The organism is Porphyromonas pasteri (assembly GCF_014647755.1).
In the GTDB taxonomy this organism is placed as follows: domain Bacteria; phylum Bacteroidota; class Bacteroidia; order Bacteroidales; family Porphyromonadaceae; genus Porphyromonas; species Porphyromonas pasteri.
This window is the reverse complement of the sequence record NZ_BMPU01000004.1, coordinates 173,014-218,600: the sequence shown is the minus strand read 5'-3', so window position 1 is coordinate 218,600 and position 45,587 is coordinate 173,014. Positions and strand designations below refer to the sequence as shown.

41 protein-coding genes and 3 tRNA genes (1 of these 44 running past the window's edge) are annotated in these 45,587 nt (G+C 58.0%); 15 read left to right on the top strand and 29 right to left on the bottom strand.

From position 1 onward, the window contains the following. The first annotated feature begins 120 nt into the window (after positions 1–120). The 4 genes from IEX77_RS07200 (at position 121) to truA (ending at position 3,594) form a co-directional block, all read left to right on the top strand. Positions 121–194: transfer RNA gene (locus tag IEX77_RS07200), tRNA-Ile, on the top strand. Positions 195–211: 17 nt separating this feature from the next. Then, positions 212–285, top strand: a tRNA-Ala gene (locus IEX77_RS07195). Between the two features lie 188 nt (positions 286–473). Next, positions 474–2,825 (top strand): type I DNA topoisomerase, encoded by a 2,352-nt coding sequence (gene topA / locus IEX77_RS07190; RefSeq protein WP_188808326.1) that lies wholly within the window; start codon positions 474–476, stop codon positions 2,823–2,825. Positions 2,826–2,832: 7 nt separating this feature from the next. After that, a complete protein-coding gene (gene truA, locus IEX77_RS07185) occupies positions 2,833–3,594 on the top strand; it encodes a tRNA pseudouridine(38-40) synthase TruA (RefSeq protein WP_009433811.1) in 762 nt (253 codons plus the stop codon). Positions 3,595–3,687: 93 nt separating this feature from the next. Here the strand turns inward: truA and IEX77_RS07180 are convergent, their stop codons facing one another. From IEX77_RS07180 to IEX77_RS07130, 11 genes are all read right to left on the bottom strand, one after another. Further along, on the bottom strand, positions 3,688–4,374 hold the full coding sequence (locus tag IEX77_RS07180; RefSeq protein WP_188808325.1) for a transglycosylase SLT domain-containing protein: 687 nt from the start codon (positions 4,372–4,374) through the stop codon (positions 3,688–3,690). A gap of 204 nt (positions 4,375–4,578) precedes the next feature. Then, a complete protein-coding gene (locus IEX77_RS07175; protein WP_188808324.1) occupies positions 4,579–5,373 on the bottom strand; it encodes a transporter substrate-binding domain-containing protein in 795 nt (264 codons plus the stop codon). A gap of 9 nt (positions 5,374–5,382) precedes the next feature. Then, positions 5,383–7,458 (bottom strand): putative porin, encoded by a 2,076-nt coding sequence (locus IEX77_RS07170; protein ID WP_188808323.1) that lies wholly within the window; start codon positions 7,456–7,458, stop codon positions 5,383–5,385. A 44-nt stretch (positions 7,459–7,502) separates the two neighbouring features. Further along, positions 7,503–8,534, bottom strand: coding sequence for a cation diffusion facilitator family transporter (locus tag IEX77_RS07165; RefSeq protein WP_188808322.1), 1,032 nt, complete (start codon positions 8,532–8,534; stop codon positions 7,503–7,505). A gap of 625 nt (positions 8,535–9,159) precedes the next feature. After that, positions 9,160–9,723: a hypothetical protein gene (locus tag IEX77_RS07160; RefSeq protein WP_188808321.1), complete on the bottom strand. Its 564-nt coding sequence runs from the start codon at positions 9,721–9,723 to the stop codon at positions 9,160–9,162. Between the two features lie 188 nt (positions 9,724–9,911). Continuing rightward, positions 9,912–10,658, bottom strand: coding sequence for a 2,3-diphosphoglycerate-dependent phosphoglycerate mutase (gpmA, locus tag IEX77_RS07155; RefSeq protein ID WP_060934738.1), 747 nt, complete (start codon positions 10,656–10,658; stop codon positions 9,912–9,914). A 66-nt stretch (positions 10,659–10,724) separates the two neighbouring features. Continuing rightward, positions 10,725–11,360: an HAD family hydrolase gene (locus IEX77_RS07150; protein ID WP_188808320.1), complete on the bottom strand. Its 636-nt coding sequence runs from the start codon at positions 11,358–11,360 to the stop codon at positions 10,725–10,727. Positions 11,361–11,367: 7 nt separating this feature from the next. After that, a complete protein-coding gene (gene porX, locus IEX77_RS07145; RefSeq protein WP_188808319.1) occupies positions 11,368–12,924 on the bottom strand; it encodes a T9SS response regulator signal transducer PorX in 1,557 nt (518 codons plus the stop codon). 275 nt (positions 12,925–13,199) lie between these two features. After that, on the bottom strand, positions 13,200–13,469 hold the full coding sequence (locus IEX77_RS07140; protein ID WP_025843453.1) for a helix-hairpin-helix domain-containing protein: 270 nt from the start codon (positions 13,467–13,469) through the stop codon (positions 13,200–13,202). Between the two features lie 13 nt (positions 13,470–13,482). After that, positions 13,483–13,902 (bottom strand): VOC family protein, encoded by a 420-nt coding sequence (locus IEX77_RS07135; protein ID WP_188808318.1) that lies wholly within the window; start codon positions 13,900–13,902, stop codon positions 13,483–13,485. A 232-nt stretch (positions 13,903–14,134) separates the two neighbouring features. Next, complete coding sequence (locus IEX77_RS07130; RefSeq protein ID WP_188808317.1) at positions 14,135–16,669, bottom strand: alpha/beta hydrolase family protein; 2,535 nt, start codon at positions 16,667–16,669, stop codon at positions 14,135–14,137. Between the two features lie 866 nt (positions 16,670–17,535). On the opposite strand from IEX77_RS07130, the gene IEX77_RS07125 reads away from it, so the two are divergent. Next, positions 17,536–18,357 carry a GIN domain-containing protein gene (locus IEX77_RS07125; protein WP_188808316.1) on the top strand — a complete coding sequence of 274 codons (822 nt, stop codon included), beginning with the start codon at positions 17,536–17,538 and terminating at the stop codon, positions 18,355–18,357. Positions 18,358–18,457: 100 nt separating this feature from the next. On the opposite strand, the gene IEX77_RS07120 is transcribed toward IEX77_RS07125, so the two are convergent. The 14 genes from IEX77_RS07120 to radA all read right to left on the bottom strand — a co-directional run bounded on the left by IEX77_RS07120 (position 18,458) and on the right by radA (position 31,004). Beyond that, complete coding sequence (locus tag IEX77_RS07120) at positions 18,458–20,008, bottom strand: glycoside hydrolase family 10-like protein (protein ID WP_188808315.1); 1,551 nt, start codon at positions 20,006–20,008, stop codon at positions 18,458–18,460. Between the two features lie 13 nt (positions 20,009–20,021). Further along, positions 20,022–20,837 carry a phosphatidate cytidylyltransferase gene (locus IEX77_RS07115; RefSeq protein WP_009433358.1) on the bottom strand — a complete coding sequence of 272 codons (816 nt, stop codon included), beginning with the start codon at positions 20,835–20,837 and terminating at the stop codon, positions 20,022–20,024. Next, on the bottom strand, positions 20,830–22,833 hold the full coding sequence (gene ftsH, locus IEX77_RS07110; protein ID WP_188808314.1) for an ATP-dependent zinc metalloprotease FtsH: 2,004 nt from the start codon (positions 22,831–22,833) through the stop codon (positions 20,830–20,832). The genes IEX77_RS07115 and ftsH overlap by 8 nt, the downstream gene beginning before the upstream one ends. A 224-nt stretch (positions 22,834–23,057) precedes the next feature. After that, positions 23,058–23,145, bottom strand: a tRNA-Ser gene (locus tag IEX77_RS07105). 340 nt (positions 23,146–23,485) lie between these two features. Further along, positions 23,486–23,902 (bottom strand): DUF2752 domain-containing protein, encoded by a 417-nt coding sequence (locus tag IEX77_RS07100; RefSeq protein WP_229770835.1) that lies wholly within the window; start codon positions 23,900–23,902, stop codon positions 23,486–23,488. Between the two features lie 32 nt (positions 23,903–23,934). After that, positions 23,935–24,273, bottom strand: a complete 339-nt coding sequence (locus IEX77_RS07095) for a TM2 domain-containing protein (RefSeq protein ID WP_044115489.1) — start codon at positions 24,271–24,273, stop codon at positions 23,935–23,937. 37 nt (positions 24,274–24,310) lie between these two features. Then, positions 24,311–25,807 carry a metallophosphoesterase family protein gene (locus IEX77_RS07090; RefSeq protein ID WP_188808313.1) on the bottom strand — a complete coding sequence of 499 codons (1,497 nt, stop codon included), beginning with the start codon at positions 25,805–25,807 and terminating at the stop codon, positions 24,311–24,313. Between the two features lie 3 nt (positions 25,808–25,810). Continuing rightward, on the bottom strand, positions 25,811–26,398 hold the full coding sequence (locus IEX77_RS07085) for a hypothetical protein (RefSeq protein WP_188808312.1): 588 nt from the start codon (positions 26,396–26,398) through the stop codon (positions 25,811–25,813). Positions 26,399–26,429: 31 nt separating this feature from the next. Beyond that, entirely contained in the window at positions 26,430–27,425 is a 996-nt protein-coding gene (locus IEX77_RS07080) for a polyprenyl synthetase family protein (RefSeq protein ID WP_229770834.1), read from the bottom strand. 147 nt (positions 27,426–27,572) lie between these two features. Beyond that, entirely contained in the window at positions 27,573–28,046 is a 474-nt protein-coding gene (locus IEX77_RS07075) for a Dps family protein (protein WP_188808311.1), read from the bottom strand. Positions 28,047–28,255: 209 nt separating this feature from the next. After that, positions 28,256–28,780, bottom strand: coding sequence for a 50S ribosomal protein L9 (gene rplI / locus IEX77_RS07070; protein WP_009433798.1), 525 nt, complete (start codon positions 28,778–28,780; stop codon positions 28,256–28,258). A gap of 60 nt (positions 28,781–28,840) precedes the next feature. Further along, positions 28,841–29,107, bottom strand: coding sequence for a 30S ribosomal protein S18 (gene rpsR / locus IEX77_RS07065; RefSeq protein ID WP_009433795.1), 267 nt, complete (start codon positions 29,105–29,107; stop codon positions 28,841–28,843). A gap of 26 nt (positions 29,108–29,133) precedes the next feature. Further along, positions 29,134–29,463, bottom strand: coding sequence for a 30S ribosomal protein S6 (rpsF, locus tag IEX77_RS07060; protein ID WP_009433752.1), 330 nt, complete (start codon positions 29,461–29,463; stop codon positions 29,134–29,136). Positions 29,464–29,627: 164 nt separating this feature from the next. Next, positions 29,628–31,004: a DNA repair protein RadA gene (gene radA / locus IEX77_RS07055; RefSeq protein WP_188808310.1), complete on the bottom strand. Its 1,377-nt coding sequence runs from the start codon at positions 31,002–31,004 to the stop codon at positions 29,628–29,630. A 472-nt stretch (positions 31,005–31,476) separates the two neighbouring features. Here radA and IEX77_RS07050 point away from each other — a divergent pair, with 472 nt between their 5' ends. The 10 genes from IEX77_RS07050 to IEX77_RS07005 are packed head-to-tail and all read left to right on the top strand — an operon-like array spanning position 31,477 to position 43,043. Beyond that, positions 31,477–33,294 carry a tetratricopeptide repeat protein gene (locus IEX77_RS07050; RefSeq protein WP_188808309.1) on the top strand — a complete coding sequence of 606 codons (1,818 nt, stop codon included), beginning with the start codon at positions 31,477–31,479 and terminating at the stop codon, positions 33,292–33,294. Positions 33,295–33,300: 6 nt separating this feature from the next. Beyond that, a complete protein-coding gene (lolB1, locus tag IEX77_RS07045; RefSeq protein WP_188808308.1) occupies positions 33,301–34,200 on the top strand; it encodes a lipoprotein insertase outer membrane protein LolB1 in 900 nt (299 codons plus the stop codon). Then, a complete protein-coding gene (locus IEX77_RS07040) occupies positions 34,197–35,615 on the top strand; it encodes a murein hydrolase activator EnvC family protein (protein WP_188808307.1) in 1,419 nt (472 codons plus the stop codon). The genes lolB1 and IEX77_RS07040 overlap by 4 nt, the downstream gene beginning before the upstream one ends. Then, positions 35,600–36,523, top strand: a complete 924-nt coding sequence (gene ribF, locus IEX77_RS07035) for a riboflavin biosynthesis protein RibF (RefSeq protein WP_188808306.1) — start codon at positions 35,600–35,602, stop codon at positions 36,521–36,523. Before IEX77_RS07040 ends, ribF begins: the two co-directional genes overlap by 16 nt. Then, complete coding sequence (locus IEX77_RS07030; RefSeq protein WP_188808305.1) at positions 36,523–37,713, top strand: glycosyltransferase; 1,191 nt, start codon at positions 36,523–36,525, stop codon at positions 37,711–37,713. The genes ribF and IEX77_RS07030 overlap by 1 nt, the downstream gene beginning before the upstream one ends. 12 nt (positions 37,714–37,725) lie before the next feature. Further along, a complete protein-coding gene (locus IEX77_RS07025; protein WP_188808304.1) occupies positions 37,726–38,799 on the top strand; it encodes a glycosyltransferase family 4 protein in 1,074 nt (357 codons plus the stop codon). Further along, complete coding sequence (locus IEX77_RS07020) at positions 38,800–39,777, top strand: glycosyltransferase family 2 protein (protein WP_188808303.1); 978 nt, start codon at positions 38,800–38,802, stop codon at positions 39,775–39,777. A 6-nt stretch (positions 39,778–39,783) separates the two neighbouring features. Continuing rightward, positions 39,784–40,758, top strand: coding sequence for a glycosyltransferase family 2 protein (locus tag IEX77_RS07015; protein ID WP_009433769.1), 975 nt, complete (start codon positions 39,784–39,786; stop codon positions 40,756–40,758). 14 nt (positions 40,759–40,772) lie between these two features. Continuing rightward, entirely contained in the window at positions 40,773–41,720 is a 948-nt protein-coding gene (locus IEX77_RS07010; RefSeq protein ID WP_188808302.1) for a ketopantoate reductase family protein, read from the top strand. Positions 41,721–41,741: 21 nt separating this feature from the next. Beyond that, the gene (locus tag IEX77_RS07005) at positions 41,742–43,043 is read left to right on the top strand and encodes a M64 family metallopeptidase (RefSeq protein WP_188808301.1); all 1,302 of its coding nucleotides are present in this window, start codon (positions 41,742–41,744) and stop codon (positions 43,041–43,043) included. A 146-nt stretch (positions 43,044–43,189) separates the two neighbouring features. Here IEX77_RS07005 and IEX77_RS07000 read toward each other — a convergent pair whose 3' ends face one another. The 4 genes in view from IEX77_RS07000 to IEX77_RS06985 are tightly spaced (at most 21 nt apart) and all read right to left on the bottom strand, a layout consistent with a single transcriptional unit that may run on beyond the window. Beyond that, positions 43,190–43,963: a diadenylate cyclase gene (locus IEX77_RS07000; protein WP_188808300.1), complete on the bottom strand. Its 774-nt coding sequence runs from the start codon at positions 43,961–43,963 to the stop codon at positions 43,190–43,192. 21 nt (positions 43,964–43,984) lie between these two features. Continuing rightward, positions 43,985–44,884 (bottom strand): dihydropteroate synthase, encoded by a 900-nt coding sequence (gene folP, locus IEX77_RS06995; protein WP_188808299.1) that lies wholly within the window; start codon positions 44,882–44,884, stop codon positions 43,985–43,987. A gap of 11 nt (positions 44,885–44,895) precedes the next feature. After that, positions 44,896–45,456, bottom strand: a complete 561-nt coding sequence (locus IEX77_RS06990) for a 5-formyltetrahydrofolate cyclo-ligase (protein WP_188808298.1) — start codon at positions 45,454–45,456, stop codon at positions 44,896–44,898. Positions 45,457–45,459: 3 nt separating this feature from the next. After that, on the bottom strand, positions 45,460–45,587 hold the 3' portion of the coding sequence (locus IEX77_RS06985) for a S41 family peptidase (RefSeq protein WP_188808297.1). It continues 1,522 nt past the right edge of the window; only the last 128 of its 1,650 coding nucleotides appear in the window; the start codon falls outside the window, past its right edge; it ends in the stop codon at positions 45,460–45,462.

Here is a 45,587-nt window from a genome sequence, read left to right as displayed (position 1 = left end):
GGCTTTAGTATAGTTAGTGTAGTATGTACGTAAGAGATGAGTTAGGTGATTTTTCTGAATGTGCGTACTCGCTTCTGCTGTCGATATCTTTTCTTCTCACCTTATTATAGTCCTAAAGACAGTCCTATAGCTCAGTTGGTTAGAGCGCTACACTGATAATGTAGAGGTCGGCAGTTCAAATCTGCCTGGGACTACTTTAAGTGACTTACCTGGGGGATTAGCTCAGCTGGCTAGAGCACCTGCCTTGCACGCAGGGGGTCAACGGTTCGAATCCGTTATTCTCCACTTTTTTCAAGACGATCGGCTTGCCTCATACGAGGTGAGCCGATCTTTTTTGTATCCAGTCCCCTCTTGTGCTCTATATCTGCTCTTTAGAGTGCGCTGAGTATGCAGGGGTGGGGGCTTTTTGCTACCTTTGCACCGGGCGTGCCTGCCCGTAACCATTATAATAGAAGAGATAGGGTAATCCGTAGATGAATTTAGTTATAGTAGAGTCTCCGAAGAAGGCCGAGCTGATCTCTGGCTTCCTCAAAAAACATCAACTGAACGACTATAAGGTCATGGCCAGTGCGGGCCATGTGCGTGACCTCAAGCAGCATTCCTTCAGCGTGAATGTAGAGGATCGCTTCCGCCCCGAGTACGTCATCACCGAGGACAAGAAGAGCCTGGTGCGCGAACTCAAAGCCGCAGCAAAGAAAGCCGACCTCGTCTACCTCGCTTCCGATGAAGACCGCGAAGGTGAAGCCATCGCGTGGCACCTGAGCGAAGCCCTCGAGCTCAAGCCAGAGAAGACCCGCCGTATAGTCTTCCACGAGATTACCGCCGAAGCCTTCCTCCATGCCCTGGAGCACCCACGTGAGGTGAACATGAATCTTGTCGATGCGCAGCAGGCACGCCGCGTCCTCGACCGTATCGTGGGCTTCGAGCTCTCTCCCGTACTGTGGAAGCGCATCCGTCCCTCGCTCTCGGCAGGGCGTGTGCAGAGCGTAGCCGTCCGACTCATCGTCGACCGTGAGCGTGAGATCACAGCCTTCGTACCCCAATCTTCTTACCGCCTACAGGCGACCTTCGTCCTCCCCTCGGGTGAGCGTCTCTTGACAGAGCTCAATCATCGCTTCGCGACCGAAGCCGAGGCTGAGGCCCTCATGACACGCTGTGCTACGGCCGACTTCTCTATCGGTGCGATCACGCGCCGTGCTGCTCGCCGCTCGCCAGCTGCTCCCTTCACCACATCTACGCTGCAGCAGGAGGCCGCACACAAGCTCGGCTACTCCGTCTCGCAGACGATGCGCCTCGCGCAGTCCCTCTACGAATCGGGGCATATCACCTATATGCGTACTGACTCGGTCAACCTCTCTTCGCAAGCCCTCGGCGCTATCGCTCGTCAGATCGAGAAGCACCCTGGGAAGGAATACCACCAGCCCCGCCGCTTCCAGACCAAGAGCAAGGGCGCGCAGGAGGCTCACGAAGCTATTCGCCCCACCTATATCGACCGCGAGCGTGTCGGTGGTACGGCTCAGGAGCAGCGTCTCTATGACTTGATCCGCAAGCGTACCCTCGCCTCGCAGATGGCGGACGCAGAGATCGAGCGCACGACCGTCTCGATCCCCGTCTCTGGTACGGACTATGCCTTCACTGCACAGGGCGAAGTGATCACCTTCCGAGGCTTCCTCGATGTCTATATGGAGTCGACGGGAGAGGAAGGCAATGCAGAGGTGACAAAGCTCCTCCCCGCAGTCAAGGAGCGCGAAGCTCTTTCGCTCGAAGCTCTCACGGGGGAAGAGCGCTTCACACAGCGCCCTGCCCGCTACACGGAGGCTTCGATGGTGAGCAAGATGGAAGAGCTCGGCATCGGCCGTCCCTCGACTTATGCTCCCACGATCCAGACGATCCAGAATCGTGGCTATGTAGAGCGTGCTGACCGCGAAGGCCAGCACCGCAACTATACCGTACTGACCCTCAAGGATGGCGCCGTCAAGCGTGCTGTCAAGAGCGAAGTCTACGGTGCCGACAAGGGGAAGCTCCTACCTACCGACGTGGGTATCGTCGTCAATGACTTCCTCGTCGATCAGTTCCCCAATATCGTCGACTACAACTTCACGGCGCGTGTCGAGGAAGAGTTCGATACGATCGCCGAAGGGAAGACCGCTTGGTCAGGCGCTATCGGCGACTTCTACCAGCGCTTCCACCCCGAGGTAGAGCGTGCTACGCATGAGCGTCCTGCTCAGCGTGTCGGCCAGCGTATCCTCGGTGTACAGCCCTCGACGGGGCTGCAGGTATCGGTCAGCATCGGTCGCTACGGCCCTATGGCACAGCTGGGTACGGCAGAGGATGCCGAGAAGCCCCGCTTTGCTTCGCTGCAGAAGGGGCAGTCGCTTGAGACGATTACCCTCGAAGAAGCCCTTGCGCTCTTTGACCTGCCGAAGAATATCGGTGAGTACGAGGGTGAGGTGATGACAGTCGCAGTGGGTCGCTTCGGCCCCTATGTCCGCCACGCAGGGAAGTTCTACAGCCTACCTAAGGACACCGATCCCCTCTCCTGCACCGCAGAGCAAGCTATCGAGATCATCCGTGAGAAGCGTGAGAGCGAGGAGAAGAGCCTCCTGAAGTCCTTCACCGAAGATGCCGACCTCTCGATCCGCACCGGTCGCTTCGGCCCGTACCTCAAGTACAAGACCGACAACTACAAGCTCCCTAAGGATGTCGACCCCACGTCGATGAGCTACGAGGACTGTATGAAGCTCATCGCTGAGACGCCTGCGAAGACGGCTCGTAAGGGCGCAGCTCGCAAGTCCTCTCCCCGCGCTAAGAAGTCGAAGAGCTAAGCTGTAGATGCGCTACTTCATCTCTCTGAGCTACGACGGCACGAACTACAGCGGCTGGCAGACCCAGCCCGATGCTCCGACCGTCCAAGAGACTATCGAGAAGGCGCTGACGCTCGTCTCGCGCTCTCCCGAGCCTATCGCTATCGTCGGTGCTGGGCGCACAGATGCTGGCGTCCATGCTCGTGGTATGGTCGCTCACGTCGATCTGCCGATGGACCTCGAGGCAGCACGTGAGCTGATCTTCCGCACCGACCGCTACCTCCCTCACGATATCGCTCTGCATAGCATCCGCCCCGTGACGGACGAGGCACATGCACGCTTCAGCGCTACCTCCCGCACGTACCGCTACTATGTGACGCTGCGCAAGGATCCCTTCCAAGAGTCACGCATGCTGCGCCTGCACTTCCCGCTGGACTTCGAGCGGATGAATGTAGCTGCTGCCGAGCTCCTGCACTTCACGGACTTCACGAGCTTCAGCAAGCTCCATACCGACGTCAAGACGAATAACTGCCGTGTCACCGAGGCTTACTGGCGTCCAGGCGCGGAGCCTGGTCAGTGGATCTTCACGATCACGGCCGACCGCTTCCTGCGCAATATGGTGCGTGCCGTCGTCGGGACGCTCTTCCAAGTCGGTAAGGGACGCCTGTCTGTCGAGGACTTCGCTGCCGTCGTCGAAGCCAAGGATCGCGGTCGTGCTGGCTCGTCAGCTCCAGGACACGCCCTCTATCTTGAGGCTGTCGGCTATCCCGAAGAGCTGTATCTGGACTAAGCTCCTCCCGTACATCTCTAATAAATAGCGCAGGCTCCTCCGCCCATAGTGGCGGAGGAGCCTGCGCTATTTATGTATAAGGGGAAGGGGTATTTACTGCCCGACACCCCAAGCCGCGAGGCTATCGCATAGGGCGGGGGCATTGCGGCGCGTGACCCAGAGCGTGCGCACAGAGTCGGTGAGCGGGAGCTTGCAGTCGAGTGCAGGGTAGAGGCGTGTGAAGCGCTCCGCCTCACGGGAGGTGCAGACGGTATAGCGGATCTTCCCTGAGGCGACCAACTTCGCCAGCTCTTCGACGCTGTGAAGCGTGTCGAGCTGGATACGCAGGCTGTCGCCTGTCTGCTTGACGAAATACTTCTGGATGTAGGTGGTGGGAGTGCCCTTGGGTAGGGTCAGTGAGTGGCCCGCGAGCGCAGAGAGCTGGCTGATGTAGCGTGTGCTGTCAGCATGGCGCTGGACGAGGTAGAGGGATGCTGCCCGCTTCTCGGCGAAGTGTCGGTACTCCCGGTTATCTATCGCTGCATCGTAGATGCTGGAGTAGACGAAGAGATCTACCTTTCCAGTCGACAGTTGTCCGAGTGGCTTGAACTGCAAATCTATAGAATCTGGGGGGACGATCTCGACACGTAGCCCGCTCTTTTGCCTTAGATCTCTTGCGAGCTCTTGGATAGCAGCGTCATAGATCTCGCTTTGATCATCACTGAGAAAGTCGTTGCCAGCGATGAGGCGGAGTGTCCCCTCCTGGCGTATCACGGGGTAGTCACGCTCGACACTTCTCATATCCCTTGCTCTGCGCCGCTCCGCCCGCCTATGGCGAGAGTAGGAGTGGCACTCGGCGCCGAGGACGAGGACAAAGATCAGGAAGAGCCAATCGGAAAGGGTCTTAGGAAAAAACTTCTTGCTCATATCGGAGCTTCGTCATCGTATCGGGGATAATGCCCAGTGGACGCTATGCTTATGGCGTGTAGACCGCAGGTATAAGGTCTATCGTCCGACGCCCCAAGCGATGAGGCTATCGCGAAGTGCAGGCGAATTGCGGCGCATAAGCCAAGCTGTGCGTACGGAGTAGCTCAGCGGGAGACTGCAGTCCAGTGTAGGGAAGAGACGTGCAAAGCGCTCCGCTTCCTCAGAGGTGCAGGCGGTATAGTTGATCTTCCCCGAGGCGACCTGCATAGCGAGCTGCTCGGCAGCGTAGAGTGTGTCGACCTGGATGCTTAGGCTGTCGCCGATCTCTTCGCCGAGATGCTCGATGAAGAGCGAGAGGGGAGAGGCTTTCGGCAGGGTGATGGAGTGCCCAGCGAGCTCTACCTGACGGCGGATGTGGTGTGCGCTGTCTGCACGGCGCTGCACGAGGTAGATAGGTCCAGAGGTCTTCTCCGCGAAGAGCATATAGCGGGTGGTATCTACTGCCGAGGTATGCGTGATGGGGTGGGCAACGAGGTCTGCTGTGCCGGTGCTGAGGTGGCGAAGGGCTTCGTCCCAGCGGTTCTCCAAGATGACCTCGACACGTAGCCCGCTCTTCTTCTCCAGCTGCTTGGCGAGCTCGTAGATAGCGCCCGAGAGCTGTCCGCCCTGCACTTCTCCACCACTGCCGTAGCCTGCGAGGAGGCGAAGTGTGCCCTCCTTGCGTATCTCGGGGTAGTCGCGCTCGATGAATGGGAGCGAGGCGGCCTCTTGGCTTGTCTTGACCTGACGGCGCAGGTAGAGGAGCATAGCGATGGCCAGGAGGAGTAGGAAGGCATATACCCAGAGGCGGGTATTCGTGCGGAGCTTAGCCATAGGGGAGGGTTAGTTGTTGAGGTCGACGACGACACCTGCGGAGAGGTGCATCGGGTTGTAGGGGTATTTGTACATCGAGAGGCGCTCGTTGGTCATGAAGGCCTCACCCACATTGTACATCTGGAGGAAGAAGCGTGCGCGCTTCAGGCGGAAGTTCGCATAGGCGATGAGCAGTGGTGCCTGTCCGCCGACATTGCCTTCCGTCTGGAGGGTGAACTGCTGGTCGGTGGGCATATAGTAGGGCGCGTGATAGGCGGAGTGCCAATAGCCCTTGACGCCGAGGTCGACGCGTAGGACCTTCGCCAAGAGGAAGCGCAGATACACATCAGCGGCTCCCGTGAGCGAAGGTAAGGGGAGTACAGAGGGGGCAGAGGACTGCTGGTAGGCGGCCTCGAGACCCCAGTTGATCGGGCCGAAGGAGCCTGCCTGTCGAGCACGCAGAGCGAGGACCTGGATGAGGTCGGAGTGCTGCTGCGTCTCGCCCTTGCTGTCGAAGTAGATGTAGTTCTGCAGGCTTGCCGTACGTGCCTCGAAGCTCGTCCCCCAGGAGGAGAGGTGCACGCGACCACCGAGCTCAGCACGGCGGGTGAAGCTCAGCGACTTGTCCCACCAGCCGTAGGTGCCGTGGTGATGTGCAGCGAAGTAAGAGGGGCGTGCATTGTCGACATAGGCATCGGCCTCGAGGGCAAAGCGCTTCTGGAAGAGGCTGAAGGCGGTGCGGATATCCCCCTCGAGCTTGAAGGCGCCAAGGTCCGAGCCGAGGACACCCAGCTCTCCACGGGCGGAGAAGTTCAGCCCTGTGCCTTCGCGACGCTCGATGAGCCCACCGATGAAGGTCGAGCTAAGTGCCGTGCGGGTGTAGCGCTCTGTGGCGAGGTCGGGGAGCGATGCCCAGCGGTTCTCCTGACGGAGGTAGGCTGAGAGGCCGAACTTTACCCAGGGGCGGAAGCCCTCCATCAGCGAGAGGGCGACGGTATTCTGCAGGGTGACGAGCTGTGCGGTGTCGTTGGGGAGGGTATAGGTCGTCGTGGTGCCGTCGGCATTGGTGCGGGTATGGGTCACGGTAGGCGTGCCGAAGACCGTGCCCCACTGGTCGCTCTCGGTGTGGGAGAAGAAGCGACGGCTCTGCTTGTTGTAGTAGGTCGTCAGCGAGATACCGCCCACGGGGACGAAGTACGTGGAGTCGAGGCTCTGGAGGGCTTCGGAGCCTTCTTGACCCTCTATGGGTAGGGGCTGCTTGCGCTTGACGGTACGGTAGGAGCCGAGGCGGTAGGACTGTGCGAGGTAGGCGTGACCAGAGCGGATGCGGTTCGTCAGCGCACCCGTACTGATGAGTACGGGGACGTCGCGCGAACTGATCTTGGTGCGGCTATTCGTGTAGCGCTCGGGATTGTAGATGTAGTCGGCATTGGTGATCCCACCATTCTCCTCCTGCTTGTAGTAGTCGTTGGCGATGTAGCCGAAGAGCTCGTAGCGGTCGCCACGATAGGAGGTGAAGACGCGGTAGCGAGCATCCTTGCTACGCCCCTGCGTGTAGAAGCCACTGGCATAGGTGTAGTCGAAGCTCGCCCCGACGTTCAGCTCCTTGCCGAGGTTCGCCCCGAAGTCAGCCGTGATGACGTCCTCACTCTCGTTGCTCTTGAAGTTCTTGTGATAGCGCACGTAGGTGAAGGGCGTCTTCGTGTCGTAGTAGCGTACCGCATCGGGCGTGTAGAGCATGCGGTAGTAGCCGTCGGCATAGAAGAAGTCGCTGACACGGCGGGGGCGATCGAAGAAGAGCTTCGCCTGCCACTGGCTATTCGTATTCCCCAGATAGGAGACCCCGAGGGAGCGGAACTCCGGTGAGATGTACTCGAAGGTGTAGTGCGTCAGCGTGTCGGGCATCTCGACGCGTACGGCACGCGCCACATCGGGTGTGATCTTATAGGCCTTGAGCTTGTCGCCACGGACCATCTTGATTTCATCTGGAACCTCGACGACCTCACGTACCTGATAGGGGTCGTAGGGGCGCACGGGCTCTTGGGCAAATAGCGTGGCGGAGCTGAGGCCGAGGAGGCCAAGGAGCAGGAGGCTTCTTATCTTCATTAAGTAGAATGAGGCTGGGGAAATATACGGACGATGAGGGGGGATTAGCACTGCTCCATACCGCAGCTGCATCCCCGTGGGTCAAGCTCGATAGTCAGATGGTCGAGCTGGTAGCGGCGAGCGACCTGGCGCACTGACTCCTTGAGGGCTGCGAGAGCCTCTGGGCTCGTGGCGTCTGCACAGTCGTAGACGATGTGCAGGGAGGCGATATGCTGCTCGCCATTGAGCGTCCAGATATGTAGGTCGTGCAGGTCGAGCACCCCAGGTAGGGCACGGACTTCATCTGAGAAGGCCTCTTGGTCTACGCCTTCGGGCACCCCCTGTAGGAGGATGAGGAAGTTGTCGCGCAGGGCAAAGTAGACATTGTAGAGGATCCAAGCGGTGATGCCGAGGGAGAGCAGGGGGTCGAGGATCTTGAAGGAGGGGAAGAAGTACATCACGATACTCACCACGAGTACCGCTACCCATCCGAGGACGTCCTCCATCAGGTGCAGGCGCATGGAGCGCTCGTTGAGCGATGTGCCGCCACTCATTCTCCAGGCTGCGAAGCCATTGATCAGGAGACCGAAGACCGCGAGGACGAGCATAGCACCCGCGCGAGGTGGATCGGTCGGCATGATCAGGCGCTCGATGGACTCCTTGATGACGAAGACCGAGCCCACTAAGAGGATGGTGGATATGAGAAGCGAGCCGAGGAGTGAGAAGCGCTTGTAGCCGTAGCTGAAGTGGCTATCGCGGCCCTTCTTCGAGAGGCGCTCGAGGTACCACGCCACACCGAGCGAGCAGGAGTCCCCGAGGTCGTGGAGCGAGTCGGAGAGGATCGCTACACTACCCGTGTAGAGCCCCCCGAAGAGCTCGATGATGGAGAAAAAGAGATTCAGCAGGAAGGCAATGAGGATATTCCCCTCCGCATGATGGTGGTGGTGATGGTGGTGATGCCCCTGGCTGTGACTGTGTCCGTGGCTGTGGCTATGGGAATGACCGTGGTCGTGATGATGACCGCAGTGGTCGTGGTCGTGATTATGTTCGTGAGCACACACGTCTCCGTGCTCATGCTCGTGCTCGTGGGGCTTCATAGGAGTTGTTTACGATACGTTAATTGAAGTAGCTTCCTTCTTGACACAAAAGTACAACTATTCCCCCTCTTTCCCCTGTGTACGCCCCATAGAGGACGCACTTCCACGCTGGCGCTATCCTCTTCCTCGTCCACATTCCTCGGGGATAAGCCTGGGGATAAGTCGGTAGACGGGGAGGAGGCTGCACTGCTCTTGGTGCGAACGCGCCGATGCCAATGCGGCGGTGCTATGGGTATTCTTCGGGGATAACGCTGGGGATAAGGCTGTGGGAAAGGTGCTGCGTGTGGTGGAGATCGTACACCTTGAGGGGGATTATTCACCTAAGATGTGCGGGGAGGAAGTGCGTCGGTGTAAGGGATGCTGAAGCATCTTGTAGAGGATGGAAAAGCAACCTATAGTGGTCGCTGTGACGATCTATATAGGTTTGCTCACGGACCAATATAGGTCCACGCGTCGACCAATATAGGTTCGCCCGCTGACCAATATAGGTTCATATCACCCTCTTGTAGGAGAGGGCGTTTTGTCCTCGTCTTGAAGAGAATGTGATCCCTTGCATAACGCACTAAGGCCAGGAGGCGCAGTGTGCAGCCTCCTGACCTTAGCCAAGGGTAGAGTATGGGGTAGGCTACTTCGTGATGGTGCCTTCGAAGGCAATCGTCGACTCCGTCTTAGCCTCGTTGAGTGCGGTGAGGATCTTCGTGATCTCTTCGCTGGGACTCTTGCCGTAGCGCGTCTTGTAGCTATTGAGGTACATAATGTACATAGAGAGATCCAGCTGACCGGAGAGCTTGCCATCCTTGATGGAGAAGCTACCTACCTTGGGGGCGAAGGGCATAGCACCGTGCTTAGGGGTGTGGATAGTAGCACCATTCTGTACTTCGTATTCGCGAGTGCCTTCCTTGCCGGTGAAGGTAATCTTGTTGCCCTTGAGCGTGACCTGAGTGAACTCGCCCGTGCCGAGGACGGCTTCGCCGAAGTTGAACTCGGCGAGGTTGATCTTACCGATGCCGTCGAGGGTGACTTCTGCGGGAGTGACCGTCACCTTGCTGATGGTGTAGGTGCCATCGGTGCCGGTGACGACGGGGTTGGGTGTTGGCTTGGGCTCGTCGTTACTCTTGCCACCGCAGGAGGAGAGGCCGAGGCTGAGGCCAGCGAGGAGAAGGACCGAAGCCCACTTCTTGGTATTCATATCTGTGAACGGACTAATGTGTGATACGATGACGGAGGGAAAAGTCCCTCCCTACGAGGAGCAAAGGTAGCTCAATATGTAGGCTTAATGGCTCACAGTCTGCAATATACCTATATATAGGTAAGCGCCCCAGATAGCACGTGCTATCTGGGGCGCTTTTATCTAACAAGTAGTGGGGAGTCGTAGGCTTAAGCCTTCTTACCCTGGTTGGCTACAGCCTCCATAAGCTTCTTGATCTCTTCGGGGTCACCGAGGAAGTAGTCCTTGACGAGACGGAGCTCATCGTCGAACTCGAAGACGTAAGGAACGGCCGTGGGGAGGTTCAGCTCGACGATGTCTTCGTCAGAGATGCCCTTGAGGACCTTGATGATACCGCGCAGGCTGTTACCGTGAGCTGCTACGAGGACGTCATCGTGCTGCATGAGCGAGGGGAAGATCTTGTCTTCCCAGTAGGGGAGCGTACGAGCGACCGTGTGGCAGAGCGCTTCGGTCAGGGGCAGGTAAGCAGGTACGACACCCGAGTAGCGGGGGTCAGCCTGAGGTGCGCGCTCGTCGGTAGCAGCCAGAGGCGTGGGAGGCACGTCGTAGCTGCGGCGCCAGATCTTCACCTGCTCGTCGCCGTACTTCTCAGCCGTCTCAGCCTTGTTGAGGCCCTGAAGCATACCGTAGTGCTTCTCGTTGAGGCGCCAGCTCTTCTCTACGGGGATCCAGTCGAGGTCCATGACGTCGAGGATCTGGTTGAGGGTCTTGATAGCGCGCTTGAGGTAGGAGGTATAAGCCTGCGTGAAGTGGAAGCCGTTTTCCTTGAGGATGGCCCCTGCCTTCTTAGCTTCTTCGACACCCTTCTCGGAGAGGTCTACGTTGGTCCAGCCAGTGAAGCGGTTCTCCTTGTTCCACACGCTTTCGCCGTGACGGATCAGTACAATTCTCTTCATGATTCGTTGATGGTCTATAAATGAATTAGTAATGTGCTCGTTTATCGACTGCAAAGATAGCCAAACTTATCCGTGCTGGTTGAGCTGGCTAAGGAGCTGGCGTACGGGCTCCCGCCAGTCCTCGCCATTGAGGGGCTGGTAGGTGTGTATGCCGAACTCACGCGCCATGGCTACGTTCGCAGGACCGTCGTCGAGGAAGAGCGTCTCCTCGGGGCGCATATTCCCCTCGCGGAGCATCGTCTCGAAGATACGGCGGTCGGGCTTGACCATACCCATCTCGCAGGAGGCGAACTTCTTCTCGCAGAAGGACGAGAGCGTGCGGCCACTGGGGAGGAAGCGGTCCGACTCGCAGAAGTCCATGACGTAGGGATTGGTATTGGAGAGGATGAAGATGCGGTAGTCCCCGAGCTCCTCCTCGATGAAGTCGAACTTATAGGCGTCCACTTCGCTGAGGAAGCCGAAGTAAGCGTGAGCGATGTCGTCGTAGGTGAGTGTACGCCCCGCCAGCGAGCTGAGCGCTGCACGGAACTCGGGCTCCGTCATACGCCCGTCCTCGACCTGGAGGAAGTAACCACTCTGAAGGTAGGGATCCAGCATCTTCTCGACGTCAGGTACCCCGAGGGCAGAGAAGCGGCGTAGGGCCTCTTCGCGATCCAGTCGGAAGAGTACGCCGCCGAGGTCCAATACGATGTTTCTTATCATTCAGTGTTTAGGATTTGGGTTGCATCGTGATCAGCGGGATGAGCATCTCTTCGAGTGAGATCCCCCCGTGCTGGAAGGTGTCACGATAGTACTGCACGTAGTAATTGTAGTTGTTGGGATAAGCGAAGAAGTCATCGCTGTAGCTGAAGACATAGCGGTCGGAGAGATTGACCTGTGGCAGGCCGATCTTCGCCGGTACGATGGCTTCGTAGACCTCCTTAGGGTTGTAGGTAAGGGTCTTCCCGACCTTGTAGCGGAGGTTGGTATTGGTATTCTTGTCGCCGACGATCTTCACGGGGTTCTTCACGCGGATGGTACCGTGGTCGGTAGTGAGGATCACGCGGTAGCCCATCTCGGAGATGTGCTTGAAGAGGTTGTACGTCGTCGAGTGGCGGAACCAGCTGCGCGTCAGCGAGCGATATGCTGCCTCGGTGTTGGCCAGCTCGCGGATCATCTTGCTCTCGGTGCGGGCGTGGGAGAGCATATCGACGAAGTTCAGCACGATGACGTTCAGCTGATACTGCTTGAGGCTATTGAGGTTGCCTAAGAGGCGCTCGCCGAAGCGTGCTTCGTAGACCTTATTATAGGAGAAGGAATAGTTCTTGCGGTAGCGCTGGATGAGCGTCTGGATCATCGGCTCTTCGTTGAGGTTCTTGCCCTCTTCACTCTCTTCGTCGACCCACAGATCGGGGAACATCTTCGCGATGTCCAGCGGCATCAGCCCTGAGAAGATCGCATTGCGAGCGTACTGCGTAGCCGTGGGGAGGATCGAGAGATAGAGGTCTTCGTCGAAGGTGTAGAACTCGCTCAGCATCGCCTTCACCGACTCCCACTGGTCGTAGCGGAAGTTATCGATGAGGATGAAGAAGACCTTCTCACCTGAATCCAAGAGGGGGAAGACCTTCGTCTTGAAGAGGTCGGGGCTCATCAGCGGGCGCGTCTCGGGCTCGCGGATCCAGCCCTCATAGTTGCGGCTGATGAAGCGGCTGAAGAGGCGACCAGCGTCGGTCTTCTGCATCTCCAGAAGCTCCTTCATCTGCGCGTCGCCTTGCTCCAGCTCGATCTCCCAGTGGACGAGGCGGCGGTAGAGGTCCTTCCATTCGTCGATGGAGAGGCGGTCGCTCATCTGCGTGCTGAGCTGAGCGAACTCCTGACGATAGTTCATCGTCGTGGTCTCGCTGATGATCGTACTCTGATGAAGGTTCTTCTTCAGGGACAGCAGGAGCTGGTTTGGGTTGACGGGCTTGATGAGGTAGTCGGTGATCTTACCGCCGATGGCTTGGTTCATCAGCTCTTCTTCCTCACTCTTGGTGATCATGATGACGGGGAGGAAGGGGCGTAGCTCCTTGATGCGCTGCAGGGCTTCCAGGCCGGTAAGTCCAGGCATGTTCTCGTCAAGGAAGACGAGGTCGAAGTTCTGACTCTGTACGGCTTCGATAGCGTCGGAGCCACTGAGGACGGGGGTCACTTCGTAGCCCTTCTCCTTGAGGAAGAGGATATGTGGCTTGAGCAGATCGATTTCGTCGTCTGCCCAGAGGATCTGATATACTTTGTTGCTGCTCATACTTTGCGAAGATAATAAAAGTTATGGGGGCTCTCCCCCCAGCTATAACGGCAGACTTCGCCCCCTCCGTGCCCTCGGTGGGCTTTCGGTGGTACTTGCTCTTGGTCTCTGTAGCTGGAGCGACCTTCGTCTCTCCCTGAGTGGGTTGACTTCTATGGGCAGGGCGCAAAATTTCCGTGCGCACGGGCGGAAATTTTCGCATATACGGAAATCTTTTGTCGGTTGGTATGGTTAAAATATGTCGTCATATTTGGCGGAATATGACAACTGTTTTATCAGTCTTTCCAAAACCACCAGTTCAGTTTTTCTTTTTCCCGATGCTCTGGTGGCGTCTGTGCAAAATAAACCGCACATCTGAAAGCGTACAATACACAACGGTCTTGCACCACTCCAGCATAGTCGTTGGATAAGGTAAAGAGGACTTCGGGGTCTTTGCCTTTCAAGTCGTCAATGGAAGTTATACCTATATTCCACAAGTCGGTGGCAAGCGATTTCCCTATTCCGGGAATTACCGTTAATTCCTTAATGGTCTGCTCTTTGGTCATTGCATCTGACGAACTATATAACAAGGTTTCCCTCGTTGTCAATCTGCCAAAAAGGATTGTAGGCAACCTCGAACACATAGTCGTCTAAATCCTTAAAATAGCCACTGTAACCGCCCCAAAACACTTTCTGTGCAGGCTTCACAATGGTTGCCCCGAGCCGTTCGGCTTCCTGCATCACTGCATTGACTTCTTCCTCCGATGTGGCATTATAGCTGATTGTCATACCCGAAAAGGACGCCTGCTGATAATTCAGCGTTGTGTCTTTTTCCAATTCTTGCAGTGGATATAATCCTAAAACTATCCCACCCAAAGGGAACAATGCGTAGGCTTCCTGGCTTTGTTGCGATTTCTTCCAGCCTAAGCCCTCGTAGAAAGCCAATGCCTTTTGAAAGTCTTTTACTCCCAATGTGATTAAAGTGAGTTTCTGTCTCATAAGTTGTACATTGTTTAATCCGCCGCAAAGTTACTCATTCATTTCCGTGCGCACGGGCGGAGATTTTCGCATATACGGAAATCTTTTTTCGTATATGCAGAAATAAATTCCCGTATATACAGAAATTTTCCTCCGCATATAGGGCGCATTTTCAGCGTGCCCAAAAGCGTGCGCCCCGCCCTATCACGATGGATAGAGCGGGGCGCACGGCTATGCGGAGATAGGCACGAGGCTATAGGTCAAGTGGCGTCTTGGGGTAGAGGTGATCCCACCACTGGCTATTGCCCTGCAGGTGCTTGGCGAACCATGCCTGGATCGTCTGCATCCAGCGATCCTGTCGCTCGGGCTCGAGGATGTGGTGATCTTCGCCTGTCACTTCGATGAGCTCGACGGTGCGGCCGAGGATCTTCAGCGCATTGTACATCGCGGTGCTTTCGCTGGGGGGGACGTTCACGTCGGACGTCCCGTGCAGCAGGAGCAGAGGCGTGTGGATCTTATCGGCGTTGAAGAGTGGGCTGTGCTTGGTGTAGAGGTCGGGGTTGTTCCAGGGGTAGCTGCCTTCGGAGGCCACCGTGCTGTAGCTCATACCCCAGTAGCCCCCTGCCCAGTAGCTGGAGATGGAGCTGATCCCTGCGTGGCTGGCGGCAGCGGCGAAGAGGTCCGTGCGCGTCTGCAGGTACTGCGTCATAAAGCCACCATAGCTGGCGCCAGCGCAACCGATCTTCTTCGCATCGACGAAGGGGTGCGCAGCGACAAAGGCCTTCACCGCACCGATGATATCATCGGAGGTCTTCGTGCCCCAAGCATTCAGGTGGTCAGCTGCGAAGCTCTGTCCGTAGCCCACGGTACCGCGTGGGTTGAGCGAATAGGCTACATAGCCCTGAGCGGCGAACATCGCCAGGTCGTACGTCGTCTCCAGCTCGCGGCTCAGAGGGATCGTCCCGCCGTAGTAGTAGACGATCATCGGATACTTCTTTGAGGGGTCGAAGTTGGGGGGCAGGTAGTACCAGCCGTCGATATCGACACCGTCGGGCGTGCGGTAGACGAAGTCCTTCGCAGGGGTGAACTTCACGCCACGGAGCTTCTCGGCCGAGATGTCCCAGATGAGCTTGCTCTTGCCCGAAGCATCGAGGCTGTAGAGGCGGTCGGCATTGTTCAGGCTCTGCCCGAAGTAGTAGAAGGTATTGCCGTGCGAGGCGACACCGAAGCCACGGACGACGTCTTCCTTCGTGTCGATCTGCGTGATCTTATTCGTCTTGACGTCGAGGCGGTAGAGGCTCTGGCGGCTGCCGTTGTCAGCAAGGATGTAGAAGGCCTTGCCCTTGGCGTGGTACTGGACGTGGTCTACGCTGGGGTCGAAGTCGCGCGTCAGGGGCGTGACACGGCCCGTGGGGATATTGACGCGGAAGAGCTCGTGCTCATAGCCGTTCCCCACGCGTCCGTTGGGGAGCGTATTGCCCACACCGCCGAAGCTATTGGGCGAGCCCATAGCCAGCACGTCCTCCGTGCCAGGGATGAAGCTTACGCTACCGATCTCAAACTGCTTCGTGAAGACCGTATCGATACGGCCCGTGGCAGGTGTGTAGCGCAGTACTGTCGTCTGGTCGAAGGGGCTGTGCTGCCAGTCCTTCGTGTAGAGACCTAAGAGGAGCTGACTGCCGTCAGCGGAGAAGTCGAGGAGGCTCACCGAGCGGTAGCCGTAGAGTACGGGTTCGTAGACTCCTGTGGCGATATCGTAGCGATAGAGTGCTTGACGGTCGCGCGCGCCTGGCTGGCGGTCATCGGGCGAGAGGCGGCGGATGAGGAGCTTATCCTTCTCGGGGCCCTTGACCTCTTCGTAGATGTAGATGGAGCGCTTGTCGGGGCTGATCATAAAGCTCTCCCCAGGGATCTTGTCGATCCATACGGTGCTGCGACCCGAGAGGGGATCGATCTTCACCAGCTGGTCGCCAGCGCGGTTTGAGGTCTTCATCACGAGGACATCTTCATCGGGCATCCATTCGGCGCCGTAGAGGGACTGCGTCGTGCGAAGGACCTTGCCCGTCGCACCTTCGTGGATCTCCTGATAGCTGACGCCCTTCTTCGGAGCGCGCTCGGTGTAGGTCACCATCACGTACTTGCCCGAGGGGGAGACGTGGGCGTAATAGAGGCGCTTGCCGTGGGTGAGGTAGTTCCAGTTGATGTAGCGGACACCATCGTTAGCGGCCTTGAGGTCAAGCTGAGGCAGGCCTTCCTCGGGCTCAAAGACGAGCTTGAAGTCCCCGCGTGCCTTGTCCTCTGCTGTAGAGAGCACCTTGACGACGAGGTTCTTATTCGTAGCGATGAGCGTCAGCGGCACGGATACAGCGGGCACCGTATCGCTCTCGGCGAGCTTGTCCTCATTCGAGCCTAAGAGCGTCTCGCCATCATAGAGCGCATAGCGAGCACGGCCATAGAGCTTGAGTGTGCCCTTGGTGAAGCCTTGGCTGATGAGGGGGAAGGAGTAAGAGGAGAACGTGCTGGCACCGCTGGCGGGCTGGGCGACGGCGAAGAAGCCATTGGATGCCGCAGCGACGGATGTGCCCTTGAGCCCCTCGGTCTTGTAGGAGGTCTTCAGCAGGGAGCCGAGAGAGAACTTCTGGTTGTGGACGTTGACCGAATCGATCATCACGGGACGGCTCACCGCGTGGGTGCCGTAGCTCGTCGCCTTTGTGAGCGTCTGCGCCTGAGCGGTGCTCCCCGCCAGGCAGAGGGCCAGCAAGGCGAGGCTTGTAGTCGTTCGTTTCATAGCGTTGGGTAGATGTGTATGTATGTGTCGTGGCGGAGGCTCTGAGGTGTGCGGCTTTGCGAAGCCCTGCAAGTGTCTCCTTAGGGCAAAGATACGAACTACAGCGATAAAACTGCCTATCTCTGCCCCAGATTTCTCACGTCGCGAAGACCGCCCTTCGCAAGGGCTGTAGAATGTACCTCATAAGGGGAGGTAAGCGAACCTATATTGGTAGCATCACGGACCTACATAGAGACTGTTGCCGTGAGTCCTGTCCTCTGTTTAGAGCGCTAAGGAATCGCACGCCCAGCTCCCCGATATACCTCTCCGAAGTGATACGCAAGCTCCTCGCCTTGTCGCGCGCATTCCTCTTATCCAGCGGAGGGAAAAGTGTCCTTCTCGTGAAGAAAAAAGCGCCTCCCCGTAGTGGTTTTTCCGCATCTATGCACGTAGTCTTAAAGACCAGGCACGTAAATCCAAATATCCACGTACGTAGATTTATCGTCCACGCACGTAGCCCAAACTTATCTGCCACTCATCCACAACTTTTATTCCTACGCGGAGCAACAACCTATGTATAGGTCACTTCACAAAGCTATATAGCTTTCTTCGCCATCCTATATAGCTCTACCCACGCACCTATATAAGTCGCCATCGCAACCTATATAGGTTCGCCCGCTGACCAATATAGGTCCATACCACCCTCCACTATAGAGGTAGAGACCCCCTATGGGAGTGGGCTTCTTCTGTACCCTCAAAAGACGACTCGTTGTACCAAAAGGCAAGGGGAATCCATCTCTTTGCTTGCCTCCTCTTTACTTTTGTGAGGAAATGCTACCTTTGATAGTACTAAGATCCACAAACACAAGTCCAATACGCACACTATCATGGCACATTACCGCAGACTCCTCCTCGGGGCTCTCACCCTTGTCCTCGGGGCTCTCTTCATCATCTCGTGTCGTCGTACGGCACGTGTCGGCTTCACCGAAGCCGATCTCAAAAACCTCCCTGCTTGCGATTACCTCGTCGTCGACTATCCCCTCAGCGTGACGGTCCATGTTGGCACTCAGACTGCCGTCGCCTTTGACGAGAAAATGCCGAAGCGTATCCGTGAGGATATCGAGGTGAAGGTCAAGGACAACATCCTCCTCATCAGTTCGCGCCACGAGCGCACGGGCGTCGATCCCTACGATGATGTCCAGCGCGGGAAGAGCGCCCACATCGATGTGTATCTACCCAAGCTCCTCGGGGTAGAGGCTACCTATGCCGCTAATATCTCCGTACCAGACAGCCTCCGTCAGTCGTCCTTCTCCGTCGTCCTCTCGGGGGCGTCTGACCTCACCGACCTTCACCTCACCGCCGACAGTCTCTCCGTCAGCACGGCTGGTGCCTCGGGCATCCGTGGTTGGGTGAACGTAGCTAAGAGCCTCGAGATCATCTCCTCGGGTGCCTCCTCGATCCGCCTCTCAGGGCAGGCTGACTACCTCTCGGTGAGCCTCTCGGGGGCATGTGACTTCCGTGCTGAGCAGCTCCATACGCGTGCTGTCGAGGCACTTCTCGCAGGAGCTTCGCGCCTCGACCTCGGGAACGTCGATACCATCAGCTATGGCGTGTCGGGAGCTTCGAACCTCAGATACCAAGGCCAGCCCGTCGTGATCGGTCAGGTCGTCACGGGTGCCAGCACGGTGAACTCTTCGCCTGCTAAGTAGCACGCGCCTCCCTTCCTCATCCCCACGCAAAGCGAGGGGGCTACGTACACTGCGTCCGTAGCCCCCTCGGCTTATATATATGGGTGATGCGCTTAGCTCCTTAGTAGCTGATGCGGATCGATGCAGGCTTGCTCTCCTGCCAGAAGCGGTTGATGGCCGTCACCATGTAGCGATAGGTCATACCACGCTCCATGCTGGGCAGGATGAAGTAGGGATTGGTAGAGATGCTCATCAGGTAGCGCACGTCAGAGATGTCGGGGCGCGTACCTTCGGGGAAGGCATATACTGCGTAGTAGAAAGCACTCTCGGGATCGCTGGGCTCACGGTAGTCATCCCAGAGGATCATATGCCCGTCTTCGTTGGTGTCCTCGAGGATGAGGCTGATAGCAGCTGGAGCCTTCGTCTTACCGAGAGCACCGTGGATCTCAGGGAGGAGCGCACGATAGGTCTGGTAGCTGGTGATGAGGCTGTCGCCAAGACCCTTGTAGTTCTTCACGAGGTCTTCACCTGACCACCAGGAGTTCCCACTGCTATTCTGTCGGCTGAGGGCGAGCTTCTCCTCGAGCTGACCGCTGTCCATCGTGCGAGCAGCGTTCTGGCCGATGTAGAGCTGTGCCTTCTTCTGAGGGGTGTGCTTGCCCCACCACTGCGTGAGCTCAGCGTAGTCGGCAGCCTGATGACCGATATTCCAGTAGACCTGAGGGACGATGTAGTCGACCCAGCCCTTACGCACCCAGTGCAGGACGTCAGCGTGCAGGTCATCATAAGTCTGCAGGCCCGAGGTCTTACTGCCTTCACGTGAAGAGGCTTCGTTGCGGTAGATACCGAAGGGGCTGATGCCGAAGCGCACCCAAGGCTTGGTCTCGAGGATGGTCTGACGGATCGTGTAGATGAGGCGGTTGACGTTCTCACGGCGCCACTCGTTCTTCTGCTCGGGACGGTAACCTGCCGTGAGGCCGTAGCGGCTGAAGGACTCTTCGTCATCGAACTCTAAGCCTGCCTGTGGGTAGGGGTAGAAGTAGTCGTCGAAGTGGATGGCATCGATATCGTAGCGCTGTACGATGTCGCGGACGATAGTGCTGATATAGCGGATGCTCTGAGGATTGCCTGGATCCATGTAGAGCTGCTTGCCGTGGCGGATGAAGAGCTGGGGCGAGTGCTTAGCAGCGTGGTTAGGCGCCAGATAAGCCTCGGCGTTGCCTGCACCACGATAGGGATTGACCCAAGCGTGGAGCTCCATACCGCGGGAGTGGCACTCGTCGATGACGAAGCCCAGAGGGTCCCAAGAGGGGTTAGGAGCTTCGCCCTGCTTACCGGTGAGGTACTTACTCCAGGGCTCGTGGGTGCTCTTGTAGAAGGCATCACCCTCGGCACGCACCTGGAAGATGATCGTGTTGCAGCCCAGACGGTGGAGGAGTGCGATACGATTGCTCAGGAGCTTACGGGCTTCTTCGCGAGAGAGCGAAGCGTAGTCGCTGCGGTAGATCGTCGGGAGCCAAGCGCCGCGGAACTCACGCTTCACTGGCTGCTTGGGGTCGGAGGGACGGCTCTGTCTGGAGCTCACACCGCACGAAGCGAGGAGCCACAGCGAGGCAAAGGCCGAGAGAAGAAGGGCGGTGCCACGTGCACCAAGAGGTAGTCTGATGTTCATCGGAGCTAAAGAATTAGGCGAGGTGGATCAGCTGATAGGTGTAGAGTACCCAGAGGAAGAAGGCCACGAAGGGCAGTGTGAAGAGGAGGCTGTCAATGCGGTCGAGGATACCACCATGACCAGGGATGATATTGCCCGAGTCCTTGACACCGACACTACGCTTGACCATCGACTCGAAGAGGTCACCCCACGTAGCGGCGATAGAGATGATGACACCGATATAGCACTGCTCCCAGCCGAGGAGAAGACCCGTAGCGACGACGGCTGCGATGAGCCCGCCGACGAAGCCTTCCCAGCTCTTCTTAGGTGATACGGAGGGGAAGAGCTTATGACGTCCGAGGGTCGAGCCCGCCAGATAAGCGCCCGTATCGTTGGCCCAGATCGAGACGAAGATCGTGAGGAGGATGATCGAGGTATCGGTATCGGTGTAGAAGATATTCGCGATGCTGAGGAAGCCCCCGACATAGATCTGCCCAAAGATCACCTTCGCCAAGTCGGTCGGCATAGCCTGACGCTCGCTGTAGATGCTGCGTACCAAGATGTAGAGCAGGTAGCCAGCGTAGGGTACGAGGAAGGCGGCGTACGCGATCCCCTTGTCAGCGATCTCGTGGGTTGCCCAGAAGAGATAGACAGCTGCCGTAGCGTCGAAGATGCGGCGCAAGGGGAAGAGGCGGTGAGTCGATACGAGGTTCGACCACTCCCAGGTACCGAGGAAGGCCAAGAGGCCGAAGACGATCATGTAGACGAGGTGCTCACGCAGCAGGAGTGCCGCGAGGATCAGGCCTACATAGAGGGAGCCGAAGATGGCTCGCTTGACGAGGTTACTCATTCGATGTTGCTTCTGTATCTGTTGTTGGGGTTGTGGATTCTTGTACCTGCTCCTTCTCCTGATTCTTTTCTTCGCGCTCCAGGATCATTTCGTCAGTGCGACTGACCCAAGGGCGCTTGCCGAAGATGTGCTCTACATCTTCGGTGTAGATGACCTCGCGGTCCAGGAGGAGCTGCGTCAGCGTCTTGAGGCCTTCGGCATGCTCACGGAGGAGCTCCTTAGCACGCTCGTACTCGACACGGACGATCTCGCGAGCCTCTTCGTCGATGAGCTCGGCGGTGCGATCGCTGTAGGGCTTCGTCAGGCCATAGCCATCACCCTGCATGTCGTAGTAGTTGACGTTGGGGAGCTTGTCGCTCATCCCGTAGTAGGCGACCATAGCATAGGCCGTCTTCGTGGTGTGCTCGAGGTCGTTGGCTGCACCCGTAGAGATGCGACCGAGGAAGACCTCTTCGGCGGCACGACCTGCGAGTGTGGCGCACATCTGGTCGCGCAGAGCTTGGGTCGTGGTGATCTGACGCTCCTCGGGGAGGTACCAAGCGGCACCGAGGGCCTTACCTCTAGGTACGATGGTGACCTTGACCAGCGGATTGGCGTACTGGAGGAACCAGCTGACCGTGGCGTGTCCAGCTTCGTGGAGGGCGATGCTGTGACGCTCCTCTTCGGTGGTCATCTTGTTCTTCTTCTCCAGACCACCGACGACGCGGTCGACGGCGTTCATAAAGTCATCACGGGAGATGAACTCCTTGCCAGCGCGGGCAGCGATGAGGGCTGCCTCATTACATATATTGGCGATGTCAGCACCCGAGAAGCCTGGGGTGCGGCGTGCCAAGAGGTCGACGTCGACAGATTCGTCGATCTTCAGCGGGCGAAGGTGCACGAGGAAGATCTCCTTACGGTCGTGGACGTCGGGAAGGTCTACATAGATCTGACGGTCGAAGCGGCCTGCACGCAGGAGGGCGGCGTCGAGGATGTCGGCGCGGTTCGTAGCAGCCAGCACGATGATCCCGCTATTGGTGCCGAAGCCGTCCATCTCGGTGAGGAGCTGGTTCAGCGTATTCTCACGCTCATCGTTGCCCCCGAGGTTGTTGTTGCGACCACGGGCACGACCCACCGCATCGATTTCGTCGATGAAGATGATACAGGGGGCCTTCTCCTTGGCCGTCTTGAAGAGGTCACGGACGCGTGATGCCCCGACGCCGACGAACATCTCGACGAAGTCCGATCCGGCAAGTGAGAAGAAGGGTACGTGTGCCTCACCTGCTACGGCCTTTGCCAGTAGGGTCTTACCCGTCCCTGGAGGGCCTACGAGTAGTGCGCCCTTGGGGATCTTACCCCCGAGCTGCGTGTACTTAGCGGGATTCTTGAGGAAGTGGACGATCTCCTCGATCTCGACCTTCGCTTCGTGTAGACCTGCTACATCATTGAAGGTCACTGAGGTGCTCTCCTTCTCGTACAGCTGAGCCTTGCTCTTGCTGATATTGAAGATACCACCTCCTACACCGCCACCTGCGCCACCCGATGAGCGGCGGAAGATGTAGATCCAGAAGAGGGCGATGATGATGAAGGGGACGATATTGGCCGTGAGAGAGATCCAGCGGGAGCTCTCTTCCTTGTAGGCTACCTTGGCGGTCGTGCCGCTCGTGTCGTAGGCTTCGGCGAAGCGGTCGACGGTAGGGATCTGCGTCTTTACCGTGTACTCGATGCGCTTCTGCTCGCGGCCCAGCACGGGTGAGCGGTGGGTGAAGAGGCTATCGGCAGCATGCTTGTTCAGCTGTGCTGTGGCGGTCTTCTCCCCGCGGTCGACGGTGATCTGGGTGAAGGCACCCTGATTCATCATCTGGCGGAATTCGTTCCAACTCATATCCTTATTCTCGCCGAAGCCACCATCCCAGAGGAAGAGCCCCCCGAGGATAGCGAGGATGATCGCGTAGATCCAGAGTTCGTTGAAGCGGAAGGGACGCCCTGACCCGCCTGTTTTCTTTTGTTCTATCATTCGTTATCTATGTTGTCTTGTCGTTTGAGCGGACAGGCGTATCCGGCCTTAGTCCCACTCTTATCCTAACAAAGACGATGCCATCTTAGTTGCCTGCGGGTGTGCGCAGGCAGAGAGCTGCGGAGCGCTCTCCGTAGCCTACGGCTCTTCCCCCGATGCAGGGATAAAGAAAAAAAGAGCGACGAAGAGAGTCTCGCTCACTTGATCGCTCATGCTATATACTGCGGAGAGGGCGGGATTCGAACCCGCGAAACGCTTTTGGCGTTTACACACTTTCCAGGCGTGCCTCTTCAACCACTCGAGCACCTCTCCTTATCAGCCTGCTTAAGGCTTCTACTTAATTGGAAAGCTCCGCAAAGGTATAATAATATCTGTATACTGCCAAACTGCCACGCTTTCAGCTCGTGTCTCGGACACCTGTGGCAGACTTTGCTGGGGAGGCTGTGCGAGGTAGGTAGCATGTGCCTTGTGGAGGGGCGGAATGTGGACCAGTACTGGTCAGCGCGCGAACCAGTACTGCTCACTCATCGCAACCACTACTGCTCCGAGCTGTGACTAGTACTGGTCGCTTTATCGACCAGTACTGGTTGCATTTCCCATCCTTGGAGCGAGTGGCGATAGTGGATGAGTGAAAGGAGGAAGAAGCTCCTCTCTACCAGCCAAAGAGGTTACGTGCGATCCACCAGCCGATGACACCGATGACGAGGAGGCCGAGGGTCAGCGGATGCTGAAGGATGCGCCTGAGGCGGGGTGCTCGCTGGGGGAAGAGCTCCGCGTAGCCGTAGAGTAGGAGAAGGGGGATGGTGAAGAGGAGTGCGCGGTTGTAGCTAAAGGCTTCGGTGAGGTGCCCATGGAGGAGGGCGTGAGCTGCGCGCTGGAGTCCGCACCCTGGGCAGCGATAGCCCGTGGCGGAGCGGATGATGCAGCGAGGGAAGGGGTAGGTCGCTGGATCAAGGAAAGCATACAGCCCCATAGCTACCCCGAGGAGCAGAAGACCGATGAGTAGGTATCGGCGCTGCTTGAGGGGGGAGCGATGGGGCTGTGTAGGGGGAAGGGGAGTGTGATTCATCCCCGAGAGAAGTGGGCTACCCGAGTGGGGGCTTAGCTGATGATCTGCAGGAGCTTGGTGTAGTTCTGATTGCGAGTCAGATCCTGAATGTTGAACCAGTCGATGATCGTCAGGATGCCGCAGCCACCACACGTGAGGAGCTTGAGCACGCCGTAGCCCGTGTCGCCGAGCATGAAGCGATCGATGCCGAGTGAGCCTGCGAAGACTGATACGATGATCATCATCGTGGGATCCTTGTAGTCCAAGGCGTTGATCAGGGTGAACTTGTCATCATCGAGGGCGAGCAGACGGTCCTTGATGGTGAGGATCTGCGTGGGGCTAAAGAACTTCTGGTTAGCGGCAAGGAAGAGGTCTACTTTCTGACTGTCCATAGGGTTGATGTATTACGTGTGCGACTTGATATGGGCACTACTTAGAGTTGCTGTGCTGTGAGGCGTGGGAGGCCTTGCGGTCACGCACCTCCTTGGCATATTGAGCAGCTTTCTTACGACCCTTGCTATCGGAGCCGAAGGAGTCGAACTCGAAGCGCTCGGGCAGCGTGCGAGCGAAGTCCCTCACACGGGGCTGTCCGGCCGTACCCTTGTCGATGACGATGGAGTCATAGAGCCGCTTCGTCTCGGGGATGATGCTGTCGGGATGTCCCTTGACGGGCTCGGGGAAGCGGTAGGAGGCGTAGGAGATAGTGGCGGAGTCGACGCTGATGCGCTGGTAGAGCTTGAGACCTGAGCCTAAGCGGTCGTGCACGGCGTCGAAGCCATTGCGGTAGACCTTAGGCGAGGCGGAGCTGATGACGAAGGCTGGGGCAATGGTGTCACCCTTTTCGCCACGCGTCGTGGCACGAGCATAGCCATGGTCGTGGCCCTGCAGGACGAGGTCGGCACCTCCCTCGATGAGCTCGTCCTTGAAGACGTAGTGCATCACCAGATTCTTTCGCCCGTCACGCACGCAGTCTACGGCGTGGTGGAAGAGGACGATCTGCCAAGGCTGGTGCGAGCCCTTGAGCGCAGAGCGTAGCCATTCCTTGTGCTGATTGATAGCACCCAGACCCATAATGTCTGTGGTGTCCATGACGATGAAGCGTAGGAGCGGCATATCAATGAAGTAGCTTCGCCCGAGGAAGTCCTTCGGCCCATTGGTAGGGTAGCCGAACTGACGTACCCAGCGGGGATCGAGTTCGCGCCCGAAGCCCTTCTTCAGGTACTCATGGTTGCCTGGTGCTGCGATGATGGGGATGCTGCGCGTGAGACTGCCGATGCTGGTGTACCACGCTCTCCAATAGGCATCCGTAGGCCCCTCGATCTGGTCACCTGCGAAGGCGAAGAAGTCGATGGAGTCAGCTGTGTGGCGGAGGTAGTCGAAGTAGCGCTTGCTCTCAGTAATACTGGGGTCTTGTACATCACCCATATAGACGAAGTGCGTCGCACGGTCTTCGCTGGGCATAGCGAAGCGTCCCGAGACGGGGTCGGTGCCCTGCACGCGGATCGTGTAGAGGTAGCTGCGACCCGAGATGAGGCTGTCGAGATGGACTTGATAATAGCAACCTCGCCCCGAGCGGGAGGCGATGACCTCGCTTGTGGGGACGAAGGAGACGGGGCGGAGGGTATCGCCCTTCTCATTGATGGTGCGTAGAAGAAGCTCAGCGGGCTGGGCGGTCTCTCCCGAGAGCCAAGTGATCGTGCGCTGTGAAGCGAAGTCCTCGCCAGGCGTCAGCGTGACGCGGCTCACAGCCTGCTCGGTCGTGTAGGCTTCTTCGGGCACATTGCCGAACCATGCGCGCCAGCGGAGCTTAAAGAGAATCCCTATCCCGACGAGCAGGACGGCGAGGACGATGAGGGCGATACGCCAGCGGCGCTTCCTCTTGGGGGGCTGATGCCCGCGGAGTGTGGAGCGTCTGCGTCTCTTCATGCTTTAGAGGGTATCGGTGGTCTCCTCGCTAGAGGGGAGTGCCTCTCTGGACTCAGCGGTAGCAGCGCTGGCCTTGAGGATCGTAAGCTCACGCTGCAGTTCGTCACGCTCGGTATCCCACTTGGTCTTCTCTTCCTTGAGGGCGCGGACTTCCTGTCCGAGGCTGTCCCATTCGTAGAGCCCACGGACGGAGAGGCCGATAGCCATCGCAGCTACGACGCCGATGACGCCGAGGGAGGAGATGGGTACCGTACCTTCGGCTACGCCAGGCATCGTGAGATCCCAGAGGCTATAGCAGAGGATGGGGATGATGAAGCCGATGAGTGCAGCCGCCAGCGTCATCCACAGATAGGGCTGGAAGAGGCGGCGACGCATCAGGCGTGGTGCGAGGACGAAGTAGTTGAGGTAGAAGATCACGACCAGATAGAGGTCCGTGAGCCACGTCGAGTAGTAGAGTCGGGGATTGGTGAAGACCGACATCTCGGGCGTCCCCTGCACGGTCGTAACGAGGGTCTGTAGGATGATCAGTACGAGCCAGACGAGGGCGTAGATCGAGACGGAGATGGTGCGGTTGGCGGACTTAGTACTCATTGTCTAATAGGATATGTCGTGAAGAAGGGGGTTAGATGGTGCGCTCGGCGATGTAGTCGGCGAGGTCGATGAGGGAGGAGTGGTACACGCTCTCGGGGAAGGATAGGAGGAGTGTCTTCGCCTCGTCTATGTAATGGTAGAGGCGCTGCCAAGCGTAGTCCATACCCCCCCCTTCGTGGGCGAGGATGGTGAGGCGCTCGATGCTCTCCTCGGCGATGGGCTTTTCCTCGAGGAGCTGGAGGTAGGGTGCTGCCTTGCCCTCCTTCTGAAGCTCGGTGAGGACGTGGAGTAGGGGGAGGGTGATCTTACCCTCACGGATATCGTTGCCCGTGGGCTTGCCTACGTCAGAGCGATTGTAGTCGAAGATATCGTCACGGATCTGGAAGGCCATACCCAGTGCAGCACCGATGCGGGCGGCACGGTCATAGTCTGCGGCGCTCGCCTCGACGGTGATGGCTGCGACCTCGGCACAGGAGCGGAAGAGTACAGCGGTCTTCTGGAAGATGATATCGTAGTAGGTGGCTTCGTCGAGGATGACGCCCTCGGCGGTCTCGAACTGGCGGATTTCCCCTTCGGTGAGCTCGCGCCCGATAGCTGAGACGATACCCATGATACGCAGGTCGGAGAGGGCGATAGCTCCCACGAGGGCGGAGGAGAGGATGAAGTCTCCCATCAGCACCGCCACACGGTTGTCGAAGAGCACCCCGAGGGTGGGGCGGCCACGACGGGTCTTCGCCTCATCAATGACGTCGTCATGGATGAGTGTCGCCGTATGGATCAGCTCCAGCAGTACGGCCGCATCGATGCTCCGCTGTGGGGGCACGTCACCACGCAGCAGCCCAGCGATGAGGGCTGTGAGGATGGGGCGTACCTGCTTCCCTGTGGAGGCACTGAGGTGCTCAATGGCTTCTTTCAGCCATTCGGACTTGGTCGCGAGGATCGAAGTGAACTGGCTGTGGAAGTCATCCACGAGGGCGGCCACGGGGGCTTTGATATGATTGAGGTCGTGCATGGGCTGTCGGCGCATCGTTAATTCCTTGCAAAAGTAGCTAATTCTCCTCGGCTAACGCTCATGAAGCAGCCACCCCGCAGTCTCCACGCCCCTGATATATGGGGATGAGAGACTGCGGGGTGGCTGGTCGTATATATAAGGTACGCGCGTGGAGCGAGGTGCTTAGCCGAGGTAGGCAGCTACCATCCAAGCGGTCTTTTCCTGACCATCGAGGAGGTCAGAGAGGAGATCGCTCGTAGCCGTGTCGCCAGCTTCGTCAGCCAGAGCGAGGACGGCACGCTCCTGGGCGATGAGTACGCGGAGCGATTCGAGGATAGCGGAGATGATGTCGCTGGCGGCGCTGACGTTGGTCTGCTCCTTGAGCTGGCTGATCTTGAGGTATTCGCTGAAGCGGTTCTCAGGCGTAGCACCGAGCTGGAGGATGCGCTCTGCGATCTCGTCTACTGACTCAGCAGCTTCGTCATACATCTTCTCGAACTGGCTGTGCAGCGTGAAGAACTGAGGGCCGCGGACGTGCCAGTGGTAGCCGCGGAGGTTAGCATAGTATACCTGGAAGTCAGCGAGGAGCTGCTGAAGACCCTTGACGATAGGTGCGACCTGGTTAGCGTTGAGGCCAGTGATTGAGAGTACGTTCATTGTCTTGTCGTATTAAAGTGTTAATGATTACACTGCAAAGGTAGGGGAGTTAATGAATCTATACAAATGAATTTCTCTATATCGATATAAGCATCATTTATACTTTGCCTCTACCTGCTTCCTACGGCGCACAAACGAAGCCCGCCCCTACGGCTGTCCAAGTGAGGACGTGCCGTAGGGGCGGGGTGTAGTCTATGGGGAGTGATCCCTTAGGCTTCAGCAGGTGCTTCTTCTTCAGCGGGAGCTTCAGCAGGAGCAGGAGCTTCTTCCTTCTTTTCTTCAGCCTTAGGAGCGTCGGAGAGAACTTCGACGGGGATTTCTACAGCCACTTCCTTGTGCAGGCGCACGATAGCGGTGTAGTTACCGATTTCCTTGATAGCCTTGATGTAGACGAGCTTGCGGTCGGTTTCGAGGCCGAGCTTCGTGAGCTCTTCGGCGATCTCAGCACCCGTGACGGAGCCGTAGAGGCTACCCGTAGCGACGTTGGTGTGAGCCGTGATAGAGAGGCGTACGCCCTGGTACTTCTGGGCACGCTCTTCGGCTTCCTTCTTGATAGCGGCGATCTTGTGAGCGCGCTGACGGAGGTTCTCTGCGAGGATCTTCTTCGCAGCTTCCGTAGCGATGATAGCCTTACCGGTGGGGATTAGAAAGTTGCGACCGTAGCCGTTCTTTACTGTGACGACATCGTCCTTGTAGCCGAGACCGACTACGTCTTCTTTCAAAATAACTTCCATTGTATTCTGTCTCCTCTATGTTTATTCGTTACTAAGTGGATGAGTAAGGGGGGATAGACCTTACTTAGCCATGTTGTCCGTGACGTAGGGCAGCAGGGCAAGGTGACGAGCACGCTTGACAGCCTGTGCGACGCGACGCTGGAACTTGAGGCTCGTGCCGGTGATACGGCGGGGGAGGATCTTACCCTGTTCGTTGAGGAAACGCTTGAGGAAGTCGGGATCCTTGTAGTCGATATACTTGATACCGCTCTTCTTGAAGCGGCAGTACTTCTTCTTCTTGCTATCTACGGTCAGGGGAGTGAGGTAGCGTACTTCTGATGCAGCCATTTTTATTTTCTCCTTTCGTTAATGGGTTATGCCTTACGGCTTCTTCTCTTTGCTGCGTATTCAGCTGCGAACTTATCCTGGCGGAAGGTCAGGAAGCGGAGGACATTCTCATCGCGACGGAACTGCGTCTCGAGTACGGCGATGGTCTCTGGCTGAGCCTGGAATTCGACGAGCTGGTAGTAACCAGTCGTCTTCTTCTGGATCTGATAGGCGAGCTTCTTCAGCCCCCAGTTTTCTTCGTTGACGATCTCAGCGCCTTCGCCCTTGAGGATGCCGACGAACTTTGCGACCGCTTCCTTTACCTGAGCTTCAGATAAATCGGGAGTAAGAATGAAAACGGTTTCGTAGTTATTCATTTCTCTTTCTGTTTAGTGAGAGTTAAAAATATCGGGCACAAAGGTACGCAAATATATCGTTTTGACCAAGCTGTGCATCAGCGAGGTGGTGCAAAGTGCCACACGCGCGTACCATTATTATATAGGTATGTGTGGGGCGAAGCTCTGCCTCGGGAGGGAGAGAGCTACTCGCCGCGGAAGAGCTTGCGGAAGGCTTCCTCGACGGTCTTCACCCCGACGAGGCGGATGTTGTAGCCGTCGGTGCTGAGCCCGTGCAGGTTCGCCTCGGGGAGGATCATCGCACGGAAGCCGATGCGCTCGGCCTCCATGATGCGCTGCTCGATACGGCCCACGGGGCGCACCTCACCCGATAGTCCCACCTCGCCCGTGAGGCAGACGCCTTCGGGTAGGGCGATGTCGAGGCTCGAGGAGAGGACAGCCGTGATGACCGCCAGGTCCGAGGCGGGGTCAGCCAGACGGATACCTCCAGCTATGTTGAGGAAGACGTCCTTCTGCACGAGCTTGAAGCCCGCGCGCTTCTCGAGGACGGCCAGCAGCATATTCATACGTCGCGTGTCGAAGCCCGTGCTGGAGCGCTGGGGTGTGGCGTAGACGGCAGAGCTGACCAGCGCCTGCGTCTCGATGAGGAAGGGACGCACGCCCTCCATAGCTACAGCGATGGCGGTACCGCTGAGCTTGAGGTCGCTCTGCGTCATCAGATGCTCCGAAGGATTCTCTACGGGGCGCAGGCCCGACTGGCGCATCTCGTAGATGCCCAGCTCGGCAGTGCTCCCGAAGCGGTTCTTCTGCCCGCGCAGAATGCGGTACATATAGTGCTTGTCACCGTCGAACTGCAAGACGACGTCCACCGTATGCTCAAGGATCTTTGGTCCTGCGATGCTCCCCTCCTTATTGATATGACCGATGAGGATGACCGCCACACCCTCGGTCTTGCAGTACTTCAGTAGGGCGGTGGCGCACTCGCGTATCTGCGAGACGCTCCCAGGGGAGGAGTCGGAGAGCTCGGTCTGTATGGTCTGTATGGAGTCGATGACGAGGATCTGTGGCTGGGTGTCGATGGCGGTGGCGAGGATCTTCTCGAGGTTCGTCTCGGCGTAGATCAGGCAGTCTTCGTTTGTCCCGCCGATACGGTCTGCACGCATCTTGAGCTGGGAGAGGCTCTCTTCGCCCGAGACGTAGAGCGTCTTGTATGGCAGGCGAAGGATCGTCTGCAGGACAAGGGTGGACTTCCCGATACCTGGCTCCCCACCGAGGAGGATGAAGGAGCCTTCGACGAGCCCGCCACCGAGGACGCGGTCCAGCTCGGGATCGCCGAGACTTAGGCGGCTCTCGCTGCGCTGCTCGATGTCGCCGAGGCGTACGGGCTTGCTGGGGGTGATGCTCTGCGCCGTGAAGCTACGGCTGGCCTTATCCTGCTTGCCGATGATGATCTCCTCCTCTTCGATGGAGTTCCATACGCCGCACTGCGAGCAGAAGCCCTGCCACTTGGGGTACTCGGCACCGCACTCGGTGCAGTGGTAGACTGTTTTCTTCTTTGCCATCGTGTATCGTGATGCTGCTGTGATTGTGTCCACAAAAGTAGGGAGAATGCGCCTATTATAAGGTATATACGCTGGGGAGTCTACACCGCGCTGCGGAGGGAGCAAAGTCAACCACTACTGGTCCGTGAGCGAACCACTACTGGTTAGCACTATGAACCACTACTGGTCGACGAGTGAACCACTACTGGTTCGGCTGCGGACCACTACTGGTTCACTCACGGACCAATATAGGTTCACCCGCCGACCAATATAGGTTCGATTTGCCTCCTCCACGAGGTCGCTCTTTCTCCCTCGCAGAGGTCGGTGGAGTAGTGTGTGCTTTGGGGAGGCGTATTGAGCAGATTATTAGCTGTTTAATGAGGGTCTAATCCCCGTGTTAAGCGGGCTCTTCGGTGAGCTATCGCGAGAAAATAGTTACCTTTGGTAGATAGTATGCCGTGCTCTATTCATACGGCAGAAGCAGCAAGATTCGATGAGATTGACGAAGCGAAAAGATTATATAAGACGAAGCTATATAGGCCTCTTGATAGGCCTGCTGACCCTCCCGCTTGCTGGGCAGACCCGCCCCAAGCAACCCGCCCCTGACTCTGCAGCCCAGACGAAGGCCCGCGAATACTTCTACCAAGGGGTGCTGGCACAGTCCTCTGGCCGTACGATGGAGGCCTTTGACCTCCTGCGTCACGCGCGCACCCTCGACCCCACAGATCCCGCTATTGCCTTCATGCTCGGGGGGAACTATGCCCAGCAGGGTGTGAGTGATCGTGCGCTCTCCCTCCTCGAGGAGGCTTACGGGGCAGACTCCACGAACCTCACCTACGCGCGCGCCCTCTCGGCTGGCTACATCGAAGCGGGGCGTATGCAGGATGCCCTCCACATCAATGAGCGCCTCTCTGAGGCCGATCCCGAGGATGACGACGTGCGCTATCGTCTTATCCAGCTCTATGCTCGTACGGGAGAGCTGAAGAAGGGGATCCAGCTCGCTACCGAGCTACAGAAGCGTTTCCAGCCTATGCCCGAGGCTTATGGGCAGCTGACGAAGATGAAGATCCAGCTCCTCTCCCTCTCCAAGGACTCGGTAGCGGTGGGTCGTGAATACCGCGCTTGGGCAGCACTCTATCCCGAAGATCGCCGTCCATACTACGACTGGATCCTCCATCTCTTCCAGACGGGAGGGGCGAAGGAGGCGGAGAAGCAGCTCGCCTCTGATGTGCGTGCTGGCCGTATCTCCTCGGGGGATGCCACCGCCCTGCGTGTCCATAAGTACATCCTGCAGAAGGATTATCCCGCCGCTGAGGCCGAGCTGGTCCGTCTCACACCAGATAAGAAGATCGGTGCCGACGAGAAGATCACGCTCTGGCTCCTGCTGACTAAGGAGTCGCAGGGTAGTGAGGGCTACACCGCAGGCAAGTACACCCCCCATATCGCTCAGCTGGTCGCCGAGTACCCCGATGACCTGCAGGTGCTGAGGACCTATGCCCAGCTCCTTCGCTACGAAGAGCGCTATCAGGAGGCCTATGACCTCCTCGCTCCCAAGAGCAAGCTCCACCCCAGCGAGGAGTGGATATGGAGCGAACTCCTCGACGCCGCTATCGGCCTCCAGTCCGACAGCCTCACCGTCGTCGTCGCCCGTGATGCCAAGCGCTACGTCCCCACCGACTGGCGCAACTATATCGTGCTCTCGGGGGAGCGCTTCCAGCACGATGATGCTGACGGGGCGATGAAGATCCTCGAGGAGGGTGCTACCGCCATCGACCCTAAGACGGGTGAAGGCGCTGCCCGCCTCTTCGGTTTCCTCGCCGACGTCTATGCCGAGCGTGGTGGCCCTGAGAAGGCACTGCTGGCTGACAGCCTTTACCTCCGCGCTATCGAGGCCAACCCCAAGGAGCCCGATGTGCTGAACAACTACGCCTACCGTCTGGCGAAGGCGGGGCGCAACCTCGATGATGCGGAGCGCTACGCCCTGCAGGCCGTACGCCTCTCGCCCGATGCCGCCCACATCCTCGACACCTACGCCTATATCCTCCTCCTGCGTAAGAACTATACGCTCGCCAAGCTCTACCAGCGCAAGGCCCTCTCGCAGGCTGGTCCTGAGAAGACTTCGCCCGATATGTACGACCATATGGGGGATATCTACCGTGGGCTGGGCGAGTATGCCGAGGCTATCGAAGCCTGGCAGCAGGCCCTCAAGAGTCTCGCTGAGCGTGAGAATAAGGATGAGAAAGCCGATAAGGCTGAGCGCATCCGCATAGAGAAGAAGATCAACGAAGCTAAGCAAGCACAGAAGAAGTAACGAACGATGAATAGCACCGCATATCCCCGCCACCAGCGCCTCCGAGGCCTCCTCGTGGCAGCCCTATGTATGGGCCTCTTCTCCAGCTGTGGCCTCCTGCGTGATGTCAGCCATCCCGATGATGAGACGACGCGTACCGAGACCCGCCAAGAGTCGGGCGTGAATCCCCGCCTCGCTGCCTTCCAGTCTGACCCCGCCTATGGCCCGATGCTTAAGGGTAACCTGCAGGCTGAGGTCCTCATCGGTAAGGAGACCTATTCGTCGAAGGTCAATGCCACCATCGTGCGAGGCCAAGGTATCTACTGGTCTGTCGTGCCCTTCCCTCTCATCGAGGCGGCGCGCGTATGGTTCACCCCTCAGGGCGTGACCGCCATTGACAAGATCCATGGCCGCTATGCCGAGGTGAGCTATGCCGAGCTCTCTTCGCTGGTGGGCTTCCCCATCAGCTACAATGATGTGGAGCGCCTCCTCTTAGGTAAGCCCTTCTTCCCCGCCGAAGCCCGTGGGGCTAAGGGCGGAGCCTTCAGCTATGGCGTCACCGAAGATGGGGGCACCGATGCCGAAGCCAGCCTCAGCATTACCCGTGGCGAGGCCGCTGGCGCCTACCATCTGCGCTGGCTCCTCAACGCCCAGCACCAGCCTACGAGCTTCGTCGTCAGCCAGTCTTCCCGTCAGGGCGCTCCCGTCTTCTCGCTGAACTATGATCAGACGGAGGCCTCTGCTGCCCGCCACTTCGCTGAGCGCACCTTCCTCTTCCTCGGTCGCACCACGCGCCCCGCACTCACCATCGACTGGAGTAAGCTCCGTCCCTACACTGGCGAAGCGCCCGATCTGACGCCCCGCATCAAGGAGAGCTACAAGCGTATCAGTCTCACTGAGCTCATCAAGCTCCTGCCCTCTCTATGATCGCCCACGCCCGCCATCAGCTGAGGCACTGCCTCACCCTCGCTCTGCTCCTCGTGAGCAGTCTCCTCGCCCTCACTCCAGAGGCCGCGGCACAGGGGCGTAAGTCTAGGACCCTCCAGCGCCTCGAGCAGGAGCGTAAGCAGCTCCTTCGCTCCATCGAAGCCTCGGACAAGAAGCTCCAGCAGCTGCGCCGTGATACGCGCAATGAGGAGCAGACCCTGCGCACCGTCAAGGAGCAGGTAGAGCAGCGCCGTCAGGTCGTCGCCGTTCTCGGTAATGAGGTCAGCGGTCTGCAGGCTCGTATCGACACCCTCTCAGGGCACATCGGCCGTCTGCACCGCCGTGAGGGTGCCCTCCTCCTGCGCTATCGTGCCGCTCTCGTTCAGCTCCAGCGCATCGATACGCATATCGACCCTGTGCTCTTCGTCCTCTCGTCGCAGAACCCTGCCGAGGCTCGTGAGCGTCAGCGCTTCCTCTCCCGCTACTCCAAGGCGGTACGTGAGGCCTCCGTCGCCCTGCGTACTACACGTACCGAGATCGAGGCCACCAAGGCCGAGGTCGGGCGTACCCATTCGGAGAAGGAGCAGCTCCTTTCTCTCCGTGAGGCCGAGAAGAAGAAGCTCGAAGCCGAGGAGCAGCAGCGTGCTGCTCAGGTCAAGGACCTGCAGGGCAAGCAGCAGGTCTTAGCGCAAGACCTCTCAAAGCAGAAGCAGAAAGCCGAGGATCTTGACCGCAAGATCCAGGCACAGGTAGAGGCCGAGATCGTCGCTGCCCAGCGCCGTGCTGCCGAGCTCCAGCGTCGCCGCGAGGAGGCTCGCCGTCGTCGTCAGACCCAGCGTACCCAGCCTACACCTCCTCCCTCCACGGGTCGCAGTGGCCGAGGTAAGGGGACGACACCCCCACCTCCCCCGCCACCTCCTGCTGATGATGAGCCCGAAGAGCGCCGTGCAGCGACCCCAGGTGGCTATGCGATGGATGCCAATGAGCGTGCGCTCGCCTCGTCCTTTGCGCAGAACAAGGGCCGTCTCCCAGCCCCTATCCGTGGCTCATACTCGATCCTCCGTACCTTCGGCGTGCATCAGCATAGCGAGCACAACCGCGTGCAGGTCAATAGCAGTGGGGTGGACTTCGGGGTCAATGGAGATAGCCGTGCCTACGCCGTCTTCTCAGGCGTCGTCAGCCGTGTCTTCGTCATCCCAGGCTACGGCACTGCCGTCATCCTCCGCCACGGGAACTACCTCACCGTCTACGCCAACCTCAGTAGCGTCGCCGTCTCTACGGGCTCTCGCGTCTCCACAGGCCAGTCCATCGGCTCTGTCGGGGCTTCGCCTGACGGCTCCTCGGGTCGCCTCCTGCACTTCCAGCTTTGGCATGAGCGCACCAAGCTCAATCCCCTCGCATGGATCAAAAGGTAATCGCTACTATCGGGGCTTTTGACGGCGTGCACCTCGGGCATCAGGCGCTCTTTTCACAGATGCGCGACTATGCTGCCCGCTACGAAGGGGCGCGTCTCATCATCTTGACCTTCGTCCCTTACCCTGCCGATGTCCTGCGCTCACACGGGAGTCAGCACATCGATCCGCCCCACCGCCACCTCGAGCGACTGGGGGGGCTTGAGGGCTTCGAGGTCGTGCCGATGACCTTCTCCGCTGAGCTGGCAGCCCACTCCGCAGAGACCTTCATCCGCGAAGTCCTGCATGAGCATCTGCATGTGACGGATCTCTTCCTCGGCTATGACAACCGCTTCGGTGCGGGAGCTAAGCTCGCCTACGAGGATTACAAGGCGCTCGGCGCCCTGTATGGTATGGAGGTCATCCAAGCCGATAGCCTCTCCCTCAGCGGGGAGATCGTCAGCTCCACCGCTATCAAGTCGCTGATACGTAGTGGCGAGATGCGTGAGGCGTACCATGCTCTCGGCCGTCCGCATGCCATCTATGGTACGGTCGTCGCGGGGCAGAAGCTCGGTCGTCGTCTAGGCTATCCCACGGCGAACGTCCAGCGTGAGGATGCCGACCAGCTCCTCCCTCCCGATGGCGTCTACGCTTGTGACCTCGAGCTCCTTCGCCCCACAGGCCACTCGGAGCAGCACCATGCGATGCTCTATATCGGTAAGCGCCCGACCCTCGGCGGTGAGCTGGAGCGCACCATCGAGGTGCACATCCTCGACTTCGATGAGATGATCTATGGTATGGAGGTCATCGTGCATATCTTCGAGCAGCTCCATCCCGAGCACCGCTTTGCCTCGACCGAAGAGCTCCGCTCCGCCCTTGAGACCTACGAGCAAGATACCCGCCGCTACTTCGCTGAGAATACCCGCTACTAATGGAGATAAAAGGACTACACGTCGCGATCGTACATCGCCGCTTTGCCCTTGGTGGAGCGGAGGAGGTGTCGCGTCAGACCGCCTGCCTTTTCTCAGAATTGGGTATCCACACCCACTTTTTTGCGGAGACCCATATCGCGACAGAATGGGCTCTACCCGCTGATCCTCTGATTGATCTCTCCCTCCTCCCTCAAGGGATGCGCCTCTGGACAAAGGAAAGTACCCTCTACCTGGTTCGTGCCTTCAAGGAGAGAGGGGTGAAGGTGCTGATTATCCCTATTGCTCTGCGCAATGATTACTTGCCCCTAATTCGGGCTGCAGGGATTAAGATTATTTATTGGTGCCATAGCTCTCCGCTGTGGGAACTCATAGACCGACGTGAGCGTGCCAGCTACAAGGCGCATCATCCGTGGTACAAGAATCTCTATAGCCTGACGCTGCGTCGTCTGCGTCTGGCACTAACGTCTGCGGAGAAGCTCCGTACTCGCTACCGAGATTTGGTATGGCAGGTAGACTGCTTTATTACGCTCACCCCCGAGTATGTGCAGGAGTTTGTATCGGCTTTGGGGCTTAACGACGAGGAAGCTTCGCGCTTTGCCGTTATGCCGAATATGGCCTTCCTACCCAAGCATCAGCCCATACCAGCTAAGGACCGACCGAAGAAAATCCTCTTCGTCGGCCGTCTGAGCTATGCGGATAAGCGCCCAGATCGAGTCCTCCAGATTTGGGAGAAGGTCTGTCAGGATCTGCCTGACTGGGAGGTAGAGATCTATGGGAAAGGCTCTGAAGAGAAGTTCTTGCGCCGTATGATTCAAGAGAAACAGCTCCCTCGCATCACGCTCAAGGGATATATCGCTGATGCGACAGCCGTATATGCGTCGGGTGCTATTCTGATGATGACCTCGACCTATGAAGGGTGGGGACTTGTCCTGAGCGAAGCACAAGCTTCGGGAGTTGTACCCATAGCTTTTGATAGCTCGGCAGGTATCCGTGAGCTTATAGGGAAGGATAGTACCTGTGGATGCCTTGTTGCTCCCTTTGATTTGGACGCCTATGCAGCTCAGCTTCGACGGCTCTGTCAGGATGTGGAGTTGAGAAGTCGCCTCTCCCAAGCAGCTCAGACGCATTGCCTCGACTATAGCCCAGAGCGTATGCGTTCGCGATGGGAAGAGATATTTAGCCAACTTTAATACCGCACGTTGATGAAGCCTCGTATCCTCATAGATTTGGAGCGCACCCGCTATCCCTACTCGGGATTAGGGTACTATGGGCATGCCCTTGCTCGGGGACTGCAGGAGGCTCGGGATCCATCACTGGAGCTTCACTACTATGCTCCGACCTCTTATCCTATAGGTAATAGGAAGCCTTTCTCGCCTCTACACTCTCTGCTCAGTGTGCAGGCAAAGGGCTATGACTTAGTCCATATCACGCACCAACGTCAGCACTACTTCCCGCAGCTATGGGGGGCAAAGTGCATCGTCACCCTTCATGACTTGAATTTCCTCACCGAGCCTCTCCCCGAGTCAAAGCGAAAGAAGCTCTTGAAGCTGGTGGCAAGTAATCTGAATCGTGCCTATGGGATCGTCTGTATCTCCGAATTTGTGCGGCATGATTTGGAGCAGCATCGTGACCTCTTCCAGATATCGGAGGAGACCCCCATCACGGTCGTGCATAACGGGATCTTCCTTCCTGAAGAAGGGCAGACCTCAGGTATCGCTCGAGATACTATAGTCCCCAATGCTCCCTATCTCTTGGCGCTGGGGGTCTTGCATGAGAAGAAGCAGCAGCATCTACTCATCCCTGCGCTCTACCATCTTCCTGCTGACCTGCATCTTGTCTTGGTCTATTCGGAGGCTAAGTCCGAATATCTCTCCAAGATCCAGCATACGATCCAGCAATATCGATTGGAGGATCGTGTGCATCTCCTCTGTGCTGTGAGTGATGTAGAGAAGGCATCCTTGCTACAGCACTGTCGTGCATTGCTACAGCCTTCCATTGCGGAGGGGTTTGGCTTGCCAGTGGTGGAGGCTATGGCTTTAGGGAAGCCTATCTTCCTGCGTCCTGCTACAAGTCTTCCCGAGGTGGGGGGCGATGTCGCCTATTACTTCGATGAGGTAGGCCCCGAAGCAATAGCTGGGACTATCTTGTCTGGGCTGAGCGCTTATGATATATCACCTTCTCACGCAGAGGCTCTCCGTGCCCGTGCTCGTCTCTTTGACTACCGACGAATGGCGCAGGGCTACCTACAGTTCTACCACGAAATACTCTCCATATAAATGAAACTTGCCGTCATCGTCCCCGTCTATAAGGTCAAGCCCTACCTGCGTCAGTGTATCGAGTCGATACTGTCGCAGAGCTATCAAGATCTGAAGGTCATCCTCGTCGATGATGGTTCGCCCGATAGCTGCGGAGCGATTTGTGATGAGTATGCAGCGCGTGACCCTCGTATCCTCGCTCTGCATAAGCCGAATGGTGGGCAGAGCTCTGCGCGTAACCTGGCTCTACAGCACATTGACGACTGTCCCCTCGTCACCTTCTTAGATAGCGATGATTGGCTGGAGCCTGACATCTATCAGAAGGGGGTAAGCTACCTAACCGTACACCCAGAGGTCAGCATCATTAACTATGGCTACAACCTTGTCACGGAGGAGAAGACCATCCCTTTAATCCCTGCAGAGGAGCATTTGACACGTGGCGAAGCTCTGCTTCGCTATGTAGCTACGACTTCCAATATCATCAATACGATGGTTTGGAGTCGTATCTATCGGCGTGAGGTGATCGATGGTCTGACCTTTACCGAGGGCTGTAAGTGGGAGGATGTTGTATATGCGCTTGAGGCACTCTATCGGTGTACGGGGGGATATCATATCTTGCCCCTTGTCGGGGTCAATTATCGGAGTAAGCGCCCTGGGGCTATGACCTCCGAGCTACTGCCTGATAAGCGATCCCTTCTTTGGGATATTGAGTCGGCAATACAGCGCTATCCAGATGATGCTCATTTCTTAGCTTTAGCCAATACCCTTGCGACTAACTGCCTGTGGTATCACATTAAATATCTATCGTCTTTTACCTACTCTGTCGCTGTCGGGGAGCTGGAGCGCTATCTGCCGATCATAGAAGAGCTGAAAGCTCGTCCTTATCTTGATGCCTTCCATTCAGCATCGAAGGTGAGGAAGGTGAAGCTTTTCTTAGCCTATCCCCGCACATCCTTTGCTATTCGTACGCTCGTGCGTACCTTGCTTAGCCGTAAATAACTCCATATGAAGCTTGCGGTCATCGTCCCTGTTTATAAGGTCGAAGCTTACCTCCACCAATGCATCGACTCAATCCTCTCTCAGAGCTATCGGGAGCTAAAGGTCATCCTCGTCGATGATGGCTCGCCCGATGGTTGTGGAGCTATTTGTGATGAGTATGCTGCACGTGACTCTCGTGTGCTTGTTCTCCACAAGGCAAATGGGGGGCTAAGCTCTGCACGCAACTTTGCTCTTCCCTATACGGATGATTGCCCATTGGTGACCTTCGTCGATAGCGATGATTGGCTGGAGCCTGGGATCTATCAGTCGGCTGTGAGCTATCTGCAGCAGCATCCAGAAGTCTCTATCCTTGGCTATGGTCACAACAAAGTGCAGGACACTTGCTCCTCGCCTTGCCTTATGCCCGAGATGACTTTGTCGCGAGAGGAGGCTTTAGATAGCTACCTTACTGCGAATAAACTTGCTATCGAAGCGACTGTGTGGAGTCGTATCTACCGCCGCCAAGCTATAGAGGGGCTTACCTTCCGTGAGGGGTCGAAGTGGGAAGACAACGTCTATTCGCTGGAGGCATTCTATCAGAGTACAGGCGATTTCCATGCGTTGCCTATCGTGGGCTACAACTATCGCATCCAGCGTCCTGGGGCAATTACTGCGACTGAGATCCCAGATCTACGAGATCTCTTTGCGGATATAGAAGAATCCATTGATAGGCATGCGGGGGATCCTGCTTATCTGGAGTATGCTAATACCTTGGCTGTGCGTAGCCTCTGGTATCACTTCCGTCTGCTATGTCGTGCCTCCGATCGATATAAGGAAGAGGTGACTGATTATCTGCAGATTGCCTACAAGCTCCGATGTCGCCCCTTCCGTAATCTCTTCCGCTCGCGGTCGAAACGGATAAAGTTTCGCCTATTCCTCATTGCTCCCCGGGCATTTGTTATGGGGCGACGAGCCTTTAATAAGCTGAAAAATAAGTCTTAGTATATAGTCCTCTCATGCTACTCAAGAATATCACCATATCCGGTCTCGGCGGTGTCGGGGGCTACTACGGAGCGATGCTCGTAGAGGCTGCCCGACGTGAGGGCCTCGGCCGTACGATCAGCTTCGTCGCCCGTGGCGCACACCGCGCTGCTATCGAGGAGCGCGGACTGCATGTCCACACTCCCGAGCGGGACTTCACCGTGCGCCCCGATTACTTAGCCGAAGATCCCCACGACCTACCGCCTACCGACCTCCTCATCCTCGCGACGAAGAGCTACGATCTTGAGGCGAATATCCAGCAGCTCCGCCCGATCATCACGCCTCGGACCATCATCTTACCCCTCCTCAACGGTGCGGATATCACCGACCAGATCCAGGCGCTTCTCCCCGAAGCCCGTGTCTGGGACGGCTGCGTCTATATCTCGGGGCGCAAGCCTGCTGCGGGGGAGATCCTCTTAGAGGCCGAGCGAGAGATCTTCCTCTTCGGCTCACGAGGAGCAGAGCGTAGCGCTGAGGAGCGTGAGCTCTTTGCCCTCCTGGAGTCCGTCGGTGTGCACGTGGTCAATCCCGACGATATCGAGGAGAGCATCCGTAAGAAGTTCCTCATGATCTCGGCTACCGCGACGGGTACCTCTTACTACAATATGACGGTGGGCGAAGCCCTCGCGTCGCACCCCGTGGAGATGCGTGGGCTCATCGAGGAGCTCTGCACGCTCTTCTCCGCTCTCGGCCACGACTTAGGCGAGGGCGCTGTGGAGCGCACCGTCGAGCGTCAGACCTTTATGATCCCCTCCAGCACAAGCTCGATGCACGTGGACTTTATGGCGGGGAGCTCTACCGAGCTGGAGAATCTCACGGGCTACGTCGTCCGTGCAGCACGCCGTATCGGGCTGGAGCTACCACTCTATGAGCGTATGTACAAGGCGCTCGCCACGGAGCCCTATCCCCCGAAGCACGATTAATCCCTTACATCCACTATAACTATGCGAACCTATCTATCTCTTCTCCTCCTGCTCCTCTTCGTGGGGAGTGGCCGCGCCTCGGCGCAGCAGCCGTTTGAGACCTTCTTCCGAGACAGTACGCTCCGCCTGGACTACATCCTCACGGGGGACGAGTCGACGACTGAGATCACGCCCGACGAAGCCCATCTACTCAAGGGCTGGGCTGGCCGTCGTCACTACCTTGATAGCCTCGTCCTCAGAGGGAATGCTCAGCTCTACGTCCATGACGAAGCCACGGGCAAGCTCATCTATGCCTTCTCCTTCAACCCGCTCTACCTCGAGTGGCGTCAGACACCGCTAGCGAAGACCGAGCGCCGCTCCTATGAGGAGGTGCTGCGCATCCCCTTCCCCAAGGCTCCCGTGAAGGTGACGCTCCGCCTGTGCAATGCCGAGCAGCGCACCATCGTTGATCAGACGCAGCGTATCGATCCTAAGGATATCCTCATCCGTGACCAGACGACGAAGCAGCCTCAGAAGCACAAGTACCTCATCCACTCGGGGGACAGCCGTGACTGCATCGACCTGGCGTTCCTCGCTGAGGGCTATACCGAGTCTGAGATGCCTATCTTCCTCCGTGATGCCGAGGCTGCTACCGAAGCGCTCTTCAACTACGAGCCCTTCAAGAGCAACCGCCAGCACTTCAATGTCGTCGTGGTCTTCTCTCCCTCCGAAGAGTCGGGCGTCGCCGTACCTCGTGAGAAGCGCTGGCCCCGCACGGCATTCTCCTCGCACTTCGATACCTTCTACTCCGACCGCTATCTGACGACGCGCAGTGTGAAGGCGATCAACGATGCCCTCATCGGTATCCCCTATGAGCACCTCATCATCCTCGCCAATAGCGACGTCTACGGCGGTGGCGGTATGTACAACTCATACCTCATCTCCTCGACGCATCACAAGTGGTACCTGCCCGTGGTGGTACATGAGTTCGGCCATAGCTTCGGCGGTCTGACGGACGAATACTTCCACGAAGGCGATGCAGCGGCAGCGAGCGAACACGCTACTGAGGTCGAGCCTTGGGAGCAGAACGTCACGAACCTCAAGGACTTCTCCGGTAAGTGGTCGCACCTGATCAAGAAGGGTACGCCCATGCCTACGCCTACGAAGCTCCAGAAGAAGTACCCCGTCGGGCTTTACGAAGGGGGCGCTTATCTGGCGAAGGGTATGTACCGCGCGAGCTACAACTGCCGTATGCGCACCAATGATACCCCCGACTTCTGCCCCGCCTGCCGTCTTGGGCTGGATAAGATCCTCGACTACAACCTCCCTCCTCGCTGTAAGTAAGAGCGAAGGGCGCATGCTCTACCTGATAGAATCGGTTAGCCCCCACCACAAGAGCGATCAGCTCGATGTGGTGGGGGCTAAGTGTATCGTGTCGTAGGGGCTTAAGCGGATAGGCCCGTGCGGTATGCTCTCGTGGAGCGGTGTGCTTAGTCTTCGGAGGAGAGGAGGGCGCGGAGCTCGTCGGGCGTGATGTCGACGATGATCTCACTGCGGTAGGCGAGCGAGATCGTCCCACGCTCTTCGCTGATGATGATGATCTTCGCGTCGGTCTTCTGCGAGAGGCCGAGGGCAGAGCGGTGGCGCAGGCCGAGGTCCTTATTGAGGTCGGTGTCGCTGGCTACGGGGAGGATACAGCCTGCAGCGCAGATCTTCCCGCCAGCGATGATCATAGCGCCGTCGTGCAGGGGGCTATTCTTGAAGAAGATCGTCTCGATGAGGCGGGCATTGACGGATGCGAGGAAGCGCTCCCCAGCGTGCTGGTAGGGCGTGAGGTCTGAGGTGCCTTGGATGGCGATGAGTGCGCCCGTCTTCTTACGAGCCATGTTCATACACGCCAGCACGACGGGGGCGATATAGTCCTCTTCCTCCTGCTCCTTCGCCGAGCCTTCGCGGAAGAAGCGGCGGATCTTACGCCAGCGCTGGGCGGAGCCGATGGTGACCAGGATCTTCTTGATCTCGTCCTGGAAGATAATGACCAGGATGATGAAGCCGATATTGATGAACTTGTCCAGCAGCGCACCCATCAGTCGCATCTGCAGGACCTGCGAGATCAAGAGCCAGATCCCGAGGAAGGCGATGATCCCCATGAAGAGTGAGCGGCTCCCTGAGTAGCGCATCGTGGTGAACGCGTAGTAGAGGAAGACCGCGAGGAGCAGTATGTCGATGATGTCCTTGATGGAGATGTCGAGCCAAGCGAACATAAGGGCGATATAAGTCGGGGGTTAGTGTGAGCGGGTGAAGCTATAGTGCAGGTGCTCCTCTCTGTGGAGGTAGGGGCGGGCTTGCTCGTAGAGCGTGATGGCCTCAGCGGCAGCGCGTACATCGTGCACACGGAGGATCTGTGCGCCACGCTCGAGGGCGAGGGCATGGAGGAAGGTCGTACCACCGAGGGCTTCGGCAGGCGTGCAGCCGAGGGGGCGGTAGATCATGCTCTTGCGTGAGACACCGACGAGGACGGGCTGTGTGAAGGTGCGGGTGAGGTCGTCGAGGTGCATGAGGAGCTCATAGTTCTGCTCCGTGGTCTTGCTGAAGCCGAAGCCAGGGTCGAGGATGATGTCGTGCAGACCCAGCTCGAGGAGCTTGCCGATGCGCTCGGCGAAGTAGTCGATGACATCGAGCGTCACGTCACTGTAGTCGGTGAGCGACTGCATCGTCTGCGGGTCGCCCTTCATATGCATGAGGATATAGGGTACCTGCAGGGCGGCTACCGTGCGGTACATCTCGGGGTCAAGTGCCCCGCCAGAGATATCGTTGATGATAGCCGCGCCATACTCCTCGACGGCCATGCGGGCGACCTCCGAGCGGAAGGTATCTACCGAGACGGGTAGGTCGGGGTATTCGTCTCTCAGGATGCGAAGGGCAGGGCGTAGGCGCTCCATCTCCTCCGTGACGCTTACCTCATCAGCTCCTGGGCGGGAGCTGTAGGCACCGAGGTCGGCGATGGCAGCTCCTTCGCTCATGAGTTCGTCGAAGCGAGTGCGCAGTGCCGTCTCGCCTGCTATCCTACTACCAGCGAAGAAGGAGTCGGGGGTGACATTGACGATACCCATGACGACGGGGCGCTCGAGGGTAAGGAGCTTCCCCGAGAGGGTGAGGGTCGTCTGTGCTGGAGTGAGGGACATAGCGGGGGAGGTTAGAGGAGGGCAGGCTGTGGGGTGAGTACGGCTTCCACGGGGAGATCCCATGGGTCATGGGGGAGGCATGCGATGGGGCGGAGGGCGAAGGTCACGCCGATACGGCTGGCATGTGGGCAGCGGCTGAGGTAGCGGTCGTAGTAGCCCTTGCCACGGCCGAGGCGGTAGCCTGCCTGGTCATACGCCAGAGCGGGGATGACGAGGAGGTCCAGCGTCGCTGGGTCTACGGCTCCATCAGCCTCAAGGCGGGGCTCGTAGATGCCGAAGCTCCCCGACTGCTCAAGCTCCTGCCAGCCAGCGAAGGCGAAGAAATCCATCGTCTCGCCGTCGAGGACGCGGGGGAGGTAGACCTGCTTGGTCGTAGCGACCTCGTCGATGAGGGTGCGGAGGTTCGGCTCGTCGGGTAGGGCAGCGTAGAGGGCCATATGCTGGGCCTGCTGCCAGAGGGGATGCTGACGGAGCTGGGAGATGATGGACGCACTCCCCGTGAGACGGAGCTCATCGGTGAGATGCTCACGGCTCAGGGCACGGAGCTCACGGCGGAGGGTGGGCTTGTCCATGGGCTACTTCGTCGGACGCCAGTCGTCGGAGGTGAGACGGTCGAGAGCGGCCTTGACCTCGGGGTCCTCTTCGTTACGTGCGCGGTAGAAGGCATTCTTGTCCCCACCCAAGAGGTCGGAGATCAAGGCGG

What these genes read in the sequence shown, in the direction of transcription:
- topA (WP_188808326.1), top strand. Translation starts at nt 474, where the DNA reads ATGAATTTAGTTATAGTAGAGTCTCCGAAGAAGGCCGAGCTGATCTCT.
- truA (WP_009433811.1), top strand. Translation starts at nt 2,833, where the DNA reads ATGCGCTACTTCATCTCTCTGAGCTACGACGGCACGAACTACAGCGGC.
- IEX77_RS07180 (WP_188808325.1), bottom strand. Translation starts at nt 4,374, where the DNA reads ATGAGAAGTGTCGAGCGTGACTACCCCGTGATACGCCAGGAGGGGACA.
- IEX77_RS07175 (WP_188808324.1), bottom strand. Translation starts at nt 5,373, where the DNA reads ATGGCTAAGCTCCGCACGAATACCCGCCTCTGGGTATATGCCTTCCTA.
- IEX77_RS07170 (WP_188808323.1), bottom strand. Translation starts at nt 7,458, where the DNA reads ATGAAGATAAGAAGCCTCCTGCTCCTTGGCCTCCTCGGCCTCAGCTCC.
- IEX77_RS07165 (WP_188808322.1), bottom strand. Translation starts at nt 8,534, where the DNA reads ATGAAGCCCCACGAGCACGAGCATGAGCACGGAGACGTGTGTGCTCAC.
- IEX77_RS07160 (WP_188808321.1), bottom strand. Translation starts at nt 9,723, where the DNA reads ATGAATACCAAGAAGTGGGCTTCGGTCCTTCTCCTCGCTGGCCTCAGC.
- gpmA (WP_060934738.1), bottom strand. Translation starts at nt 10,658, where the DNA reads ATGAAGAGAATTGTACTGATCCGTCACGGCGAAAGCGTGTGGAACAAG.
- IEX77_RS07150 (WP_188808320.1), bottom strand. Translation starts at nt 11,360, where the DNA reads ATGATAAGAAACATCGTATTGGACCTCGGCGGCGTACTCTTCCGACTG.
- porX (WP_188808319.1), bottom strand. Translation starts at nt 12,924, where the DNA reads ATGAGCAGCAACAAAGTATATCAGATCCTCTGGGCAGACGACGAAATC.
- IEX77_RS07140 (WP_025843453.1), bottom strand. Translation starts at nt 13,469, where the DNA reads ATGACCAAAGAGCAGACCATTAAGGAATTAACGGTAATTCCCGGAATA.
- IEX77_RS07135 (WP_188808318.1), bottom strand. Translation starts at nt 13,902, where the DNA reads ATGAGACAGAAACTCACTTTAATCACATTGGGAGTAAAAGACTTTCAA.
- IEX77_RS07130 (WP_188808317.1), bottom strand. Translation starts at nt 16,669, where the DNA reads ATGAAACGAACGACTACAAGCCTCGCCTTGCTGGCCCTCTGCCTGGCG.
- IEX77_RS07125 (WP_188808316.1), top strand. Translation starts at nt 17,536, where the DNA reads ATGGCACATTACCGCAGACTCCTCCTCGGGGCTCTCACCCTTGTCCTC.
- IEX77_RS07120 (WP_188808315.1), bottom strand. Translation starts at nt 20,008, where the DNA reads ATGAACATCAGACTACCTCTTGGTGCACGTGGCACCGCCCTTCTTCTC.
- IEX77_RS07115 (WP_009433358.1), bottom strand. Translation starts at nt 20,837, where the DNA reads ATGAGTAACCTCGTCAAGCGAGCCATCTTCGGCTCCCTCTATGTAGGC.
- ftsH (WP_188808314.1), bottom strand. Translation starts at nt 22,833, where the DNA reads ATGATAGAACAAAAGAAAACAGGCGGGTCAGGGCGTCCCTTCCGCTTC.
- IEX77_RS07100 (WP_229770835.1), bottom strand. Translation starts at nt 23,902, where the DNA reads ATGAATCACACTCCCCTTCCCCCTACACAGCCCCATCGCTCCCCCCTC.
- IEX77_RS07095 (WP_044115489.1), bottom strand. Translation starts at nt 24,273, where the DNA reads ATGGACAGTCAGAAAGTAGACCTCTTCCTTGCCGCTAACCAGAAGTTC.
- IEX77_RS07090 (WP_188808313.1), bottom strand. Translation starts at nt 25,807, where the DNA reads ATGAAGAGACGCAGACGCTCCACACTCCGCGGGCATCAGCCCCCCAAG.
- IEX77_RS07085 (WP_188808312.1), bottom strand. Translation starts at nt 26,398, where the DNA reads ATGAGTACTAAGTCCGCCAACCGCACCATCTCCGTCTCGATCTACGCC.
- IEX77_RS07080 (WP_229770834.1), bottom strand. Translation starts at nt 27,425, where the DNA reads ATGCGCCGACAGCCCATGCACGACCTCAATCATATCAAAGCCCCCGTG.
- IEX77_RS07075 (WP_188808311.1), bottom strand. Translation starts at nt 28,046, where the DNA reads ATGAACGTACTCTCAATCACTGGCCTCAACGCTAACCAGGTCGCACCT.
- rplI (WP_009433798.1), bottom strand. Translation starts at nt 28,780, where the DNA reads ATGGAAGTTATTTTGAAAGAAGACGTAGTCGGTCTCGGCTACAAGGAC.
- rpsR (WP_009433795.1), bottom strand. Translation starts at nt 29,107, where the DNA reads ATGGCTGCATCAGAAGTACGCTACCTCACTCCCCTGACCGTAGATAGC.
- rpsF (WP_009433752.1), bottom strand. Translation starts at nt 29,463, where the DNA reads ATGAATAACTACGAAACCGTTTTCATTCTTACTCCCGATTTATCTGAA.
- radA (WP_188808310.1), bottom strand. Translation starts at nt 31,004, where the DNA reads ATGGCAAAGAAGAAAACAGTCTACCACTGCACCGAGTGCGGTGCCGAG.
- IEX77_RS07050 (WP_188808309.1), top strand. Translation starts at nt 31,477, where the DNA reads ATGAGATTGACGAAGCGAAAAGATTATATAAGACGAAGCTATATAGGC.
- lolB1 (WP_188808308.1), top strand. Translation starts at nt 33,301, where the DNA reads ATGAATAGCACCGCATATCCCCGCCACCAGCGCCTCCGAGGCCTCCTC.
- IEX77_RS07040 (WP_188808307.1), top strand. Translation starts at nt 34,197, where the DNA reads ATGATCGCCCACGCCCGCCATCAGCTGAGGCACTGCCTCACCCTCGCT.
- ribF (WP_188808306.1), top strand. Translation starts at nt 35,600, where the DNA reads ATGGATCAAAAGGTAATCGCTACTATCGGGGCTTTTGACGGCGTGCAC.
- IEX77_RS07030 (WP_188808305.1), top strand. Translation starts at nt 36,523, where the DNA reads ATGGAGATAAAAGGACTACACGTCGCGATCGTACATCGCCGCTTTGCC.
- IEX77_RS07025 (WP_188808304.1), top strand. Translation starts at nt 37,726, where the DNA reads ATGAAGCCTCGTATCCTCATAGATTTGGAGCGCACCCGCTATCCCTAC.
- IEX77_RS07020 (WP_188808303.1), top strand. Translation starts at nt 38,800, where the DNA reads ATGAAACTTGCCGTCATCGTCCCCGTCTATAAGGTCAAGCCCTACCTG.
- IEX77_RS07015 (WP_009433769.1), top strand. Translation starts at nt 39,784, where the DNA reads ATGAAGCTTGCGGTCATCGTCCCTGTTTATAAGGTCGAAGCTTACCTC.
- IEX77_RS07010 (WP_188808302.1), top strand. Translation starts at nt 40,773, where the DNA reads ATGCTACTCAAGAATATCACCATATCCGGTCTCGGCGGTGTCGGGGGC.
- IEX77_RS07005 (WP_188808301.1), top strand. Translation starts at nt 41,742, where the DNA reads ATGCGAACCTATCTATCTCTTCTCCTCCTGCTCCTCTTCGTGGGGAGT.
- IEX77_RS07000 (WP_188808300.1), bottom strand. Translation starts at nt 43,963, where the DNA reads ATGTTCGCTTGGCTCGACATCTCCATCAAGGACATCATCGACATACTG.
- folP (WP_188808299.1), bottom strand. Translation starts at nt 44,884, where the DNA reads ATGTCCCTCACTCCAGCACAGACGACCCTCACCCTCTCGGGGAAGCTC.
- IEX77_RS06990 (WP_188808298.1), bottom strand. Translation starts at nt 45,456, where the DNA reads ATGGACAAGCCCACCCTCCGCCGTGAGCTCCGTGCCCTGAGCCGTGAG.